The 57671-nt window shown below is 66.4% G+C and carries 49 protein-coding genes (2 of these 49 running past the window's edge); 15 read left to right on the top strand and 34 right to left on the bottom strand.

All coding sequences use genetic code 11. The annotated features are described in order from the left end of the window. The 3 genes from L6D75_RS12185 to L6D75_RS12175 all read left to right on the top strand — a co-directional run. A protein-coding gene (locus L6D75_RS12185) for a L,D-transpeptidase family protein (protein WP_176514739.1) crosses the window boundary here: on the top strand, positions 1–332 show its 3' portion. It extends 223 nt beyond the left edge of the window; the window shows 332 of its 555 coding nt (coding positions 224–555); its start codon lies beyond the left edge, outside the window; it ends in the stop codon at positions 330–332. Positions 333–492: 160 nt separating this feature from the next. Continuing rightward, positions 493–2160: a ShlB/FhaC/HecB family hemolysin secretion/activation protein gene (locus L6D75_RS12180; RefSeq protein ID WP_176514738.1), complete on the top strand. Its 1668-nt coding sequence runs from the start codon at positions 493–495 to the stop codon at positions 2158–2160. Between the two features lie 29 nt (positions 2161–2189). Continuing rightward, complete coding sequence (locus L6D75_RS12175) at positions 2190–6716, top strand: hemagglutinin repeat-containing protein (protein ID WP_176514737.1); 4527 nt, start codon at positions 2190–2192, stop codon at positions 6714–6716. 12 nt (positions 6717–6728) lie between these two features. Here L6D75_RS12175 and L6D75_RS12170 read toward each other — a convergent pair whose 3' ends face one another. Genes L6D75_RS12170 through L6D75_RS12115 form a run of 12 tightly spaced genes read right to left on the bottom strand, consistent with a single transcriptional unit; the run spans position 6729 to position 17368 of the window. After that, complete coding sequence (locus L6D75_RS12170; RefSeq protein WP_176514735.1) at positions 6729–7388, bottom strand: general secretion pathway protein GspN; 660 nt, start codon at positions 7386–7388, stop codon at positions 6729–6731. After that, entirely contained in the window at positions 7385–7771 is a 387-nt protein-coding gene (gene gspM, locus L6D75_RS12165) for a type II secretion system protein GspM (protein WP_176514733.1), read from the bottom strand. The genes L6D75_RS12170 and gspM overlap by 4 nt, the downstream gene beginning before the upstream one ends. Then, entirely contained in the window at positions 7768–8847 is a 1080-nt protein-coding gene (locus L6D75_RS12160) for a GspL/Epsl periplasmic domain-containing protein (protein WP_176514731.1), read from the bottom strand. The genes gspM and L6D75_RS12160 overlap by 4 nt, the downstream gene beginning before the upstream one ends. Further along, positions 8844–9440, bottom strand: coding sequence for a type II secretion system protein (locus tag L6D75_RS12155; RefSeq protein ID WP_176514729.1), 597 nt, complete (start codon positions 9438–9440; stop codon positions 8844–8846). The genes L6D75_RS12160 and L6D75_RS12155 overlap by 4 nt, the downstream gene beginning before the upstream one ends. Then, positions 9437–9805, bottom strand: a complete 369-nt coding sequence (locus L6D75_RS12150; protein WP_176514726.1) for a type II secretion system protein GspI — start codon at positions 9803–9805, stop codon at positions 9437–9439. The genes L6D75_RS12155 and L6D75_RS12150 overlap by 4 nt, the downstream gene beginning before the upstream one ends. After that, on the bottom strand, positions 9802–10239 hold the full coding sequence (gspH, locus tag L6D75_RS12145) for a type II secretion system minor pseudopilin GspH (RefSeq protein WP_176514724.1): 438 nt from the start codon (positions 10237–10239) through the stop codon (positions 9802–9804). The genes L6D75_RS12150 and gspH overlap by 4 nt, the downstream gene beginning before the upstream one ends. A gap of 3 nt (positions 10240–10242) precedes the next feature. Continuing rightward, on the bottom strand, positions 10243–10677 hold the full coding sequence (gene gspG, locus L6D75_RS12140; protein WP_176514723.1) for a type II secretion system major pseudopilin GspG: 435 nt from the start codon (positions 10675–10677) through the stop codon (positions 10243–10245). Positions 10678–10695: 18 nt separating this feature from the next. Continuing rightward, entirely contained in the window at positions 10696–11898 is a 1203-nt protein-coding gene (gene gspF, locus L6D75_RS12135) for a type II secretion system inner membrane protein GspF (protein WP_176514720.1), read from the bottom strand. Positions 11899–11901: 3 nt separating this feature from the next. Next, positions 11902–13350: a GspE/PulE family protein gene (locus L6D75_RS12130; protein ID WP_176514752.1), complete on the bottom strand. Its 1449-nt coding sequence runs from the start codon at positions 13348–13350 to the stop codon at positions 11902–11904. Next, positions 13350–15284 (bottom strand): type II secretion system secretin GspD, encoded by a 1935-nt coding sequence (gene gspD / locus L6D75_RS12125; RefSeq protein WP_371871959.1) that lies wholly within the window; start codon positions 15282–15284, stop codon positions 13350–13352. Before gspD ends, L6D75_RS12130 begins: the two co-directional genes overlap by 1 nt. 21 nt (positions 15285–15305) lie before the next feature. Continuing rightward, positions 15306–15731: a pilus assembly protein PilZ gene (locus L6D75_RS12120; RefSeq protein WP_176514717.1), complete on the bottom strand. Its 426-nt coding sequence runs from the start codon at positions 15729–15731 to the stop codon at positions 15306–15308. Next, complete coding sequence (locus tag L6D75_RS12115) at positions 15728–17368, bottom strand: bifunctional UDP-sugar hydrolase/5'-nucleotidase (protein WP_176514715.1); 1641 nt, start codon at positions 17366–17368, stop codon at positions 15728–15730. The genes L6D75_RS12120 and L6D75_RS12115 overlap by 4 nt, the downstream gene beginning before the upstream one ends. A 223-nt stretch (positions 17369–17591) precedes the next feature. Here L6D75_RS12115 and L6D75_RS12110 point away from each other — a divergent pair, with 223 nt between their 5' ends. After that, complete coding sequence (locus L6D75_RS12110) at positions 17592–19664, top strand: PhoX family protein (RefSeq protein ID WP_176514713.1); 2073 nt, start codon at positions 17592–17594, stop codon at positions 19662–19664. Positions 19665–19797: 133 nt separating this feature from the next. On the opposite strand, the gene gspK is transcribed toward L6D75_RS12110, so the two are convergent. After that, positions 19798–20763, bottom strand: coding sequence for a type II secretion system minor pseudopilin GspK (gspK, locus tag L6D75_RS12105; protein ID WP_176514710.1), 966 nt, complete (start codon positions 20761–20763; stop codon positions 19798–19800). Positions 20764–20906: 143 nt separating this feature from the next. Between gspK and tatA the strand changes: the two genes are divergently transcribed. The 3 genes from tatA to tatC are packed head-to-tail and all read left to right on the top strand — an operon-like array spanning position 20907 to position 22167. Next, complete coding sequence (gene tatA / locus L6D75_RS12100) at positions 20907–21134, top strand: twin-arginine translocase TatA/TatE family subunit (RefSeq protein ID WP_176514709.1); 228 nt, start codon at positions 20907–20909, stop codon at positions 21132–21134. Then, a complete protein-coding gene (gene tatB / locus L6D75_RS12095; protein WP_176514707.1) occupies positions 21134–21424 on the top strand; it encodes a Sec-independent protein translocase protein TatB in 291 nt (96 codons plus the stop codon). Before tatA ends, tatB begins: the two co-directional genes overlap by 1 nt. Beyond that, positions 21421–22167, top strand: coding sequence for a twin-arginine translocase subunit TatC (gene tatC, locus L6D75_RS12090; RefSeq protein ID WP_176514705.1), 747 nt, complete (start codon positions 21421–21423; stop codon positions 22165–22167). The genes tatB and tatC overlap by 4 nt, the downstream gene beginning before the upstream one ends. On the opposite strand, the gene L6D75_RS12085 is transcribed toward tatC, so the two are convergent. Beyond that, positions 22164–22475 (bottom strand): YqfO family protein, encoded by a 312-nt coding sequence (locus L6D75_RS12085; RefSeq protein ID WP_176514702.1) that lies wholly within the window; start codon positions 22473–22475, stop codon positions 22164–22166. The genes tatC and L6D75_RS12085 overlap by 4 nt on opposite strands. A gap of 3 nt (positions 22476–22478) precedes the next feature. Beyond that, complete coding sequence (gene purL, locus L6D75_RS12080; protein WP_176514700.1) at positions 22479–26378, bottom strand: phosphoribosylformylglycinamidine synthase; 3900 nt, start codon at positions 26376–26378, stop codon at positions 22479–22481. Between the two features lie 242 nt (positions 26379–26620). Here purL and mltF point away from each other — a divergent pair, with 242 nt between their 5' ends. Next, the gene (mltF, locus tag L6D75_RS12075) at positions 26621–28078 is read left to right on the top strand and encodes a membrane-bound lytic murein transglycosylase MltF (protein ID WP_176514699.1); all 1458 of its coding nucleotides are present in this window, start codon (positions 26621–26623) and stop codon (positions 28076–28078) included. Positions 28079–28126: 48 nt separating this feature from the next. Here the strand turns inward: mltF and tadA are convergent, their stop codons facing one another. Next, the gene (gene tadA / locus L6D75_RS12070; protein ID WP_176514697.1) at positions 28127–28606 is read right to left on the bottom strand and encodes a tRNA adenosine(34) deaminase TadA; all 480 of its coding nucleotides are present in this window, start codon (positions 28604–28606) and stop codon (positions 28127–28129) included. Further along, positions 28606–29988, bottom strand: coding sequence for a multicopper oxidase family protein (locus L6D75_RS12065; RefSeq protein ID WP_176514695.1), 1383 nt, complete (start codon positions 29986–29988; stop codon positions 28606–28608). The genes tadA and L6D75_RS12065 overlap by 1 nt, the downstream gene beginning before the upstream one ends. Before the next feature lie 217 nt (positions 29989–30205). On the opposite strand from L6D75_RS12065, the gene L6D75_RS12060 reads away from it, so the two are divergent. The 3 genes from L6D75_RS12060 to L6D75_RS12050 all read left to right on the top strand — a co-directional run bounded on the left by L6D75_RS12060 (position 30206) and on the right by L6D75_RS12050 (position 33697). Further along, positions 30206–31195, top strand: a complete 990-nt coding sequence (locus tag L6D75_RS12060) for a hypothetical protein (protein WP_176514693.1) — start codon at positions 30206–30208, stop codon at positions 31193–31195. A 50-nt stretch (positions 31196–31245) separates the two neighbouring features. After that, positions 31246–32421, top strand: coding sequence for a hypothetical protein (locus L6D75_RS12055; RefSeq protein ID WP_176514692.1), 1176 nt, complete (start codon positions 31246–31248; stop codon positions 32419–32421). An 82-nt stretch (positions 32422–32503) separates the two neighbouring features. Continuing rightward, complete coding sequence (locus L6D75_RS12050) at positions 32504–33697, top strand: hypothetical protein (protein ID WP_176514691.1); 1194 nt, start codon at positions 32504–32506, stop codon at positions 33695–33697. A gap of 91 nt (positions 33698–33788) precedes the next feature. On the opposite strand, the gene guaA is transcribed toward L6D75_RS12050, so the two are convergent. The 4 genes from guaA to L6D75_RS12030 all read right to left on the bottom strand — a co-directional run bounded on the left by guaA (position 33789) and on the right by L6D75_RS12030 (position 38359). Further along, positions 33789–35366, bottom strand: a complete 1578-nt coding sequence (gene guaA / locus L6D75_RS12045; RefSeq protein WP_176514690.1) for a glutamine-hydrolyzing GMP synthase — start codon at positions 35364–35366, stop codon at positions 33789–33791. 77 nt (positions 35367–35443) lie between these two features. Further along, positions 35444–36913 carry an IMP dehydrogenase gene (gene guaB, locus L6D75_RS12040; protein ID WP_176514689.1) on the bottom strand — a complete coding sequence of 490 codons (1470 nt, stop codon included), beginning with the start codon at positions 36911–36913 and terminating at the stop codon, positions 35444–35446. Positions 36914–36999: 86 nt separating this feature from the next. After that, positions 37000–37557 carry a sugar ABC transporter ATPase gene (locus tag L6D75_RS12035; protein WP_176514688.1) on the bottom strand — a complete coding sequence of 186 codons (558 nt, stop codon included), beginning with the start codon at positions 37555–37557 and terminating at the stop codon, positions 37000–37002. A gap of 46 nt (positions 37558–37603) precedes the next feature. Beyond that, positions 37604–38359, bottom strand: a complete 756-nt coding sequence (locus L6D75_RS12030; RefSeq protein ID WP_176514687.1) for a sulfite exporter TauE/SafE family protein — start codon at positions 38357–38359, stop codon at positions 37604–37606. A gap of 159 nt (positions 38360–38518) precedes the next feature. Here L6D75_RS12030 and xseA point away from each other — a divergent pair, with 159 nt between their 5' ends. The 3 genes from xseA to leuA all read left to right on the top strand — a co-directional run bounded on the left by xseA (position 38519) and on the right by leuA (position 42765). Then, a complete protein-coding gene (xseA, locus tag L6D75_RS12025; RefSeq protein WP_176514686.1) occupies positions 38519–39898 on the top strand; it encodes an exodeoxyribonuclease VII large subunit in 1380 nt (459 codons plus the stop codon). Between the two features lie 3 nt (positions 39899–39901). Next, complete coding sequence (locus L6D75_RS12020; RefSeq protein ID WP_176514684.1) at positions 39902–40729, top strand: peptidoglycan DD-metalloendopeptidase family protein; 828 nt, start codon at positions 39902–39904, stop codon at positions 40727–40729. A gap of 362 nt (positions 40730–41091) precedes the next feature. Continuing rightward, on the top strand, positions 41092–42765 hold the full coding sequence (gene leuA / locus L6D75_RS12015; protein ID WP_176514682.1) for a 2-isopropylmalate synthase: 1674 nt from the start codon (positions 41092–41094) through the stop codon (positions 42763–42765). Between the two features lie 224 nt (positions 42766–42989). Here the strand turns inward: leuA and L6D75_RS12010 are convergent, their stop codons facing one another. Genes L6D75_RS12010 through zwf form a run of 3 tightly spaced genes read right to left on the bottom strand, consistent with a single transcriptional unit; the run spans position 42990 to position 45851 of the window. Further along, positions 42990–43664, bottom strand: a complete 675-nt coding sequence (locus L6D75_RS12010) for a bifunctional 4-hydroxy-2-oxoglutarate aldolase/2-dehydro-3-deoxy-phosphogluconate aldolase (protein ID WP_176514680.1) — start codon at positions 43662–43664, stop codon at positions 42990–42992. Positions 43665–43681: 17 nt separating this feature from the next. Continuing rightward, positions 43682–44395, bottom strand: a complete 714-nt coding sequence (gene pgl / locus L6D75_RS12005; protein ID WP_176514679.1) for a 6-phosphogluconolactonase — start codon at positions 44393–44395, stop codon at positions 43682–43684. Then, positions 44382–45851, bottom strand: a complete 1470-nt coding sequence (zwf, locus tag L6D75_RS12000; protein ID WP_176514678.1) for a glucose-6-phosphate dehydrogenase — start codon at positions 45849–45851, stop codon at positions 44382–44384. The genes pgl and zwf overlap by 14 nt, the downstream gene beginning before the upstream one ends. 211 nt (positions 45852–46062) lie before the next feature. On the opposite strand from zwf, the gene hexR reads away from it, so the two are divergent. Beyond that, positions 46063–46926: a DNA-binding transcriptional regulator HexR gene (hexR, locus tag L6D75_RS11995; RefSeq protein ID WP_176514750.1), complete on the top strand. Its 864-nt coding sequence runs from the start codon at positions 46063–46065 to the stop codon at positions 46924–46926. Here the strand turns inward: hexR and L6D75_RS11990 are convergent. The 10 genes from L6D75_RS11990 to L6D75_RS11945 all read right to left on the bottom strand — a co-directional run. Next, entirely contained in the window at positions 46919–47773 is an 855-nt protein-coding gene (locus tag L6D75_RS11990) for a D-hexose-6-phosphate mutarotase (RefSeq protein ID WP_176514677.1), read from the bottom strand. The two genes, hexR and L6D75_RS11990, sit on opposite strands and share 8 nt — an antisense overlap. 116 nt (positions 47774–47889) lie before the next feature. Further along, positions 47890–49233 (bottom strand): carbohydrate porin, encoded by a 1344-nt coding sequence (locus L6D75_RS11985; RefSeq protein ID WP_176514676.1) that lies wholly within the window; start codon positions 49231–49233, stop codon positions 47890–47892. A gap of 41 nt (positions 49234–49274) precedes the next feature. Beyond that, entirely contained in the window at positions 49275–50429 is a 1155-nt protein-coding gene (locus L6D75_RS11980; protein ID WP_176514675.1) for an ABC transporter ATP-binding protein, read from the bottom strand. A 3-nt stretch (positions 50430–50432) separates the two neighbouring features. Beyond that, positions 50433–51272, bottom strand: a complete 840-nt coding sequence (locus tag L6D75_RS11975; protein WP_176514674.1) for a carbohydrate ABC transporter permease — start codon at positions 51270–51272, stop codon at positions 50433–50435. Then, positions 51265–52173, bottom strand: a complete 909-nt coding sequence (locus L6D75_RS11970) for a carbohydrate ABC transporter permease (RefSeq protein WP_176514673.1) — start codon at positions 52171–52173, stop codon at positions 51265–51267. The genes L6D75_RS11975 and L6D75_RS11970 overlap by 8 nt, the downstream gene beginning before the upstream one ends. Before the next feature lie 134 nt (positions 52174–52307). Continuing rightward, complete coding sequence (locus L6D75_RS11965) at positions 52308–53594, bottom strand: ABC transporter substrate-binding protein (protein WP_176514671.1); 1287 nt, start codon at positions 53592–53594, stop codon at positions 52308–52310. Positions 53595–53697: 103 nt separating this feature from the next. Continuing rightward, positions 53698–54921, bottom strand: a complete 1224-nt coding sequence (locus L6D75_RS11960) for a D-mannose isomerase (RefSeq protein WP_236193544.1) — start codon at positions 54919–54921, stop codon at positions 53698–53700. Between the two features lie 182 nt (positions 54922–55103). Further along, a complete protein-coding gene (locus L6D75_RS11955) occupies positions 55104–56558 on the bottom strand; it encodes an ATP-binding protein (RefSeq protein ID WP_176514667.1) in 1455 nt (484 codons plus the stop codon). Further along, positions 56539–57264: a two-component system response regulator GltR gene (gene gltR, locus L6D75_RS11950; RefSeq protein WP_176514665.1), complete on the bottom strand. Its 726-nt coding sequence runs from the start codon at positions 57262–57264 to the stop codon at positions 56539–56541. The genes L6D75_RS11955 and gltR overlap by 20 nt, the downstream gene beginning before the upstream one ends. A 160-nt stretch (positions 57265–57424) precedes the next feature. Continuing rightward, on the bottom strand, positions 57425–57671 hold the 3' portion of the coding sequence (locus L6D75_RS11945) for a glucokinase (RefSeq protein WP_176514663.1). 713 nt of this gene lie beyond the right edge of the window; only the last 247 of its 960 coding nucleotides appear in the window; its start codon lies off the right edge, out of view — the gene reads right to left on this strand; its stop codon occupies positions 57425–57427.

Below are 57671 nucleotides of genomic sequence, written 5' to 3'. Positions count from 1 at the left end.
GCAAGCAACCCAAGGGCGCCAAGGAGCGCGAGGGCGACAAGAAAACCCCCGAAGGCTTGTACTGGCTCGACTGGCGCAAGGAAAGCGACCGCTTCAACCTGGCCATGCACATCACCTACCCGAACGTCACCGACGCCGCACGCGCCAGCCGTGAAGGGGTGAGCGCCGGCAGCATGATCATGATCCACGGCACCCCGATCAACGACAATTACCCGGAGTGGTACTTCCACACTCTCGACTGGACCGACGGCTGCATCGCCATGCGCAACCGCGACATGCAGGAAGTGTGGGAACTGGTACGGGATGGGACGATGATCGAGATCCGGCCCTGACAATCCGTCGTTGCAACTGAAGCTGTAGGAGCTTTCTCACTTCAGTTCCACTCCCGTCCTACGCCCGCCTAGGCACGAGACTGCATCCAGGCGGATGCGCAAATTCTTAGCATCCACGCAAACAAGTACGTGATCCGTACGCCATTTGCGGGGTGCTTCCATGCTGTTTCCATCGCGCCACATCGCCGCCTGCTGCTTGGCCGGCTGCCTGGCCCTGCCAGTGGCGCTGGCCGACGACCCTGCCAGCCAGCAACTGCGCGACCAGCAGCAGATGCAGCGCCAGCTCGAGCAGCAGCAGCGGCTGCAACGTTGGCAGCGCCCGTCGCCGACCCGCCCTGACAGCGGCCCTGCCACCACCCCATCCGAAAACAACCCCTGCGTGACAATCACCGGCGTGCGCCTGGCGGGCAACCAGCGCTTGTCCACCCAGGCGCTGGCACCCAGCGTCGCCGACCTGGTGCGCCCGTGCATGGGCGTCAGCGACATCAACCACCTATTGAAAGCCATCACCCAGCGCTACGTGCAAGCCGGCTACCCGGCCAGCCGCCCCTACCTGCGCCACACGCCCCAGGCAGGCGCACCGCTGGATATCGTCATCCTCGAAGGCTTCGTGGAGTCGATCGAGCTCGGCACCGACCTGCCTCTTTCGCTGCAAGGCGCATTCCCCGACCTGCTTGGCCAACCCCTCTACCTGCCGCAGCTCGAACAAGGGCTGGACCAACTGAACCGCCTGCGCGCCTTCGAGCTGAGCGCCGACCTGCTGCCCGGCGAGCTGCAAGGCGGCACCCGCGTGCTGCTGCAGGGCCAGCAGCTGGCCCCGCGCTGGCACCTCGACAGCCGCCTCGACAACCGCGGCAGCGCACTGACCGGCCGCCACCGCATGGCCCTGGGCCTGGGTATCGACAGCCCGTTCGGCGACAACGGCGACCTGCGCCTGACGCTGGCCTCGACCGTGCTCGACGCCCCCGGCCGCAGCCAGGGCATCACGCTCTACTACAACATCCCCTACGGCCCCTGGAACTTCACCCTCAATGCCAGCCAACTGCGCTACGACGCGCCGATCCCCGAGGGCCGGCACCACAGCAGCGGCAACAGCAGCTACCAGGGCGTGAGCGCCGAGCGCCTGCTGTGGCGCAACCAGCACGGCATGCTCAGCGCCAGCGCCCGGCTCGACCGCAAGCAGCTCATCAACCGCACCAACGGCGCCGTGGTTGCCGTCCAGAGCCCGACCCTGAGCACCGTGGAGGCCGGCCTCAACTTCCTCTGGCTCGAGGCCGGGCTGTGGAATGGCTACCTCGGTGTCGCCCAGGGCACCGACTGGTTCGGCGCCGACCGCCCAAGCCAATACGCAAGCGCGCCGCGGCCAGACTTTCGCAAGTACCGCGCCAACCTCCTGCACCTGCGCCAAGGCCCGGCGCAGTGGCCGTGGCGCTGGCAGAGCGAGCTGGCCGTGCAGTACAGCGCCGACGACCTGCCCGCCGTAGAACAACTGCTGATCAGCGACGACTCGGCCGTGCGCGGCTTTCGCCAGCACACCTACAGCGGTGCCAGCGCCGGCGTCTGGCGCAACACCTTCAGCCAGCCACTGCCGCCAGCCTGGACCCACCCCTTGCAAGTCCGCCCCTACCTGGGCGTGGACCGCGGCTGGGTACGCCTGAACCGCAACCTGCCCGCGCAGCGCCTGACCGGCATGGCGGCCGGCATCGAGCTGAGCTTCCCGCACAACCGCCTGCGCCTGGACTACCAACGGGCCGTGCAGGCCAGCAACCGCCCTCGCCAGTCCCTGGAGCCCGGCTTCTGGGTGCTGGAGTGGGCCCTGTCCATCTGATTCACCCACAACAAAAAGAGAACGAGACCATGCAGGCACTCTCGCCAATACCGTCTATCCGCCCCGACACCTTGCGTTGGGCCATCTTCCTCGCCGTGCTCGGCTCGGCCCCTGCGCTGGCGCAAGGTGGCCTGGAGGCCGCCGCCGGCCCTGGAGGTACGCCGGTGATCAGCAATGACCACGGGGTGCCGGTGATCGACATCGTCGCGCCCAACACCAGCGGCCTCTCACACAACCAGTTTCTCGACTACAACGTCGGCCACCCCGGCGTGGTGCTGAACAACGCCACCCAGGCCGGGCAATCGCAACTGGCCGGGGCACTGGCTGCCAACCCGCAGTTCCAGGGCCAGGCCGCCTCGACCATCCTCAACGAGGTGGTCAGCCGCAACACCTCCCTGATCGAAGGCCCACAGGAAATCTTCGGCCGCCCGGCCGACTACATCCTGGCCAACCCCAACGGCATCACCCTCAACGGCGGCAGCTTCATCAACACCACCCGCGCCGGGTTCGTGGTCGGCACCCCGGAGCTGCACGAGGAGCAGCTGAAGCACTTCAACACCCTCAATGCCAGCGGCACCCTGCAAGTGCTCGCCAACGGCCAGCGCAATGCCGAGGGCGCACTGGAGCTGATCGCCCCCAAGCTCGACAGCCAAGGCCTGCTGATGGCCAAGGGTGACCTCGACGTGACCGTGGGTCGCAACCGCATCGCCCGTGAAGATGGGCAGGTCATCGAGCACCTGCCCGGCACCCCGGGGAGCATCGACGCCAACCTGTTCGGCGCCATGCGCGCCGGCCGCATTCGCGTGGTCAGCACCGCTGAAGGTGCCGGGGTACGCGTGGGGCCGGTGCAGATCAAGGCCGAGCAAGGCATCACCGTGCAATCGGCCGGCGCGCTGCAGGTCCACGGCAAGGTCGAGCAACCGGGCGAGCTGACCACCGAGCGCGGCACCCTGCGCCTCACCGCCGCCGACGACCTGACCTTGCGCGCCGTCGACGGCAAGGCCGAACGCATCGAGATCAAGGCCGGCAAGCAGCTCACCCTGGACGCCGACAGCCGCCAGCGCATCGCCCGCGAGCAGGAAAACTGGAAAAAGAAATTCCTCTTCATCACCCGCGAAACCTACGCCCGCGAACGCACCACCACCGACCACCACCTGCGCGGCACGCAGTTGCAAGCCAGCCAGGACATTGCGTTGCAGTCCGGCGCCGACATGCGCCTGGTGGCTGCCGACGTGCAGGCGGGCGGCGAGCTGAGCCTCGACAGCGGCGCCAACCTGGACATCATCGCCGGCAAGAGCAGCCAGCGAGTCGAAGAGCAGATACGCCACCGCAAGGACTTGTGGCGTGGCAACACGGACACCTCCCGCTACAAGGAGTCGCCGCAGGGCAGCTCGCTGCAGGCCGAGCGCATGACGGTCAAGGCCGGCGATACCCTCACCGTGCAAGGCAGCAAGCTGCACAGCCGCGGCGACCTGGACATCAACGCCAAGCACGTCGACATCGGCACCAGCGCCCTGCAGGAACAGAGCTCCCACCGCAACTACCAGGGCGACCTGGTCTCGGGCCTGTTCTTCGGCGACCGCAAAGCGGATGAAACCCAGGGCCAGCATCTGGTCGGCAGCAGCGTCAGCGCCGATGGCAAGCTGGCCATGAGCGCAGACCAGGTGAGCATCAAGGGCAGCACCGTGCATGGCAAAAAGGACTCGGTGCTCTACAGCGAAAAAGGCGCCCTGGCGATCGAGGCCGACCATGGCAGCACCACCTCCAGCCAACGCGACAGCAGCAGCAAGCTGTTCGGCCTGATCGGCAACGACCATGAACGTACCGACCGCAACCAGCAGGTGCTGGTCAGCGACGTAAGCTCGGCCAGCAACCTGCGCCTGGCCAGCGCCGAAGAAATGCGCATCCGCGGGGCCAAGGTCGAGGCTGGCGGGCACCTGCAGGTCGATGCCAAGGGCGACGTGCTGATCGACAGCGCCCAGTCGTTCAGTGAAAGCGACAGCCGCAGCCAGCAGCGCGGCTTCACTGCCAGCGCCAAACAGACCCAGAACGCCGAGGATGGCAAGCCCGCCTCCCGCCAGTACAGCGCCGGCGTGGGCTACGACGTGGTTACCCGCACCGGCAAGCAACGCCAAACGTCGCAGGTCGCCAGCGAGCTAAAAGGCGCAACGGTTGGCCTCAACAGCGATGGGCACCTGCAGGTCAATGGCTCCAAAGTGCACGCCACCGCGGGCGATCTGGACGTGAAGGCCAGTAAGGTGACCCTCGGCGCAACCCGCGACGAGCGCGAGTCGAGCACAGAAACCCGCCGCAGCGGTGGCGGCCTGACGGTAACCGCCGGCATCGATCGGCTGGGCAGCCTGTTCGAGGGCCATCACCAGGTCGAGACGATCACCGAGCGCGACAGCCAAGTACAACGCAGTGAACTGCAGGCCAGCGGCGACCTGAAACTCGACACCGAGCAGCTGGTCACCGAAGGCGCCCGGGTGAACGCTGGCAAGACCCTCAAGATAAACGCCGAGCGCATCGAGAACCGGGCCGTGGAAGATATTCATGAACGCGAAGAACACCGCAACGAATGGTCGGCCAGCCTCGGCGCCAGCCTGGAGTACCGCGACCTGACCCGCCCGATCGAGCGGCTGGTGCTGGGCGAGGAAGCCGCGCGCTTTCAGCAGGCCTCGCCCGAGGATGCCATGGTCGCCCCCAGCGTCGGCGCCGACATGACCATCGACCACATCAAGCGCCTGGAAAACCAGCGCCGCGGCTTTGCCCAGGTCAGCGAGCTGGCGGGCGCCGAGGTCGAGGTGAAGGCGCACACCATCGATGACCATGGCACCGCCTGGCGCGCCAACGCCGGCGCGCTGCAGATCGATGCCCAGCAACACCTCCAGCGCGCCGCCGCAAACACCGAGCAGAGCACCCTGGAGCGCCTGGCCTATGGCGGCGACCTGCGCGTGGACACCAGCACCGGCAAGGACATCAACGTGCGGGCGTCCGGCAAGGGCGGCTCCCTGGACCAGAAGGACATCGCCAGCACCGCCGTGCCCGGCAGCCTGTATGGGCAGCAGGGCATCCAGGTGCAGCTGGGCAGCGATGGCCGCTACGAAGGCACACGCATGGACGGTGGTGACGGCGATGTGGCCATCCACAGTGCCGGCACGCTGTCGCTGCTGCAGGCGACCGACCACGCCCAGCAGATCTCGCGCCAGCTCGACGGCAACGCCTGGGCCAAGCTCGGCAACCGGCCCGGCAGCACCGGCGTCGACGCCCGCGGCTACCTCGACCACGCCCAGCGCCAGGCCACCCAGACCAAGGCCCAGGTGGCGCAGGTCGATGGCAAGGGTGAAGTGCGCCTGAGCAGCGCCGGCGACCTGCTGCTCGAAGGCACGCGCATCGGCAGCCGCGAGGCCAAGGTGGGCGATATCCTGGTGCAAAGTGGCGGCCGCGTGCAGGTCAAGTCGGCCAGCGATACCCAGCAAGCCAGCGGCACCAACCTGGGCGGCGGCCTGGAGCTGGCGGTGAAGACCGGCAGCACCCAGGGCGGCGCCATCGGCGGCCACTTCAACCACGGCAAGCAGAACGAGGACGCCCGCCAGGCGGTCGATGCCCAGGTCCACAGCGCGGGCAAGCTGACCCTCGCCAGCCAGGCCCGCGAGGACATCGCCGTGCACCTCGAAGGCCTGCAAGCCTCGGCCCAGCAGATCGACATCGATGCCGCCAACGGCGGCGTGCTGATCGAAGCCTCGTCCAACCTCGAACGCCGCGACAACCTCGACATCACCGCCGGCGCCGGCTTCAACCAGGCCAAGGGCGCCACCGACACCCGCGGCCTGCACGGCCGGGCGCAGGTGAACCTGGACAAGCGCGACAACCTCACCTGGAACCCCGGCACCCTGCGCGCCGACCACATCGGCCTGAACAGCCGCGGCGATACCCGCATCGAAGGCGTCAGCCTGGAAGCCGGGCGCATCCAGGGCGCAATCGACGGCGACCTGCAGCTCGCCAGCCGCAAGGACCGCGTCGATACCCTGAGCGTCAAGGCGGACGCCCGCCTGAGCCAGGAGAAAAACCCCCAGGGCTACGTCAACGCGGCCAGCTCCATGGCCGGGCCACTGGGCGGCAAGGTCAGTGAAAAGGCAGGCTCCGCCTTGAGCAAGGCCGACCCCGGCTTCTCGCCAACCTTCAACCTGGAGGTGTCGCACGTCCAGCGCGACACCGTGGCCCAGCAAACGGCGCTCAAAGGCAGCGAAGGCATTGACCTGAATGTGGGCGGTAACGCCCAACTGGTGGGCGCGAAGCTGCAGTCGGCCAAAGGCAGCGTCGCGCTCAACGCCAACGCAGTCACCCAGCAAACCCTGAGCGGCAATGACTACCGCCGCGACGTGTCGATCGATGCCTCCAACTCGCCGGTGGACCTGGGCACCGCCATTGCCCAGATCAGCAAAGGCAAAGGCGCGGCGGATGGCGAGAACGCACTGGACCTCGGCTTGCTGCGCACCAGCGGGCACAGCCGCAACGAGCAGTGGGTTTCGGGCGTACAAGGCAAGCCGGACTGAAGCCTGAGCGCCTTACCAGCGCAGGTCCCGTTGCCCTGTCAGAGCCTGCGGCCCCAGCCACTGGGCACCGCGCAGCAGCGGGATCAGCGCGGCGTCCGCTTGCAGTTCGAAGCTCGCCCGCGCCCGGCGGGCCAGCAGGTCGGCCTCCAGCGCCAACCGATGCTGGCCCTGCTCGGCCAACTGCCCCCGCAGCTGCCAGCCGCTGGCACAGGTCATGTCCAACCAACCCTGGCCCAGGCCCATTGACCAGGGCTCACTCAAGGCAAGGTCGGTGACCGTCAGCCGGCCTTGGCCGGCACGGCACTGGCGCCACGCCCCTTGTGCTCGCAGTACGCCCTGCCACTGCCCCGCCATTCGATACTCGGACGGCGCCGTGGCCTGTGCACCCAGGGCTGCCACCTCCATCCGCCAATGCCATGGCCAGCCCTCGGCCAGCAGTTGCCAGCCCTGGCCCTGGAACCCCAGTTGCACATTGGCCTGCAAGCGCCAGGGTTGCACCGCCCAGCGCACCGGCCCGACCGGCCCGAGCCGCGCTGCCTGGCCGTGCCACAGGCTGCCGCTGACCGCTTGCCCGGGCAGCCCCAGGCCACGCGCCACCCAACTGGCCGGCAACTCCACCAGCAACGCCGCGCCGAACACCAGCCCGGCCCAAAGCAGCCCCCAGCGGCTCACGGTTGTACCACCAGGTCGAACCGCAGGGCCTTGCCATCCCGCTCCAGCGCCCATTGCAACGGCCGGGCGCCCTCGGCCTGAATGGCCTGCAACCAGTGCTGCAGCACCCGCTCATCGGCCACCTGGCCGCGCAGTTGCCACTGCTTGCCTTGCGCCTGGACGTCGGCAAGCTCGATTTGCCGCGCCTGGGCAGACTGGCGCAGCCGTTCCAGGCTCAGCGCAGGGCCCGCCTGCAATGCCCCGGCCTGCTGCGCCAGGGCGCGCCACTGGCTCAATGCCTGCCATTGCGCCAAGCCCTCACGCAGCGCGAGTACGGCCAGCAATACGCCAATCAGCCCCCAGGCCAAGCGCAGACGATGACGTTGAATCCATTGCCCGCTCATGCCGCCGCCCCCAAGTCGAAGACCACCTGGCCAGCACCTTGCACGTGCACACTGGCGCCCACCGCACTGGCCATTTCCTGCCACGGCGGCGCATCGCCTTCACCCTGCATTGTCAGCTGCCAGCGCTGGCCATCGAAGCGCACCGCCTGCAGGCGCCAGCCCGGGTGATCCTGCAACCAGGCGTGCAGGCGGGCCTGCAGGTCTTCGAGCTGGCGCGTGCGCAACTGCTGCTGCAATTCACCTTCGCGCAGGCGCTTGAGCGCTTGCGCCGCGTGACGCGGGCTGGGCTGTTCACCCGTCACCTGCAGCACCTGGGCACGCCAGGCCTGTACCTGCCGCCACTGCTGGCTGGCCCACAGGCCACCCCAGACCACGCCGAGCAGCAGGCAAGCCGCAATCAGCCGTTGCTGTGGCCGAGACAACGCCGGCATGGCGCGCACCTGGCGGGGCCGTTCGAACAGGCTGGGCAGGTGCTCCAACCGCGCCAACGTGCCTGGCCAGGCACCGATCATTGGCACAGCGCTCAAGCTCGCCCACGGCTGGCGCGGCACTTCGCCAAGCACCTCTGGCCAGGCCAGCCAATGCACCTGCCCCGCCTCGCTCACGCCGCTGTACAGGTGCACGCCCGTCGCCCGCTGCCAGTGCCAGGCCGTGCCCGGCTCCGGGGTGGGCAACAGCTGAAACTCGGCCCAGCAACGCTCAATCGCCAGCCCCCATTGCGCGCACTGGGCGCGCCAGTTTTCCAGGTGCTCGCGGGCCACTGCCAACAAATGCAATTGCCCCGCCTGGCGCGCAAGGCAGGCGCACTGCACCTCGTCGGGCGCCTGCAGCAAGCGGTCTTCCAGCAGCATCGGCCATTCATCACGCTTGAGCCCTGGCGGTGCCGGCAACTGGAACTGGCTGCAGGCATCGCCCGGCAAGATCAACGCCACCCGCGCCTCGGGGTGCTCGGGGGGCCTGCCCTGCCCTTCGCGCTGCAGCCCATCGGCATCGACCAGCAGCCAGCTCCACGTCGCCCCCGGGCGCAGCAGCAACCAGGGTTTGGCCGGCGGGCGTCGGCGCCACTCAAGCTTCATGAGCGCCCCCAGGGGAGCACGAAGGTGCAGACATACGCGGCTCCGTCTCGCTGCAATTCAAGGCGCACGCCACGGCCAGGGTGCGCGGGTTGATCGGAAGGCCAGGGCAGCCAGCGGCCGCCCTGGTGGTACAGCACGGTCATGGCACTCACCCGTGGCAGTTGCTCGCGCAGCAGCCACTGCGGCTCGCCGGCGGCGTACAGGTCTGCCGAGCTTTCCAGCAGCAGGCGCTGGTCACGGGCATCGAAGCGCAGGCGCTGGCGTTGCAGGCGCGAGCCACCTTCGGCCTCCGGCACTGCCGCTGCGGCCACCCACAACAGCTGCTGGCGGTCGGCCTGCCAGTCCAGCCAGCGGGTGGCCAAGGGCAGGCGCTGCTCGTACAGCTGCCTGAGCACCGGGCTGTCGAAGCGGCGCTCCAGCGCCAGGCAGAAGTCCAGCACGCTGGCCTCGTGCTGGTTGGCCTGCAGCCGTTCGCGCACCTTGAGCCAGCCGTTGACCAGGGCGGCGAGCATGACGCCGAGCACGGCGGTCAGGGCCAGTGCCACCAGCAGCTCGATCAGCGTCAGCCCCGCTTGCCGTTGGCCAGGCTTCATGGGCGCTCCAGGAAGACGGTGTACTGGCCCAACGGCAGGCGCTGGTCGCGGTCGGCGAACAGTTGCAAATCGCCGCGACGCAAGTCGCGCACGCCCGTGCGGCGCAGCTGCAGTTGCCAATGGCATGCCTGCCCGCCCTGGCTCAGCTCCCCGGCCACCTGGTTGCTGGCCGGCCAGTACTGCTCGACGGCAAAGCGCGCCTGCAGCTCGCGTGCACACAGCACGCCCAGGCGGTGCTGCTGCACGCTGTGCTGCACGGCCAGGCGCTGGCGCAGCACCTGGCTGGTGATGACCGCCAGCACGGCGGCAATGGCCAGGGCCACGGTCACTTCCAGCAGGGTGAAGCCTTGCTCTCGGCGCTTCATGGCGACATCGCCACCTGCAACTGCCCATCACGGCCCCAGGCCCAGCGCTGGCTGCCCTCGGCCCAGTACCAGCGCACCACGCCCGGCTGCGCCCAGCCGTGCGGGGTGAACAGCATCCGCGGCTGCGGGCTGGCCGGCCAGTCCGGGCGCAAGCCCTTGGGCCAGTCGCCCAGGCGGGCCGGCTCGGCCACCCAGGCATCGCCCTCACGGCGCACGAATTCCGGGCGCTGGCCGTTCCAGCGCAAGCCGCGCAACTGCCCCGCATGGCGGGCCAGCGCACCTTGCTCGCGCACCTCCACGGCCAGGCGCTGCAGCGCCTGGTCGGCACTGGCCGCCGCGCCCCCGAGCGAGGCCACCGCAAGCCCGGTCATGAGCCCGGCGATGGCCAGCACCACCAGCAGTTCGATCAGGCTGAAGCCACGCTGCCCGCGCACCGCTCACAGCGCCCAGTTGCCCAGGTCGGCATCCTGGCCTTCGCCGCCCGGCACGCCGTCGGCGCCCAGCGAATACACATCGACCCGGCCGTGCTCGCCCGGCATGCGGTATTGGTACGGGGTGCCCCAGGGGTCCTCCGGCAGGCGACGAATGTAGCCGTCGCTGCGCCAGGCGCGGGGGATCGGCTCCTGGGCGGGCTTTTTCACCAGCGCCGCCAGGCCTTGTTCGTTGCTGGGAAAGCGCAGGTTGTCCAGGCGGTACATGTCCAGGGCCTGCTCCAGGGTGGCCAGGTCGGCCATCACCTTCTGCCGCATGGCCTTGTCCTGGTTGCCGAGCACACTGGGGGCGACCACTGCGATCAGCAGGCCGATGATGAAGATCACCACCATGATTTCCATGAGCGTGAAACCACGCTGGCGGTTGCGTCGATGCTGCATGTGAAAACTCCTTGTCGGCTACAGTTGCAGGCCCTGGTTGAGTTGCATGATCGGCAGCAGCACCGCCAGCACGATGAACAGCACCACGGCGCCCATCACCAGGATCATCAGGGGTTCGAAAAGCGCCATGGCGGTGTCCACCTGGCGGGCAAAGCCGCGTTCCTGGTCGTCGGCCACGCGTTCGAGCATGTCGGCCAGGGTGCCGCTGGCCTCGCCGCTGGCGACCATGTTCACCAGCAGCGGCGGAAACTGCCGGCTGGCGTTCAGCGCCCGGTGCAGGCTGGTGCCGCCCTGCACCTGCTGGCGCACCTGCGCCATGGCCAGGCGAATGCGCTGGTTGCCAACGGTTTCGCTGGCCACCTGCAAAGCTTCGAGCAGGGCCACGCCGCTGCTACTGAGGATCGCCAGGCTGCGCGCCAGGCGGGCACTCTCCAGCACCTGCAGCAGGGCGCCGATACGCGGCAGGCGCAGCAGCAGGTCGTCGCGGCGCAGGCACCAGTGCGGCTTGCGCAGCAGCCAACCGGCGAGCAGCGTCAGCAGCATGGCCAGCCCCAGCAACCACGGCCCGGCCTGCACCAGGCCCTGGCTCAGGCCGATCAGCAGCGTGGTGACCAGGGGCAGGCTCTGCCCGGCATGGGCGAACTGTTCGGTGAGCTTGGGCACGACGAAGGTCATCAGGCCGATCACCACCGCCAGCGACACGCCCATCAGCACGCTGGGGTAGATCAAGGCCGTGCGCGCCTTGTGCTGCTGGCGCTGCACCTGCTCAAGGTGGTCGGCCAGCCGCGTCAGCACCTGGGCCAGGCGCCCGGAGCGCTCGCCCGCCTCGACCAGTGCGCAGTACAGGCCGGTGAACGGCGCGCCCTGGCGGGCCAGGCTGCGGGCCAGGCCCAGGCCTTCGGCCAGCGAGCCGCGCAAGGCCACCAGCACCCCGTGCAGGGCGGGCTGGCGCAACTGGCGCTCGAGGGTGGCCAGGGCATCGACCAAGGGGATGCCGGCGGCGGTAAGGGTAGCGAGCTGGCGAGTCAGCTCGCACAGCTGGGCGCGGCTCAGGCGTTGCCGACGGGGCTGGCGGCTGCCGGCCTCGACGCGCTGCAACTGGCGCGCGAACAACCCCTGCTCGCGCAGCAGCTGGCGCGCATGGCGTTCGCTGTCGGCCTGCAGGCTGGCCTTGTGCGGTTTGCCGGCGAGGTCGACGGCCTGGTAACGGAAGGTCGGCATGGCTCAGCCCTGCACCACGCGCAGCACTTCGGCAAGGCTGGTCTCACCCCGTGCCAGGCAGTCGCTGGCCATCGCCACCAGGCTGCGCCGGTGCGGCGCCAGGTAGTCGTGCATGGCCTGTTCGCTGGCGCCGTCGTACAGCAAGGCGATCAGCCCGGCGTCCAGTTCGATGAATTCGTACAGCCCCAGGCGCCCGACATAGCCACTGCCCTGGCAGAGCTCGCAGCCCACGGCGTGATGGCTGCTGCCCAGCGCCGTCAGCTCCGGCCACAGGGCACGCTCGGCGGCTTGCAGCGGTTGCGCCTGGGCGCAGCTGCACAGCCGCCGCACCAGGCGCTGGGCCAGCACCCCGCGCAGGCAGGAGGCGATCAGGAACGGCTCGATGCCCATGTCGCGCAGGCGCGTCACCGCGCCCACCGCGCTGTTGGTGTGCAGGGTCGACAGCACCAGGTGGCCGGTGAGGCTGGCCTGCACGGCGATCTGCGCGGTTTCCTGGTCGCGGATTTCGCCGAGCATGATCACGTCCGGGTCCTGGCGCAGGATGGCGCGCAGGCCGCTGGCGAAGGTCAGGCCGGCGCGGGGGTTGATGGCGGTCTGGCCGATGCCGGCGATGGCGTACTCCACCGGGTCTTCGACGGTGAGGATGTTGCGGCTGCCGTCGTTGAGGCTGTTGAGGCTGGCGTACAGGGTGGTGGTCTTGCCCGAGCCGGTCGGGCCGGTGGACAGCACGATGCCGTTGGGGCGCGCCAGGCAACTGCGCAGGCCCTGCAGCACGGCGCCTGGCATGCCCAGGTTGGCCAGCGCCAGCAGGCTGGCCTGCTTGTCGAGCACGCGCATCACCACGCGCTCGCCATGGATGCCGGGCAGCGTCGACACCCGCACGTCCACTTCACGGCCCGCCGCGCGCAAGGTGATACGGCCATCCTGGGGCTGGCGCTTTTCGGCGATGTCCAGGCGCGCCATCACCTTGATCCGCGACACCAGCATCGCCGACAGCGCCCGTGGCGGGCGCAGCACCTCGCGCAGGTGGCCGTCGACGCGCAGGCGCACCACCAGGCTCTGCTCGAAGGTTTCGATGTGGATGTCCGAGGCGCGCAGGCGCAGGGCCTGGCCGAACAGGCCATTGATCAGGCGGATGACCGGGGCCTCGTCGTCGCTTTCGAGCAGGTCTTCGATGCGCGGCATCTCGCTCATCAAGCTGTCCAGGTCGACCTGCGCGCCGATGCCTTCGATCAGCGCCTGGTTGGTGCCACTGCCGGCCTGGTACAGCTGGCCGAGGCGTTCATCGAAGGCGGCGGGCTCCAGGTACACCAGCGCGGCCGGCTGGCCATGCACGCGCAGCAGTTCCTGCAGCTGGTCGCTGTCGGCATCCTGGCGCAGCCACAGCTGCCAGCCGGCGTCCATCGGCGCCATGGCCAGGCCGGCCTGGCGCGCCAGGCGATAGGGCAGCATCACCAGCTACCGCCTTCCAGGCGCGCACGGCTGGCGGGGAACACCTGCAGCAGCGGCGTGCCTTCTGCCAGATCCGGCAACTTCAGCGGCGTGGTCTGCTGCAGGGTGCGGTACTTGTCTTCGCTCAGCCCGGCCAGGCTCGGGCCGTCACGCAGGATGCGCGGGCGGATGAACACCATCAGGTTCTGCTTGGTGTTCTTGCTGGCGTCGGAGCGGAACAGCCGGCCCAGCCCCGGGATGTCGCCGAGAAACGGCACGCGCTGGTCGCTGGTGCTCAGCTCGTCGCTGATCAGGCCGCCCAGGATGACCAGGCCGTTGTCCTCGACCATGACCTTGGTCTTGATCTCGCGCTTGTTGGTGATCACGTCGCTGGCCGCGCGGGACTCGGCGATCGAGGACACCTCCTGGACGATGTCCAGGCGCACGCTGTTGTCGATGTTGATCTGCGGCTTGATGCGCAGCTTGACTCCGACTTCCTTGCGCTCGATGGTCTGGTAGGGGTTGGCGTTGTTCTGGGTCACGGAGCCGGTGACGAAGGGCACTTCCTGGCCGACCAGGATCGACGCCTCGGCGTTGTCCAGGGTCAGCAAGGTGGGTGTGGAGAGCAGGTTGAAGCCACTCTTGCCCTTGAGCGCGTTGATCAGCATGGCGAAGTTGAAACCACCGCCGATGTGGCCGATGCCCACCGTGGCCCCCTGGGTGCCCGACAGCAGGTTGCCCAGCGCCTCGTTGTCGCCGCTGGCGGCGGCGCCTGCGATATTAGCGATGTTCACCCCGTTGCTGCCGAAGTTGACGATGCCGGCGCCGAACTTCTCGTCGGCGAACAGCCATTGCACGCCAAGCTCCTGGGCGCGGGTGTCGGAGACCTCGGCGATGATCGCCTCGACCACCACCTGGGCGCGGCGGATATCGAGCTGCTCGACGATCGAGCGATAGGCCGCCAGCTCGCTGTCGGGGCCGACCATGACCACGGCGTTGGTGCCTTCCTCGTACTCCAGGCGAATGCCCGAGTCGCTGGCCGCGGCCATCGGCGGCTTGTCCTTGCCCTCCCCTTCGGCCAGGCCTTCGCTGGGCGCCGCGCCCTCCTGGCTGAGCCCGCGCAGCACCTTCACCACCTCGGCCGCGTTGGCATGGCGCAGGTAGATCACTTGGGTATTGCTGGAGCGCTGGTTGTCGCTGGGGCGGTCGAGCTGGGCCATGAGCGCGCGCACCCGGTCGCTGTTGCCGCGCACCAGCAAGGCATTGCTGCGCGGGTCGGCGACCACCTGGGTGGCGTCGGCGCCCTGCTCGCGGGCCAGCAGGCGGGTCAGCAACTGCGCGGTGTCGGCGGCACTGGCATGACGCAGGGGCATCACCTGCATGGGCTCGTCACTGACCTGGTCGAGCTGGCGCAGCAGGCTGTCGATGCGGTCGAGGTTGCTGCGCCAGTCGGTGACCACCAGCAGGTTGGCAGCGGGGTACGGGGTGATCACTCCGACGCGCGGGTCGATCAGCGGTTTGAGAATGCCGAGCATCTGCTCGCTGGCGGCATTGCGCACGTTGAACACGCGGGTGGCCACGCCATCGCTGCCCTCGCCGCGCTTGCCCTTGGCCTCGACCGGCACCGGCTCCAGGCGCGCGGCCTGGTCGGGGACGATCTTCACGCTGCCGTTGGGCAGGTCGACCGCCGCAAAGCCCTGGGCACGCAACTGGGCCAGGAAGATGTCGTAGATGGCATCGGCATCGTGGCGGTCGACGGTGCGCACGGTGACCTTGCCCTTGACCCGAGGGTCGACGATGAAGGTGGTGCCGGTGATGCGCGACACGCTGTCGATGAACTCGCCCAGCTCGGTGTCGACGAAGTTCACCTCGTACAGCGGTGTACTGTTGTCGTCGAATGCTTCCGGCTCCTGGGCCCAGGCCAATGACAGCGCCAGGCTCAGGGCGGCGGCCACGCAATATCTGACAGGCATCGTTCATCCTTGCCGCTTGAAGCCGGTCACGGCGGGGCGTGGCGGCCAGGGCAGGCGTTCGCGCCGCCCCTGGTTGTCGAAAATCAGGCCATCGGCGTGGATGTCCTGCAACACGATCCCCGGTGCCAGGCGCTGGCCACGGCCGAGGGTGCGCACCTGTTGGCCGTAGCGCAGTACCACCACGCTGGCCGACAGCGGCTGGGCCTTGAGCCCGCCGAGGTAGTGCAGCGGCAAGCGCGTGAGGGCGATGGCGCCGTCATCGACGGCCGCCTGCCAGTGGCCGACCATCAGCCCCGGCAGCGCACTGCTGGCTGTGCTGGCGGGGCTGGCCGGCTGCGGCTGGCGGCTCAGTTGCAGCACGCATTGCGCGGCCAGCCAGCCGGCCAGGGTCAGCAGGCCGCAGGTCAGGGCACGGGCGCCCAGGCTCACGACGCCACCTGGCGCGGGTGCCAGCCGGGGTGGCCCTGTACGTAGCGCACTTCGGGGAGCGCCAGGGGAGCCAGCTGCCAATCGGCAGGCTGGCGCGACAGCCAGGCCTCGACCCGCTGCCACAGGGGTTCGCCGGCCTCGGGCTGGAACTGCAGGCCGAAGGTGCGGCACAGGCCCTGCACCGGGTCCAGGCCGGTGATGCGCTTGCCTTGCGGGCTGTAGCTGACGCGCCAGGCCTGCCCTTGCCAACGCGGCAGGTCCTGGCTGTTGTCCAGCAGCAGCGGGTCGCCGAACAATTGCTCGGCGGCGTTTTCCAGCACTTGCTCGACCTGCCGCGCCGGGGCTTCGACCACTGCGGCCGGGTAGCCGCCGGTGAGGCTGATCAGGTGCTCGCGGGTGATCGTTTCGCCGGCCGCCAGCGGGTAGTCATAGCGCAGGCCCGGCAACAGCACGGGCATGCTGCTGTCATCGGCCAGGGCCTGGTGCAGCAGGCGGTCCCAATTGCCACCACGGGTATCGCGGCGCCACAGCGCCTGCGGTGCGCGGGCCAGGGGTTGGTCGAGCCAGGCCGCGTGGCCTGCGCGCTGCTGCTGCAGCTCGCCATGCAACTGGCTGGCACGCAGCTGCGCGGCAGGCGTGAGTTGCTGGGCGAAGGCCGGGAAGAAGCGCCCCTCGAACTGCCACTGCCCGGCCACCTGCTGGCAACGCAGGCGGAACGCCCCACTGGCCCGGCAGCCGGCAAACAGCACCGGCACGCGGCGGCCACTGGCCTGGCTGGCGTACACCGGCGCCGGCCACAGGTCCTGGCCACGGGCGCACAGCAGCACATCGATTTCAGGCACCCGCTCGGCCAGCCACAGGCCCGGGCCGGTGCCCACGTCGGCCAGCGCCACCACCAGGTCCGCTTCGCGGCGCGCGCGCTCGAAGGTCGGCAGCAAGGCCTGGTACCACTGTTTCAGGGAGGCTTTCTGGTCCTGGGCGTAAGGGTCGCTGATGCCGACCACCGCGATCCGCGCACCGCCCCGTTCGAAGGTGTGCAGCGGCTCGAGGCCCAGGGCCTTGCGTTGTTCGTCGGCAAGCCCGGCGCCGAGGGTGATGGCCGAAGCTTGGCGATACAGGCTGGCACTGCGTTGCGGCCAGAGCACGCGCTCGTCGCTGCTGACCCGCACGTCGCTGCCCAGCAACTGGCTGCCCTGCACACCGCTTTCGCCGTGGGTGAGGTAGGCCAGGCCACTGCCGTTCCAGCCCTGGCCGTTTTCCAGGGTCAGGCTATTGCCCTGGCCCGCCTCGCCGCGCAACTGTTCCAACAGCGCCGCCAGTACCGCGTAACCGCCCAGGCGCACGTTCTGGGCCTGGCTGGCATCGAGCAAGGGCGCCAGTTGCGGTTGCGCGAGGCTGGCACTGGCGCCGGTCATCCACGGCGCACGCCCCAGGTGGCTGACCGGGCCCAGGCGGGTAGCGGGCACCACGGGCAGGCCGGGCTGGCGCGCATCGAGGGTGTCGGCGACATACAGCAAATCGACGCTGGCAGCACCGCCACGCTGGCCCGGCAACGCGGAACAGGCGCCGAGCAACGGCGCCAGCGCACCGACACCCATCCAGCTGATTACTTCGCGCCTGTGCACACTGCTTGCCATCGGGCTCGCCGTCCTTATCCGAGTTCACTTTGGGCCCCGGATGTTGCGGCGTTGGCATGACAGTTTGATGGCAGAAATCCGACAGCCATTCCAAATCGTTCTGTCGTGCGCAGTAGTAAGAACTTACAGTTTTAAAACCCCGTTAATATTTTTGCCAAGGAAACATCATACTTGCGCTCTAAAGTCGCGGTTTCTTACAACTCAGCCAAATCAAGGACACCTGATGAGTCGAGAATCCGGCGACAACCTGGACCGCAACCACAGCGGCAACCTGCCAATGGCCAACGTCATGGATGCTTACCTGAGCCGGCGCAGCGTGATGCGCGGCAGCCTGGGCGCGGCCATCGCCATGATCGCCGGTACCGGCCTGAGCGGCTGCTTCGACAGCGGCGGCTCCGACCATGACGACCCCGTCACCGAGCCACCGGTCACCGAGCCACCCGTGCCTGAACCGGAGCCGAAAATGGCCCTGGGCTTCCAGTCCATCCCCGGCTCGCGCACCGATGCCTGCGTGGTCGCCGCCGGTTACAGCGCCTATGTGCTGGCGCCGTGGGGCACGCCGCTGAACAGCAATGGCAACCCGTGGAAATCGGACGGCAGCAACACCTCGACCGACCAGGCCAACGCCATGGGCATGCACCATGACGGCATGCATTTCTTCCCGATCAATGGCAGCTCCGAAGACGGCCTGCTGGCGATCAACTTCGAATACATCGACACCGCCGCGCTGCACCCCAACGGCTCGACCACCGACGCCAACGGCAAGCGCCCGGTCGAGGAAGTGCGCAAGGAAATCAACGCCCACGGCGCCGGCGTGGTGCGCCTGCAAAAGCTCAACGGCCGTTGGCAGGTGGTCGACAACGACCCGCTCAACCGCCGCTTCACCACCGCCTCGCGCATGGAAATCACCGGCCCCCTGCGCGGCACCGAGCACGTCAAGACCAAGTACTCGACGGCCGGTACCCACTGCCGCGGCACCAACAACAACTGCGGCAACGGCTACACCCCGTGGGGCACCTACCTGACCTGCGAAGAGAACTGGCCAGGCATCTTCGTCAACAAGGGCACCCGCCCGGAAGACCAGCGCCGCATCGGCGTCGGCACCTCCAGCGGCCAGTACAAGTGGGAGAGCGCCGCCGGCGACAGCAGCGAGGTGGCCGATGAGTTCGCGCGCTTCGACGTGACCGTCAAGGGCGCCAGCGCCAGCGACGACTACCGCAACGAAGCCAGCACCTATGGCTACATCGTCGAGATCGACCCGTACAACAGCAGCACCCTGGCCACCAAGCGCACCGCCCTGGGCCGCTTCCGCCACGAAGGCTGCTGCCCGGGCCTGCCGGTGGTGGGTAAACCACTGGTCTGGTACATGGGCGACGACTCCAACAACGAGTACCTGTACAAGTTCGTTTCCACCGCGGTGTGGGACGCCGCCGACGCCACCCCGGCCGACCGCCTGGCCACCGGCGCCAAGTACATGGACCAGGGCAAACTCTACGTGGCGCGCTTCAATGCCGATGGCACGGGTATCTGGCTGCTGCTGGACGTGGCCACGCCGACCAAGGATGGCCGCACCCTGGGGGCGCTGTACGGCGACCTGCCAGGCATCATCCTCAACACCCGCGGCGCCGGCGATGCCGTGGGCGCAACGCCGATGGACCGCCCGGAGTGGACGGCGGTCAACCCGCTCAATGGCGATGTCTACCTGACCCTGACCAACAACAGCGCGCGTACCCCGGAAAAGGTCGATGCCGCCAACCCGCGCGGGCCGAACCGCCACGGCCACATCATCCGCTGGCACGACAGCGACGACCAGGCGAGCTTCACCTGGGACATCTTCGTGTTCGGCGCCAACGCCGCCGGCACCGCCGACATCAACCGCTCGGGCCTGACCGAACTCAACCAGTTCGCCAGCCCCGACGGCATGAGCTTCGATAGCCGCGGCGTGCTGTGGTTCGAGACCGACAACGGTGAAACCACGCTCACCGACTACACCAACGACCAGCTGCTGGCGGTGATCCCCACCGACCTGGTGGATGCCACGGGCAAGCAGGTGCCGATCAATGCCACCAACCAGGTGGACCTGCGCCGCTTCTTCGTCGGGCCGAACGGCTGCGAGGTGACGGGGATTGCCTTCACGCCGGACAACAAGTCGATGTTCGTCAACATCCAGCACCCGGACAACTGGCCTTATACCGACAAGGCCACCGATGCTACCCCGGCGGGTGGCAAGGTGCGGCCGCGGGCTTCGACGGTGGTGATCCAGCGCAATGATGGTGGCGAGATCGGCACGGTCTGATTCGGATCTTCAAGGGGCCGCTGCGCGGCCCAATCGCCGGCAAGCCGGCTCCCACAGATGGGCTGCGGCCTCCCACAGAGGGGTGGGAGCCGGCTTGCCGGCGATTGGGCTGCAACGCAGCCCCTAGGCCTGCTCACCAGGCAATCGGCTCGCGGCTCTTCACCCGCACCTGCTGCGCCGGCACCCGCGCATGCCACTGCACCACCCCCAGCGCTTCTACCTGAAACGCGCTGCGCATCGTCCGCCCCTGCTCCTCGAACGACAGCTGCAACAGGAAATGCCCACTGTTGAGCAGCAACCCCTCGCTCAACCGCTCGAAGGTTTCGTCATCCACCGCCCCCAACGCCTGGCGCAACGCCGAGGCATCCTCGTACCCCGATGCCGGCCGGCCGCTGACGATGCGGCTGAGCAACGCGCGCGGGTAGCGCCCTTCATACAACGCCTCGAGCAATGGCAAGTGCTCAAGCCCCAAGGCGTTGGCATTCAGGCGCCAGCCGGTGGTCTGCGGCAATGCGCACAGCATCGGGTAACGCCGCTGGCGCCCGGCATCGGGCTCCAGCAACAGGTTCAATTCGCTGGTATCGAGCATCGGCTGGTTGGCCGCCAGGCGCGGCGGTTGCTGGCGCAGGTACTGGGCACTCTCGGCGCCTTGCAGGCGCGTGTCGCTGTCGTGGTCGAGCCAGTCGGCCAAGGCATCGACCAGCCGTTGTGCGGCCATGTCATCCCCCAGCAAGTGGCGCAACTGGCGCTCGGCCCGTTCACCGTCAGCGCCGAGCAGCGCGTTGACGTTGAAACAGGCATGTTGGTCGCGCACCCGCAATTGCGCCTGGCCGGCGCCAAAATCATAGGTCAGCGGCTGCCCGCGCAAGGCCTGCCAGAACAGCGGGCTGAGGCGCCAGGCAGGGTCGCGCAGGGCCTGTTCGGCGTAGGCCAGGCCAGCCTGCTCCATGGCCCGCACCTGCACCCGCTGGCGCAGCAACTGCACCTCATCGACCTGGCGCCGGCCATCCTCCACCAGCCAGGCCATGCCCGCGGCGAGCATCGCCAGCACCACCATCACCATCAGCAGCGCCGCGCCCTGCTGTCGCTTGCGCGTCATCCCTACCCCTCCTGGTTGCGTGAAGGCGCCAGTCAACACGGCGGCTGTTGCAAGCAGATGGCAATGGCCTTGCAGTCATGTTCGCGTCATCTGCACGCGGCAGGATTGGCCTTTCTTTTCATGGCCTTACAGGAGTATTCGAAATGGGTGGGATTGGAATCTGGCAACTGGTGATCGTGCTGCTGATCGTGTTTCTGCTGTTTGGCACCAAGCGCCTCAAGGGCCTGGGCAGTGATGTCGGCGAAGCGATCCAGGGCTTTCGCAAATCGATGGGGGGTGAGCCTGACGCGGGTGGCGCTGCCCCCTCGCAGCCGCAGACACCCGTGACTCGCCAGGCGGACGCGCAGCCACAAACGGATCGCCGAGCCTGATGTTCGAGGTAGGTTTCAGCGAGCTGCTGCTGGTGGGCGTCGTCGCCCTGCTGGTGCTCGGGCCGGAGCGCCTGCCGGTCGCCGCTCGCACCCTGGGGCGCGGCCTGGGCCAGGCACGCCGGGCCATGCATGGCCTGCGCGCGCAGATGGAACGCGAGATCGCCATGCCCGACCTGGACAGCCAACCCTTGCAGCGCCTCGAGCAGGAAATCCGCCAGGGCATCCGCCTGCAGGCCGAGCCGGCGCTGGACGCCAAGCCCATCAACCTGCCCCGGGAGAACACGCCATGAGCACGGCCCTGGACACTGCGGCGCGCATGCCGCTGACCGACCACCTGCGCGACCTGCGCAAACGCCTGGTGCGCTGCCTGCTGCTGCTGGCGCTGGTGTTCGTTGGCCTGTTTCCGTTCGCCCAGCAGCTGTACACGTTGCTGTCGCAACCGCTGCGCCGCTTCCTGCCCGAAGGCGCGAGCATGATCGCCACCAGCGTCACGTCGCCCTTTCTCACGCCATTCAAACTGACGGCCATGTGCGCGCTGTTCATCGCCATGCCGCTGCTGCTGCACCAGGCCTGGGGCTTCATCGCGCCGGGGCTGTACCGCCAGGAACGGCGCATTGCGCTGGGGCTGCTGATGTCGAGCGTCGTGCTGTTCTATGCCGGCATGGCGTTCGCCTTTTACCTGGTGTTCCCGATGATGTTCGGCTTCTTCGCCAGCGTGACGCCCGAGGGCGTGGCGATGATGACCGACATCAGCCAGTACCTGGACTTCATCCTGGCGCTGTTTCTGGCGTTCGGCCTGGCGTTCGAGATCCCGGTGGCGACGTTCATCGTGGTCTGGGTGGGGTTGGCCGATGTGGCCACGTTGCGACGTAGCAGGCCCTACGTGATCGTCGGGTGCTTTGTGGTGGGGATGATACTTACACCGCCGGATGTGTTTTCGCAGACGATGCTGGCGGTGCCGATGTGGCTGTTGTTCGAGGTGGGGTTGCTGGCCTGTGCGGGCTTGCGCCGCGAAGGAGCCCGCGCAGTCTAGAACTCGGCGAGCCGCCAGGCCTCATAGGCCGGCGTCTCGTAGGGGTGGCTCTGCTTGAGCGCAGCGACGACCTGAACGATCAGGTCGTCAGCCACCACCAGCTCCACCTTCCACTCCTCGACCACCTCGACCTGGCCGGCCTGCCCGAGGAACGGCTGGCTGCCGTCCAACGGGCGGAACTGGCCCTGGCCCAAGGTCTGCCAGGCGCAGTGGTCGTAGTCACCGATTCGCCCGCCACCGGCGGCGAACACGGCGGCCTTGACCACTTCGACATGGCTGGCCGGGACGAAGAAGGCGAGCTTGTACACGCCTTAGTTCACCCACACCCGCGCATTGCGGAACATGCGCATCAGCGCGGCGTCTTCCTGCCACTCATCCGGGCGCCAGGAGTTCTGCACGGCGCGGAACACACGCTCCGGGTGCGGCATCATGATGGTCACGCGGCCGTCGCGGCTGGTCAGGCCGGTGATGCCACGCGGCGAGCCGTTCGGGTTGGCCGGGTAGGCTTCGGTGACCTTGCCGTGGTTGTCGACGTAGCGCAGGGCCACGCAACCGGACAGGTCGGCTTCCAGCAGTGCCTCTTCGCTGGCGAACTCGGCATGGCCTTCACCGTGGGCGATGGCGATCGGCATGCGCGAACCGGCCATGCCCTGCAGGAAGATCGAGTTGGACTTCTGCACCTCGACCATGGCCACGCGGGCCTCGAACTGCTCCGAGCGGTTGCGCACGAAGTGCGGCCAGTACTCGGTGCCCGGAATCAGCTCGTGCAGGTTGGACATCATCTGGCAACCGTTGCACACGCCCAGGGCGAAGCTGTCGGTACGCTCGAAGAAGGCCTGGAAGGCATCGCGGGCACGGGTGTTGAACAGCGCCGACTTGGCCCAGCCTTCACCGGCGCCCAGCACGTCACCGTAGGAGAAGCCGCCGCAGGCGACCAGGCCCTTGAAGGCTTCGAAGTCCACGCGCCCGGCGAGGATGTCGCTCATGTGCACATCGATGGCGGCAAACCCTGCGCGGTCGAAGGCGGCTGCCATCTCGACCTGGCCGTTGACGCCCTGCTCGCGCAGGATCGCCACTTGCGGGCGCACGCCTTTCTTGATGTACGGCGCGGCGATGTCGTCGTTGACGTCGAAGCCAAGCTTGACCGACAGGCCCGGGTTGTCTTCTTCGAGCAGCGCGTCGAATTCCTGGTCGGCGCAGTCGGCGTTGTCACGCAGGCGCTGCACCTGGTAGCTGGTTTCGGCCCACTGGCGCTGCAGCATGCGGCGGTCGTCGTCGAACAGCACTTCGCCATTGAGGCTGATGGACACTTCGGCGTTGTTGACCGGCTTGCCGATCACCGCCACGCAACCTTCGCCCAGGCCGGCTGCGCTGAACTGCGCGAGCACGTCCGGGGTGGCGTCCTGGCGTACCTGGATGACCGCACCGAGCTCTTCGTTGAAGAGGATGGCCGGCACGTCATTGCGGTTGTCGGTCAGTGGGTCGAGCTGCAGGTCGAGGCCGCAGTGGCCGGCAAAGGCCATTTCCACCACGGTGGTCAGCAGGCCGCCGTCGGAGCGGTCGTGGTAGGCCAGCAGGTGGCCGTCGGCGTTCAGGCCCTGGATCACGGCGAAGAAGGCCTTGAGGTCTTCGGCGTCGTCGACGTCCGGTGCCTGGGCAGCGATCTTGCCGTAGGTCTGCGCCAGGATCGATGCGCCCATGCGGTTCTTGCCGCGGCCCAGGTCGATCAGGATCAGGTCGGTCTCGCCCTTGTCCATGCGCAGTTGCGGGGTCAGGGTGTTGCGGATGTCGGTGACCGGGGCGAAGCCGGTGATGATCAGCGACAGCGGCGAAGTGACGCTCTTCTCGACGCCATCCTCGCTCCACTTGGTCTTCATCGACATCGAGTCCTTGCCGACCGGGATGGTGATCCCCAGCTCCGGGCACAGCTCCATGCCGACGGCCTTGACGGTGTCGTACAGGCGGGCGTCTTCGCCCGGGTGGCCGGCAGCGGACATCCAGTTGGCCGACAGCTTGATGTCGGACAGCTTGTCGATTTGCGCGGCGGCCAGGTTGGTCAGGGTCTCGCCGATCGCCATGCGCCCGGACGCCGGGGCGTCGAGCAGGGCCAGCGGGGTACGCTCGCCCATGGCCATGGCTTCACCGGTGTAGACGTCGAAGCTGGTGGCGGTGACGGCGCAGTCGGCGACCGGGACCTGCCATGGGCCGACCATCTGGTCGCGAGCGACCAGGCCGGTGATGGTGCGGTCGCCGATGGTGATCAGGAAGCTCTTGCTGGCCACGGCCGGGTGGTTGAGGACACGCTGCACGGCGTTGTCCAGGTCCACCTGGCTCGGGTCGAAGTCATCGCCCAGCTCCGCTTCGCGGGTCACCGAACGGTGCATGCGCGGCGGCTTGCCCAGCAGCACGTCGAGCGGCATGTCCACCGGCGTGTTGTCGAAGTGGCTGTCGGTCACGGTCAGGTGCGGCTCTTCGGTGGCTTCGCCGACCACGGCGAACGGGCAGCGCTCGCGTTCGCAGATGGCCTGGAAGCGTTCGAAGTCGGCGGCGCTGACGGCCAGCACGTAGCGTTCCTGCGATTCGTTGCTCCAGATTTCGTGCGGGGCCATGCCCGGCTCGTCATTGGGCACGTTGCGCAGTTCGAAACGGCCACCGCGGCCGCCGTCGTTGACCAGCTCCGGGAAGGCGTTGGAGATGCCACCGGCGCCGACGTCATGGATGAAGGCGATCGGGTTTTCATCGCCCAGCTGCCAGCAACGGTCGATGACCTCCTGGCAACGGCGCTCCATTTCCGGGTTTTCGCGCTGTACCGAGGCAAAATCCAGGTCAGCCGAGCTGGCACCGGTGGCCACCGACGAAGCGGCGCCGCCGCCCAGGCCGATGAGCATGGCCGGGCCGCCGAGCACGATCAGCTTGGCGCCGACGGTGATCTCGCCCTTCTGCACGTGGTCTTCACGGATGTTGCCCATGCCGCCGGCGAGCATGATCGGCTTGTGGTAGCCGCGCACTTCTTCACCGTGCGGGGTGTTGATCGACTGCTCGAAGGTGCGGAAGTAACCGGTCAGGGCCGGGCGGCCGAATTCGTTGTTGAACGCAGCGCCACCCAGCGGGCCTTCGATCATGATGTCAAGGGCGTCGACGATGCGCTCGGGCTTGCCATAGGCCTGCTCCCAAGGCTGTTCGAAGCCTGGGATGCGCAGGTTGGATACGGTGAAGCCGGTCAGGCCAGCCTTGGGCTTGGCGCCACGGCCGGTGGCGCCTTCGTCGCGGATTTCGCCGCCGGAGCCGGTGGAGGCGCCGGAGAACGGGGCGATGGCGGTCGGGTGGTTGTGCGTCTCGACCTTCATCAGGATGTGCACCGGCTCCTGCACCGCGCCGTACTGGCGGGTTTCAGGGTTCGGGAAGAAACGGCCGGCGACGTTGCCGACGATCACCGAGGCGTTGTCCTTGTACGCAGACAGCACGCCGTCGCTGTGCATCTGGTAGGTGTTCTTGATCATGCCGAACAGGCTCTTTTCCTGAGCCTGGCCGTCGATGTCCCAACTGGCGTTGAAGATCTTGTGGCGGCAGTGCTCGGAGTTGGCCTGGGCGAACATCATCAGTTCGATGTCGTTCGGGTTGCGCTTGAGCCCCTGGAAGGCGTTGACCAGGTAGTCGATCTCGTCTTCGGCCAGGGCCAGGCCCAGGTCGATGTTGGCCTGGGCCAGGGCGGCGCGGCCACCTGCGAGGATGTCGACCGAGGTCATCGGCTTGGGCTGGGCGTGGCTGAACAGGTCCGATGCCTGCTCCAGCTGGGCCAGCACGCGCTGGGTCATGCGGTCGTGCAGCTCGGCGGCCACCAGCGCGGCGTCGGCCTCGCTCAGTTCACCGGCCACGTAGTAGGCGATGCCGCGCTCCAGGCGCTGGATCGACTGCAGGCCGCAGTTGTGGGCGATGTCGCTGGCCTTGCTGGCCCAGGGCGAAATGGTGCCCAGGCGCGGCACCACCAGGAACAGGCGGCCGGTGGGCTCCTGTACCGGCACGCTCGGGCCGTACTTGAGCAGACGGCCCAGCACCTGCTGCTGGTCGGCGGTCAGCTCGCCGGCGACGTCGGCGAAGTGGGCGAATTCGGCATACAAACCAGTAACAGCGGGGACTTTCTGGCTCAGTTGCTCGAGTAATTTACCGTGGCGAAAGGCAGAAAGGGCAGGAGCGCCGCGCAGGATCAACATCGTCGGGACAGCCTCAGGAAGGGGTGTGCTTAGAGGCCGTGCATTCTAGCCTAATTCGATGGCTTTCGGCACCCGCTCTACGCCAAGCCTGCCGGGCGGTGGAACCGGACTTTCGGGTCAAAAAAATTGGCCTGCAAAGCCCTGCGCTGGCGACAGGGGCGGGCCACCACATAACGCGCTAGCAGACAAGCTATCTGTTGTCGAGATATGGCTGGGCCAGTCCTTTGCGTATACTGCAACCTATGTTCGCCCACACTGCTTTGCGCCAGCGTTGCGCCAAATGGCTCTTCGCAACCGGACTCTTTCTGATGCTCGGTGCCTGTGTTGAAAAACCCAGCACCCTCGAGCGCGTGAAGGAGGATGGCGTGCTGCGTGTAATTACCCGCAACAGCCCGGCCACCTACTTCCAGGACCGCAACGGCGAAACCGGCTTCGAATACGAATTGGTCAAGCATTTTGCCGACGATCTCGGCGTCAAGCTGGAGATCGAGACGGCCGACAACCTCGACGAGCTGTTCGACGACCTCGGCAAGCCCTCCGGCCCGGTACTGGCGGCAGCGGGCCTGGTCAGCAGCGAGCGGCGCAAGGCCCAGGCCAAGTTCTCCCACCCTTACCTCGAAGTGACCCCGCAGGTCATCTACCGCAACGGCCGGCCGCGCCCCACCGATGCCAAGGGCCTGGTGGGCAAGAAGATCATGGTGCTCAAGGGCAGCAGCCACGCCGACCAGCTGGCCGAGCTGAAAAAGCAGTACCCGGGCCTGGAATACGAAGAATCCGATGCGGTCGAGGTGGTCGACCTGCTGCGCATGGTCGATGAAGGCCAGATCGACCTGACCCTGGTCGATTCCAACGAACTGGCGATGAACCAGGTGTACTTCCCCAACGTGCGGGTCGCCTTCGACCTGGGCGACACCCGCGACCAGCGCTGGGCAGTGGCGGCAGGCGATGACAACAGCCTGCTCAACGAGGTCAACGAATACCTCGACAAGGCGCAGAAGAACGGCACCCTGCAGCGCCTGAAAGACCGCTACTACGGCCATGTCGATGTATTGGGCTATGTCGGTGCCTATACCTTCGCCCAGCACCTGCAGCAGCGCCTGCCCAAGTACGAGAAGCACTTCAAGAGCTACGCCAAGGTCGAGCAGGTCGACTGGCGCCTGCTGGCGGCGATCGGCTACCAGGAATCGATGTGGCAGCCCGAGGTCACCTCCAAGACCGGCGTGCGCGGCCTGATGATGCTGACCCAGCGCACTGCCCAGGCCATGGGCGTGTCCAACCGCCTGGACCCCCGCCAGAGCATCCAGGGCGGCGCCAAATACTTCATGAAGATCAAGGCCGAGCTCGACGACAGCATCCAGGAGCCGGACCGCACCTGGTTCGCCCTGGCCGCCTACAACGTCGGCACCGGTCACCTGGAAGACGCCCGCACGCTGGCCAAGCGCGAGAAGCTCAACCCGAACAAGTGGCTGGACGTGAAGAAGATGCTGCCGCGCCTGTCGCAGAAGCAGTGGTACCGGCAGACCAAGTACGGTTATGCCCGCGGGGGCGAGCCCGTGCACTTCGTGGCCAACATCCGCCGTTACTACGACATCCTCACCTGGGTGACCCAGCCGCAGCTCGAAGGCCAGATGGCCGAGGGCAACTTGCATGTGCCTGGGGTGAACAAGGACAAGCCGGCGGATCAGTCGCCGCCGATGTAAGGCTTCAGCGCGCTGTCGCCGGCAAGCCGGCGACAGGGCCAGAACCTATCAGCCCTTGGCCCGCCGGGCCTTGAAGAACTCGCTCAAGATCTGCCCGCACTCCTCGGCCAGCACCCCACCCTCGAACATCACCCGGTGGTTGAGAAAACCTTGGCTGAAGAACTGCCCCTGGCTCTGCACGATCCCCGCCTTGGGCTCCAGCGCTCCGTACACCACCCGCGCCACCCGCGAATGCACGATCAACCCTGCGCACATGCTGCAAGGCTCCAGCGTCACGTACAACGTACTGCCCGGCAGGCGATAATTGCTCGCGGCCTTGGCCGCCGCGCGGATGGCCACCATCTCGGCATGGGCGCTGGGGTCGCTGTCGAGGATCGGCCGGTTGAAGCCCTGCCCGATCACCTGGCCATGCTGCACCAGCACCGCCCCCACCGGCACCTCGCCCAGTGCGGCGCCTTCTGCCGCCAGGCCCAGGGCCAGGCGCATGAATTCCTGATCGCGGCTGCGATCGATGATCTGCGGGCGCATCAGACCACCGCGATCGCGGCCATCAGGCCGGTTTCCATGTGGTCGATGACATGGCAGTGGAACATCCAGGTGCCAGGGTTATCGGCCACCAGCGCCACCTGGGCGCGTTCGTTCTTGCCCAGCAGGTAGGTGTCGGTGAACCACGGCTCGACGATGTCGCGGCGGTTGGAGGCGATCACCTTGAAGCTCATGCCGTGCAGGTGGATCGGGTGCTGGTACTGGGTCATGTTCTTCAGCTCGAAGATGTAGCTCTTGCCCTTCTGCAGGGTGGCGATCGGGCGGTCGGCGCAGGTCTTGTCGGTGATGTCCCAGGCTTGGCCGTTGATCTGCCACAGGCTTGGCGGCTTGCCATTTTCGGTGTTCACCGACACCTTGCCGACCCATTCGAAATTGAAGTTGAGCTTCTCGGCATTGGCCAGGTCCGGCTCGGCCACCGGGTTGGCCGGCAGTGCTGGCGGCCAGTCACTCGGCGCGTCGTTGCTGGCCACCGAACGCAGCGTGCCCAGGCGCACGAAACCGTCACGCAGGGAAATTTCCTCGCCCGCCTCGGGGATGCGAAGCGCCAGGCAGATGCGCATGCCAGGGCCCAGCCAGTACTCGTCGTCCATGGGCCGCGGGGTCACCGGGTTGCCGTCCAGGGCGTAGATCTTCGCTTCGCAGTTGCCCTTGAGGTTGAGCCGGTAGGTCCAGGTGTTGTCCAGGTTCAGCAGGCGCAGGCGCACCACCTGCCCGGCCGGCAGCTCGGTCACCGAATCGGCCTGGCCGTTGATGGTGATCAGGCGCCCGGCGGTGCCGTTGCGCGCCGCTTCGCGGGGGATGCTGAACGGCAGCCAGGCACCCTGCTCGTCCACGTGCCAGTTCTTCAGGCTCAGCGTGCGCTCGTGGAGAAAACCGGTGGGCTCGCGCTCCTCGACGATCAGCGGGCCGACCAGGCCACGGCCCAGCTCCTCGGAGCTGCTGACGTGCGGGTGATACCAGTAGCTGCCGGCATCCGGCACGCGGAACTTGTAGTCGAAGTACTCGCCCGGCTTGACCGGCAGCTGCGACACATAGGGCACGCCGTCCATTTCCAGCGGCAGGCGGATGCCGTGCCAGTGAATGGTGGTTTCCACCGGCAGGTGGTTGATGAACCGCACCCGCAGCCAGGTGCCCTGGCGTACCCGCAGCTCGGTGCCGGGCGCGGTGGGGCCGAAGGCCCAGGCCTCGGTCTTGAAGCCAGGCACCAGCTCCACGTCCAGGGGCGCGGCGATCAGCTCGTAGTCGTGCCCGGCGTTCTCGTCCTCCACCTTGCCCAGCCAGTAGCGCGTAACGCCCCCGGCGCCCAGGCCTACCACAGCAAGGCCGGTCAGGCCCTTGAGCATTTGTCGACGGGTAAAGGACATCGGTGCAGGTACCTCATTTCGGCGCAATCAAGCTGCCAGCATGGCTGGCGATGAAGGGCGAATACGATACACCTGCAAATGGGAAAGTTTAAGTGAAGTGTTAACGGGTTGGCATTTAGCACTCACGGCTTAAGAACAAAACCGTATATCACTGGAAAACAATATCAATATAACATCATCCCCCTTCCTCCCGACGCAGCAGTCAAGGATGAGTGAAATGGGCTTATTGAACGCTATCTGGACCGGGATCGACGATGCCGTCTGCGGCTGGGCTGAACTCTTCACCCACAGCCGTCAGGAAAAGGTCGAGGCAGCCCATCGTCGCTTCAGCTTTCTGATCGAAGACATCAAGTCGCTGGAAGCCGTACTCAAAACCGTTTGCGACACCCACCAGGACGCGATCGGCGCCCTCGCCGCACAGGCCAGCAACCTCAACCTGCATCTGGGCTACGACCCAAGCGCTTCGCAAGGCAACGCCGAGCACGTCATTCATACCGTGTCATCGGTCAGCAGCGGCGCCGGGCAACTGGCCGCAACGGTATGGCTTGGGTCGACAGCCTTGCGGGTGGCAAGCGTGGCCATGATCGCCGGCAAGGTGTTCGTGGTCACCGCCGTCATCACCACCGTGCTGCAGACCGTGCTGCAAGGCATGGAAGTAGCACACCTGCGCGAGCAGGCCCGCATGCTGGATGAGGAAACGGCCAAGCTCAAACAGCTGCTGTCGGACCTGGCCATCGAGGTGGAAGCCGTCATCCAGGACCTGCAGTCGACCTACGATCCTCTCATGCCACTCCAAGCTGGCCGGCATGTCGTGGTTGACTCTCTCGATGGGCTCAAACGACTGGAGCTCGAAAGCTTCTACGACCGTTTACGCAAGCTTCTGCTGTTGGCGCGCGAGCAGGATTCGGAGAACCGCAGCGCGTTCAACACCATGCGTGAACAGGTCGAGCAGGATAATCGATTCGTCCATGCCCACCTGATCGTTGCCATCAAACAGCACACCATTGACCAAAGCGTCGCCGCCACCCATTTGCTCAAAGCGGTCAACGCCTTGCGAAGCGGCATGCCGCTCGAACAGCTGCAGGACATCTTCGATCTCTCGCCAGATGCGCTGGAAAACGTGATCGATTTCGTCAAGGCCAACCCGTTGCAACAACCTCGATTCGAATGCGGCCGCGACGGCAGCATCAAGATCCTTGCAGCCTGAGTGTTTCAACACCGCATCCACCCTCAACGTTCAACAGGAGTGATCGCGCAATGAGTGAAGTAGCAGTCGAGACAGGTATCGGCGACAGCATCATGATCGGCTTGAACGATGCAGTGGCCGGCTGGCATGAGCTGTTTACCAGCGAGCGCAAAAAGCGCCTCGAGCAGACATGCCAGCAGCTGAGGTTCATGCAGCAGGACATTCGCGACGTACAGGTTCTGTATGGGCTTCTGACCGCCGGTTACAACGAAGTCATCCAGCATCTGCTGCTGCAGGCGCAGCAGTTCAAGAACATTTTCCATGTCGAACCCACCGGCGCCTTCGCGGAAGGCGTGGACATCGGCAAGCGCATCTCGCTGTTCACCTCGGGAATCACCAGCGTCGTGGCCACCGGCTCGTACCTCGCCATTGGCACCTCCCGTTTGTGGTCGCTAATGGGGCGGGTGTCCTCGACACCGGTCAACGCAGTCGCCTCGGGGGCCGAGGTCGAAATGGTGCTGATTCAGGGCATCGCGCGGCTGAACGCCGGGGCCAACGTGGCCACGGTAGCCAGCGAAGTCACCGAAACTGCCAGCACCGCACTGCGGGTCACCAACATGGTCGGCAAGGTCGCCTTCTATGCAGGATTGGTGGCGGCGGCGCTGCAAACGGTGCTGCAAGGCATCGAAGTGGCAAACATCCGCAACGCGCAGAAAGAGGTGGAAAGCAACATTCAGGAGCTGGACACGCTGCTCAAGCAGATCAAGGTCGAGCTGCTGGCGCTGTGCGGGGCATTGCGGGCCACCTACGAGGGCGTCACCAAGGTGGAAAACGGCAAGCATGTCGTGCGCCTGCCTGGCGCGCCCGAGCGGGATTTTCTGCTCGAAGACTTCCTTGCCGACATCGAAAGCCTCACCGAACTCATCACCCAGCAAAATGCCACCGATGACAAGGCATTCCAGGATGTGCGGCTTCGCCTGGTGCAAAACCAATCGACACTCAAGGCCGTGTTGGTGCCTGCCCTCACCCAGAGCATGACAGTGCTGGCAACGCTTCAGGACCAGGTGCGCATGGCGTTCAAGATGCTACGCCGCAAACGGCCGCTGGAGGAGGTCGCTGACACGGTCGAGCTGGAGCCTGGCCTGCTCGATCAGTTGGCTGCCTATGTGGAGCAACATCCGCAAGCAGCAACAGCCCCCAATCTGTTCATGAACAAACAGGGTAACCTCGAGCTGATCGACGCTTGATCCCAGGTACGCCTCGCGCTCGCTGCGAGCGCGAGGCGTTGCGCGCCTTCGCTTTCTGCCGCCCCTACAAGGAGCAAGCATCATGACCCTCTTCAACGACATCACCCAAGGCGTGAGCTACGTCATCCAGAGCTTCCACGAAAAGGCCTCCGGGCAGCGCACCCAAGCACTCAAACTGGCGTCCTTGCGTCTCAAATGCCTCGAGCAGAGCCTTGGCGATTGCCAAGCGTTCGGCCAGGCGGCCAGCAGCTACCTGCAGGACGTAGCGGAGCAGCTAGGCCGGGAAATCAAGACCATGAATCGCGTCGCCCCGCCCGACCAACCGAGCCTCAAGCTCCCGGTCGATAGCTGGCGCACACTCTACTCGGCGGGTGGCGGCACCAAGAAAGCGCTGTCCTTCAGCCTCAATGCGCTACGCACCACCCTGTTCATCGGCGAGCTTCGCCGGCTGTCGTTCAGCCAGATGCTGTCATCTGCGCCACTGGCACAGCCTGGCATCGAGATGACCGTGATCGGCGCCGCCAATCGCCCGGTAACCACCGTGGCGGGCACCGCCGAACTCTCGAGCGCTGCGCAATGGGTAAACCGGCTTGCCGCCACGGCGCGCTATTTCGGCATGTTCATGACCGCGTTCGAGCTGTTCATGAGCGCGCGCTCCATTGCGCAAATGCAAGCGCTGCAGGATCAGCTCGAGCAATATGCCCGCGAAGCCGACAAGTACCTGCAAAGCGTTCACGAGACATTCGAACAGATGGTCGCGCAAATGCGCGACCTGTATGTGCCGCTCTCGCAGCAAGGCCCTGACGGGCAAGACCAGTTGATCGATACGCAGGGCAATACGCTCGTGCTGCAAACGCATTTTGCCCAGATCGCTGGGCTGGCCGAATGCCTTGGCGAACAGGTCCATGGTGGCAGTACCGCCCAAGCGGTGAGTGAGCAGCGCCAGCGCATGCAAGCGGTTTTCCCTGAACTGCTAAGGCAGGCGAGCCTGGCCAAGGCGGTTCTCATCGACCAGAGCCAATCGAGGATGCGTGACATTGCCATCCGCGAGAGGCAGGTTCAAACGGCGATGCGTGCGCTCAGAGGCGGCATCGACAACGAACAGGTCAGCGAGATCGTGGGCCTGCCTCAGCGCTTGATCGAGCAGTTGAGCGCTTTCGCCCAAGCCACGGCGGCAACCCCATCCAAGGTGCCGCAACTGGAAACGACGGCCGCAGGCGACTGGGTTGTGCGTTCGCCAGACGCGCCCGCCGCCGAGGCGGCATCAGCCATTTAACCTCAGCGCCGTGCACAAACGCCAAGGGCCCGCACGAGTGCGGGCCCTTGGCGTTTTCAGCAAGCGCTTGCCGGTCAGCACCGGCTAGCGATCACTCCCACTCGATGGTGGCCGGCGGCTTGCTCGACACGTCGTAGGTGACGCGGGAGATGCCGTCGATTTCGTTGATGATGCGGCCGCTGACGGTTTCCAGCAGCTCGTAGGGCAGGTGCGCCCAACGTGCGGTCATGAAGTCCACGGTTTCCACGGCGCGCAGTGCGACGACCCAGGCGTAGCGGCGGCCGTCGCCGACGACGCCCACCGACTTGACCGGCTGGAACACCACGAAGGCCTGGCTGGTCTTGTGGTACCAGTCGGCCTTGCGCAGCTCTTCGATGAAGATGTGGTCAGCGCGACGCAGGATGTCGGCGTATTCCTTCTTCACTTCACCGAGGATCCGCACGCCCAGGCCCGGGCCCGGGAACGGGTGGCGGTAGACCATGTCGTAGGGCAGGCCCAGCTCCAGGCCGATCTTGCGCACTTCGTCCTTGAACAGCTCACGCAGCGGCTCGACCAGCTTGAGGTTCATTTCCTCCGGCAGGCCACCGACGTTGTGGTGCGACTTGATCACGTGGGCCTTGCCGCTCTTGGCGCCAGCCGACTCGATCACGTCCGGGTAGATGGTGCCCTGGGCGAGGAACTGGATGTTGTCCAGCTTGCTGGCTTCGGCATCGAACACGTCGATGAAGGTGCGGCCGATGATCTTGCGCTTCTTCTCCGGGTCCGCTTCGCCTTCCAGGTTGTCGAGGAACTGCTTCTCGGCGTCGGCGCGGATCACCTTGACGCCCATGTTCTCCTTGAACATGGCCATCACCTGGTCGCCTTCGTGCAGGCGCAGCAGGCCGTTGTCGACGAATACGCAGGTCAGCTGGTCGCCGATGGCGCGGTGCAGCAGCGCGGCAACCACGGAGCTGTCGACGCCGCCGGACAGGCCCAGCAGGACGTTGGCCGAACCGACTTGCTCACGCACCTGGGCGATGGCGTCTTCGACGATGTTGGAGGGGGTCCACAGGGCTTCGCAGCCGCAGATGTCCTGCACGAAGCGGGACAGGATGCGACCGCCCTGCTTGGTGTGGGTCACTTCCGGGTGGAACTGCACGCCGTAGTAGCCGCGCGCATCGTCGAACATGCCGGCGATCGGGCAGCTCGGGGTGCTGGCCAGCACGTGGAAGTCGCCCGGCATCTGGGTGACCTTGTCGCCGTGGCTCATCCACACGTCCAGGCCCAGTACGCCGTCGTCGTCGACGTGGTCTTCGATGCCATCGAGCAGGCGGCTCTTGCCGACCACGTCGACGCGGGCATAACCGAACTCACGCAGGTCGGAACCTTCGACCTTGCCGCCCAGTTGCTCGGCCATGGTCTGCATGCCGTAGCAGATGCCCAGCAGCGGTACGTTCAGGTCGAACACGGCCTGCGGCGCGCGCGGGCTGTTGGCTTCGTGGACCGACTCGGGGCCGCCGGCGAGGATGATGCCGCGCGGGTTGAATTCGCGGATCGCTTCATCGTCCATGTCGAACGGGTGCAGCTCGCAGTACACGCCGATTTCGCGCACGCGGCGGGCGATCAGCTGGGTGTACTGGGAACCGAAATCGAGGATGAGGATACGGTGAGCGTGAATGTCGAGGGCCATGACTCAATCTCGTCAGTGGAAATCGGAAACGACGCGGGGCTGTTCGTGACAGCCCCGTTCGGTTATTGCTTGAAGCCTCAGCCTACGCGGTAGTTAGGGGCTTCTTTGGTGATCTGCACGTCATGCACGTGGGACTCGGCCATGCCGGCACCGGTGATGCGCACGAATTCCGGCTTGGTACGCATCTCTTCGATGGTCGCGCTGCCGGTGTAACCCATGGACGAACGCAGGCCGCCCATCAGCTGGTGGATGATCGCAGCCAAGGCGCCCTTGTACGGCACGCGGCCTTCGATGCCTTCCGGTACCAGCTTCTCGGCGCCGGCCGAGGAGTCCTGGAAGTAGCGGTCGGAGGAGCCTTGCGCCTGTGCCATGGCACCCAGCGAGCCCATGCCGCGGTAGGCCTTGTAGGAACGGCCCTGGAACAGCTCGACTTCGCCCGGTGCTTCTTCGGTACCGGCGAACATCGAACCCATCATCACGCAGGACGCACCGGCGACGATGGCCTTGGACAGGTCACCCGAGAAACGGATGCCGCCATCGGCGATCAGCGGCACGCCAGTGCCTTCCAGTGCGGCGGCGACGTTGGCGATGGCGCTGATCTGCGGCACGCCGACACCGGCGACGATGCGGGTGGTGCAGATCGAGCCTGGGCCGATACCGACCTTGACGGCGTCGGCGCCGGCTTCAGCCAGGGCCTTGGCCGCAGCGCCGGTGGCGATGTTGCCGCCGATCACCTGCACTTGCGGGTAGGTTTCCTTGACCCAGCGAACGCGGTCGATCACGCCTTTGGAGTGGCCGTGGGCGGTGTCGACCACCACCACGTCAACGCCGGCGGCAACCAGGGCGGCAACGCGCTCGCCGGTGTCCTTGCCGGTGCCGACCGCAGCGCCGACGCGCAGGCGACCCTGGTCGTCCTTGCTGGCCAGCGGGTAGGCCTTGGCCTTTTCGATGTCCTTGACGGTCATCATGCCCTTGAGGCTGAACTTCTCGTCGACGATCAGGACTTTTTCCAGGCGGTGCTTGTGCAGCAGCTCGCGGACTTCGTTCTTGTCGGCGCCTTCGCGGACGGTGACCAGGCGCTCTTTAGGCGTCATCACGTCGCGTACCTTGGCATCCAGGCGGGTTTCGAAACGCACGTCACGGGAGGTGACGATACCGACCAGGTCGCCGTTCTCCAGCACCGGAACACCCGAAATGTTGTTCAGGCGGGTCAGGTCGAACAGGTCGCGCACGGTGGCGTCGGCTTCGATGGTGATCGGGTCCTTGACCACGCCAGCCTCGAACTTCTTGACCTTGCGCACTTCGCCGGCCTGCTGCTCGATGGTCATGTTCTTGTGGATGATGCCGATACCGCCTTCCTGGGCCATGGCAATGGCCAGGCGCGCTTCGGTCACGGTGTCCATGGCGGCGGATACCAGCGGAATGTTCAGCTCGATGCCACGGGTCAAACGGGTCTTGAGACTGACTTCATTAGGCAGTACCTCGGAATAGCCAGGTACAAGGAGGATATCGTCGAAGGTCAGGGCTTCTTGGCTGATACGCAGCATCGCGGGGGCTCCCGGGCGGGAAAAATGGAAGCGCGCCATTATACTCATCCACGGCGCGCCGCTCAATGCAAAATAAGGGCCTTCGGTCAGCGATCTGGCAGTTTTACCTGCACCACCGCCACTGGCTGGTCGAGCCAGTCGGCAAAGCTGTCGAGAAAGGCCTGGGTAAACCCGGCCTCGCCCCAGTTGTTGAAGATGAACCCGAGGTTGGAAAAGGCACATGGCTGCAAGTAAAGGAAGCCATTGATGTCGTCCTCGAAGCCGCACAGCGGGCAGGTGAAGTTGTCGCTCACCCCCGGCATCCACTCTTCCAGGCTTTCGAACAGAGGCTCGCCCACCTCGCGCCGGCACTGCGGGCAGCCGGCTTCTTCCAGGAAGCCCTCGGTAGGCGTGTAGATGCAGCGCTTGAGCATCACTTCCAGGCCATTTACCGGCTCGCCGAACGGCAGCTTCTCGGGGTGCAGCGCGACCTTGCGCGCACCGGCCGCCAGGGCGTGGCCCATGCGGTTGCCGGTGCGAGCGCAGGTGGTCAACTGCTCTTCGACGACTTTCTCGCGCACTAGCCAGCGCACGATGGCCCTGGCGCGGGCCTCGTGCACCGGCACGGTGGAGAGTTTGGGGACGATGATGCTCTGGGTGTTCATGGGCGAAACGGGCCTGGGGATAGCGGTAATGGCGCAATTCTACCGCTCAGGCACTCAGGTAGCGACCGATCAGCGCCAGGCCGCTGGCCAGCACCAGCCAGGTGACCAGGCGCACGAAGGCTTCGCGGGACAGTTTCAGGCTCAGCCGGCGGCCGGCCCAGAGGCCTGCGAACATCACCGGCAACAGGCAGGCGGCGAGCAGCAGCAGGCCGGTGTCGGCATACACGCCAGCGATCAGGAACAGCGACAGGCGCACCACGGTGCTGCAGCTGATGAGCGCGCTCTGGGTCGCGCGCACCTGCTCTTTCACCTCAAGCCGGGCACTGAGGTAGATGGCATAAAGGAAGCCGCCGCTGCCGAACAAGGCACCGAACAACCCGCCCACCGTGCCCATCGGCACCGCCCAGAAGCCCGCAAGCCTTGCCGGGCGCACCTTCACGACCAGCATGTAGAGCGCATAGGCCGTCACGAAAAGGCCCATCAGCAACAGCAGCAGGTCGCTCTTGAGGTGCAGCAGGAATATCACGCCCAAGGTGCAGCCGATGGCCATGCATGGCAGCAGGCGCAGTAGTTCGCTGCGCACCACGTCGCGGCGCGAAGGCAGCAGGTTGCCGAAGGCGGCGACGAAATCCAGCAACACCAGCAGCGGGATGATCCGCGACAGGGGCATGAAATGGATCAGCACGGGGCCGGCGACCAGCGCGGTGCCGAAGCCGGCGATGCCGAAGACGATGTAGGCCACGGCGATGGCCAGGAGGATGGGCAGCCAGTCGAATGCGGACAGCGAGAGTTGGGCAAGCATGGGGTCAGTTCCAGAAGAGGCAGGCACAGGGTAGCGCGTCCTGGCCCGATTGCCGGCAAGCCGACGCCACAGGGATCAGCGCCGACCTTGTGGGAGCCGGCTTGCCGGCGACAGGGCCGGGACAGACAAGCGGGCCTGATGTCCTTTATGATGCCCGCCATGATCAAAGACCCCTTCGAACGACTCGGCCTGGACCGCGAGGTCCTCACCGTCAGCCAGCTCAACGGCCGCGCCCGCGTGCTGCTGGAAGACGTGTTCCGCAGCGTCTGGGTGGAAGGCGAGATTTCCAACCTCGCCCGCCCGGCCTCCGGCCACATGTACTTCACCCTCAAGGACAGCGGCGCCCAGGTGCGCTGCGCGCTGTTCCGCCAGAGCGCCACGCGCGTGCGCCAGGCCCTGCGCGATGGCCTGGCGGTGCGGGTGCGCGGCAAGGTTTCGCTGTTCGAAGGGCGTGGCGACTACCAGCTGATCCTCGACACGGTGGAACCGGCCGGTGACGGCGCCCTGCGCCTGGCCTTCGAGGCACTGAAGGAAAAGCTCGGAGCCGAGGGGCTGTTCAGCGCCGAACGCAAGCAGCCGCTGCCCGCCCACCCACGGCGCATCGGCATCATCACCTCGCCCACTGGCGCGGTGATCCGCGACATCATCAGCGTGTTCGCCCGCCGCGCACCGCAGGTCGAGCTGAACCTGATCCCCACCGCCGTGCAGGGCCGCGAGGCGATCAAGCAGATCGTGCGCGCGTTGCAGCAGGCCGACCGGCTGGGCTTCGACGCGCTGATCCTGGCCCGCGGCGGCGGCTCGCTTGAAGACCTCTGGTGCTTCAACGAAGAAGCCGTGGCGCGCGCCGTGGCCGCCTGCGTGACGCCGATCGTCAGCGCCGTGGGCCATGAAACCGACGTGTCGATCAGCGACTTCGTCGCCGACGTGCGCGCCCCCACGCCGTCGGCCGCCGCCGAGCTGCTGGCGCCCGACAACAGTGGCCTGCAGCAGCGCCTGGACGGCCTGCAACGGCGCCTGCTGCTGCGCATGCAGAACCGCCTGACCCATGACCGCCTGCGCCTGGATTCGCTGGCCCGGCGCCTGCGCCACCCCGGCGAGCGCCTGCGCCAGCAGGCCCAGCGCCTGGACGACCTGGACATGCGCCTGCGCCGGGCCTTCCTGCTCAACCTCAACCAGCGCCGCGAGCGCCTGGGGCGCCTCGACACGCGCCTGGCCGCGCAGCACCCCGGGCGCACCCTGAAGCTGCTCGGCCAGCGCCTGGACAGCCTCGCCGAGCGCCTGCCACGGGCCATGCGCGAGGTGCTCAAGGACCGCCGCCAGCGCTTCCAGGCGCAGCTGCAGACGCTGCAGGTGGTCAGCCCGCTGGCCACCCTGGCGCGCGGCTACAGCATCCTGCTCGACGAGCGCGGCCAGGCCATCCGCAGCGCCGAGCAGACCCGCAACGGCCAGCGCCTGACCGCACGCCTGAACGAAGGCGAGCTGCAGGTGCGGGTCGAGGACAACCACCTGACCCCGGTCACCCTCTCTCTACTGGACTGACACATGCCTCGCCTGTTCGCGCCCCTGCTCGCCCTTTCTCTCCTGCTGGTGGCCAGTGGTGCCCAGGCCAGCTACATCACCCGCACCCTGAACAAGCCCGTGCCCGGTGGCGTGGCCGTGGTCGACCTCGGCCCGGCGGCCGCCGCGCCCGGCGCACGCTTCGATGGCAAGCCGGTGCTGGTGGTCAAGGAGCAGGACAACTGGCTGGCCATCGTCGGCATTCCGCTGACCCAGAAGCCCGGCACCGCCGTGCTGACCCAGGGCGGGCGCACCCTGCCCTTCACGGTTGGCAGCAAGAAGTACCCCGAGCAGCACATCACCTTGAAGAACACCCGCCAGGTCAACCCGAACCCGGACGACCTCAAGCGCATCGACCGCGAGCTGGCCGAGCAGATCAAGGCCTACCGCAGCTTCAGCCCCAACCTGCCGAGCAACCTGGTGCTGGACAAGCCGGTCAGCGGGCCGCTGTCGAGCAAGTTCGGCGTGCGCCGCTTCTTCAATGGCGAGGAACGCAACCCGCATGCCGGGCTGGACTTCGCGGTGCCGGCGGGCACGCCGATCAAGACCCCGGCCAATGGCAAGGTGATCCTGGTGGGTGACTACTTCTTCAACGGCCGCACGGTGTTCGTCGACCATGGGCAAGGCTTCATCAGCATGTTCTGCCACATGTCGAAGATCGATGTGAATGTCGGCCAGCAGTTGCGCCGTGGCGAGGTGGTCGGCCGGGTCGGCTCGACCGGGCGCGCGACCGGGCCGCACATGCACTGGAACGTCAGCCTGAACGATGCGCGGGTGGACCCGGCGATCTTCATCGGTGCGTTCCAGCCCTGAGGTCGCGGCGCCGCTGCCCTTGTGGGAGCCGGCTTGCCGGCGATGAGGCCAACACGGTGCTTGCGCGATCAAAAAATACCGCGCAACACATTAAAAGCTCGAAAAGATTCTTAGCCATAAAATCTCGCCATCCGGCCTTTTTTAAGCATTTCTCTCAATTTTCTGCCAGCACTTGCCATCCCTGACCCCACTGGTTAGGGTTGAAGGCATGAAAACCTTCAGCACCCTCATCCTGCTCCGACAACATCGCAGCCTCTGCCTGGTCAGCGCCCGACTACCAGGCTGAATCGCGTCGCCTCGCCTCCTCATCTCGTTATCGCTCGGCAGGCCCGATCTCGGCCGCACATAAAAGGATTGCTTCCATGTCCATGCTCAAAGACCCATCGAAGAAATACCGCGCTTTCCCGACCATCGACCTGCCTGACCGCACCTGGCCGTCGAAGACCATCACCGAAGCGCCGATCTGGTGCAGCTCCGACCTGCGTGATGGCAACCAGTCGCTGATCGAGCCGATGGACTCGGAGAAGAAGCTGCGCTTCTGGAAGACCCTGGTGCAGGTTGGCGTGAAGGAAATCGAAGCCTCGTTCCCGTCCGCTTCGCAAACCGACTTCGACTTCGTGCGCACCCTGATCGAAGACGGCCACATCCCGGACGACACCACCATCCAGGTGCTCACCCAGGCCCGTGAAGACCTGATCGCGCGCACCTTCGAATCGCTGCGCGGGGCCAAGAAGGCCATCGTTCACCTGTACAACGCCACCAGCCCGTCGTTCCGCCGCATCGTCTTCAACCAGGACAAGCAAGGCGTGAAGGACATCGCGGTGAACGCGGCCAAGCTGTTCGTCAAATACGCCGCCCAGCAGCCGGAAACCCAGTGGACCTTCCAGTACTCGCCCGAGACCTTCAGCGCCACGGAGCTGGAGTTCGCCAAGGAAGTCTGCGACGCCGTCATCGAAGTGTGGAACCCAACCCCTGAGCACAAGCTCATCCTCAACCTGCCGGCCACCGTCGAAGTCGCCACGCCGAACATCTACGCCGACCAGATCGAGTGGTTCTGCCGCAACATCAGCCGCCGCGACAGCGTGATCATCAGCCTGCACTGCCACAACGACCGTGGCACCGGCATCGCCGCCACCGAACTGGGCCTGATGGCCGGCGCCGACCGCGCCGAAGGCTGCCTGTTCGGCAACGGCGAGCGCACCGGCAACGTCGACCTGGTGACTCTGGCGCTGAACCTCTACACCCAGGGCATCGACCCTGGCCTGGACTTCTCCGACATCGACGGCGTGCGCAAGGTGGTCGAAGAGTGCAACCAGCTGCCGGTGCACCCGCGTCACCCTTATGTCGGCGATCTGGTCCACACCGCCTTCTCCGGCTCGCACCAGGATGCCATCCGCAAGGGCTTCGCCAAGCAGCAGGAAGGCGAGCTGTGGGAAGTGCCGTACCTGCCGATCGACCCGGCCGACATCGGCCGCAGCTACGAGGCGGTGATCCGCGTCAACAGCCAGTCCGGCAAGGGCGGTATCACCTACCTGCTCGAACAGGAATACGGCATCAGCCTGCCGCGCCGCATGCAGATCGAGTTCAGCCAGGTGGTGCAGGGTGAAACCGACCGCCTGGGCCTGGAAATGACCGCCCAGCAGATCTACAGCCTGCTGCACAAGGAATACCTCCAGGCCAACAGCCCGTATGCCCTGGTCAGCCACCGCCTGCAGGAAGAAAACGGCCACAGCGCCGTGGAAGTGGAAGTCGCCGGCGAAGGCGAAACCACCCTGCACTGGCGCGGCAAGGGCAATGGCGCCCTGGAAGCCCTGGTGGCCGGCCTGCCGGTTGCCGTGGAGATCATGGACTACAACGAGCACGCCATCGGTGCCGGCACCAACGCCAAGGCGGCGGCCTACATCGAACTGCGCGTGGCCGGTGGCCGTCCGGTGCACGGCGTGGGTATCGATGAGAACATCACCACCGCCAGCTTCAAGGCACTGTTCAGTGCGCTGAACCGCTCGCTGAGCCAGCAAGAGGCCAAGGCGGCGTAAGCTGCCGGTTGGTGCTCAAGAGCCCGCATCCTGGATGCGGGCTTTTTTATTGCCTGTACCGGCCCCATCGCCGGCAAGCCGGCTTCCACAAGTCCCCCCGCAGCTTCTGTGGGAGCCGGCTTGCCGGCGATAGGGCCAGCGCAACCCACACAAAACCTGCAGGCAAAAAAAAGGGGCGCCGACCAAGCGCCCCATAAGCCGTAAAGCACACAACGAATTCGCTTTCAGTCCAGCAGCGCCATGGCCTCGGCGCTGCACGCCTCGATCCGCGCCCACTCGCCGTTCTTGATCCAGCTGCTGTCGAGCATCCAGGTCCCGCCCACGCACATCACATTGGGCAAGGCCATGTAGTTGCGCACATTGGCAGGGTTCACCCCGCCCGTCGGGCAGAAGCGGATATCCCCAAACGGGCCGGCAAAGGCCTTGATCGCCGCCACGCCACCGCTGATTTCCGCGGGGAACAGCTTGAAGCGGCGGTAGCCCAGGGCATACCCCATCATGATTTCCGACGGCGTGCTGATGCCAGGCAGCAGCGGGATCTCGCTGTCCACGCCCGCTTCGAGAATGTCCGGGGTGATGCCCGGGGTGACGACGAACTGCGCGCCAGCCGCTTCAACCGCCGCGAACATGCTGCGATCGAGCACGGTACCGGCGCCTACGCACAACTCCGGGCGCTGCTCGCGCAGCACCTGGATGGCCTTCAGGCCATGCTGGGAGCGCAAGGTCACTTCCAGGGTGCGGATGCCGCCGGCAGCCAGGGCGTCGGCCAGCGGCAGGATGTCTTGCTCACGGGCGATGGTGATTACCGGCAGAATGCGCGCCGCGCCGCAGATCGCATCGATCCGGGCAGCTTTCTCGGCCATCGAGAGCTTGGGCTGTGGGCGTTCAAGGGTGGTCATGACAGTGGATCCTTGGCTCATGGGCACCAGTAGATGTCCAGGGGGTCGTGAAGAAAGGCGCGAATCGGCATTTCGGTAGTGTCGTTGCCCGCCAGCGCGGCGCGCAGGGTAGCGAGTTTGCCCGGGCCTTGCACGGACAGCGCGATGAAGCCAGCGCTGGCCAGCAGCGAACGGGTCATCGACAGGCGCTGGTGCGGCACGCTCGGCGCCAGCATCGCCAGGCAGCGGCGCTGGCTGTCGCGCGCCAGGCCCTCGGCCAGGTGGGGGCTGTTGGGGAACAGCGACGCGGTATGGCCATCGTCGCCCATGCCCAACACCAGCACATCGATGGCTGGCAGCGCGGCCAGCGCCTGGTCGGCGCCCAGCGCGGCTGCATCGAGGCTCTCGGCCTGGCGGTAAAGGCCAAGGAAACGCGCCTTGGCCGCCGCCCCCTTGAACAGGTGGCGGGCCAGCAGGCCGGCGTTGCTGTCGGCGTGTTCCACCGGCACCCAGCGCTCGTCGGCCAGGCTAACGGTCACCTTCGGCCAGTCCAGCACCTCGGTAGCCAGCTGTTCGAGAAACGGCACCGGGCTACGGCCGCCCGACAGCACCAGGCACGCCTGGCCCTTGGCACTGATCGCCGCGCGCAGGCGCTCGGCCACATCACGCGCCAGGGTCGTCGATAGCGCCTTGGCGTCAGCCAGTGCATGCGCCTTCACGCTTGCCGGCAGTTTCAGCTCAGATATCCCCATACCACGCCCTCCCATCACGTGTGATCAATGCAATCGAACTCATTGGCCCCCAGGTCCCCGCCGCATACGGCTTGGGGGCATCGCCCGCGTTGCGCCAGCCGGCGATGAGCTGGTCGCACCACTTCCAGGCGTACTCGATCTCATCCTTGCGCACGAACAGGTTCTGGTTGCCACGCATCACTTCGAGCAACAAGCGCTCGTAGGCATCCGGAATCCGCGCAGTACGCCAGGTGTCGGAAAAATTCAGTTGCAGCGGCCCACTGCGCAGCTGCATGCCCTTGTCCAGGCCCTGCTCCTTGGTCATCACCCGCAAGGAAATGCCCTCGTCCGGCTGCAGGCGGATGATCAGCTTGTTGCCGATCTGCAGGCGCTGCTCGGGGGCGAAGATGTAGTGCGGCGTTTCCTTGAAGTGGATGACGATCTGCGAGAGTTTCTGCGGCATGCGCTTGCCGGTGCGCAGGTAGAACGGCACGCCCGACCAGCGCCAGTTGCGGATGTCGGCGCGCAGGGCGACGAAGGTTTCGGTGTCGCTCTGGGCGTTGGCGTTGTCTTCCTCGAGGTAGCCGGGCACCGCCTTGCCGTCGCTGTAGCCGGCGATGTACTGGCCGCGCACCACGCGGGTGCTCAGGCCGTCGCCGGTGATCGGCGCCAGCGCCTTGAGCACCTTGACCTTCTCGTCGCGGATGCTGTCGGCCGAGAGGTCGCTGGGCGGGTCCATGGCGATCAGGCACAGCAGCTGCAGCAGGTGATTCTGGATCATGTCGCGCAGTTGCCCGGCCTTGTCGAAGTAACCCCAGCGGCCTTCGATGCCGACCTTTTCGGCCACGGTGATCTCCACGTGGGAAATCGAATTCTGGTTCCACTGGGTTTCGAACAGGCTGTTGGCAAAGCGCAGGGCGATCAGGTTCTGCACCGTCTCTTTGCCCAGGTAGTGGTCGATGCGGTACACCCGGCTTTCCGGGAAGAAGCGCGCCACCGCATCGTTGACCCGGCGGGACGACTCCAGGTCGTGGCCGATGGGCTTTTCCAGCACCACCCGGGTGCGTGCGGCGAGGCCCGCCTTGTCGAGGTTTTCACAGATCGCGCCATACACCGCGGCGGCAGTGGCGAAGTAGGCGATCAGCGGCTGCTCGCCGGGAGCCTGCTCGGCCAGGGCCTGGTAGCCCTCTGGCTGCAGGAAGTCCAGGTGCTGGTAACGCAGGCGGGCGAGAAAACGCTCCAGCGCCGCAGGCTCCAGGTCGGCGTCGGCGACGTGCCGGCGCAGGTGGGTTTCGATGGTAGCCAGATGCTCCTGGGCACTGCCGGCCTCGCGGGCCAGGGCCAGCAGGCGGGTATCGGCGTGCAGCAGGTGGGCGCGGTCGAGCTGGTAGAGCGCAGGAAACAGCTTGCGCAATGCCAGGTCGCCCAGGGCGCCAAACAGGGCAAAGGTGCAAGGTTCGACACTGATCGCAGCCATGATGTTGGTTCTTTCCTAAAGTTGGTCTAGGAATACCGCTTTCACATACGGTTTTCAAGGAAAAATGTAGTAAAAACCACAACATTACACACAAAGGTTACAGACAAGTGGTGCGCCACCCGCACCAACAGTACGATACATGACCCTGCAAAAAGCCTGCTGCTCCGTCAGCCGGCTGTCTTCCCGACCCAAGGACATCCCCATGGACCGCGTGCGAAACCTCCTGGAGCAGATCCAGGGACGCCTCGACGAGCTGAACAAGGCCGAACGCAAAGTCGCCGAAGTCATCCTGCTCAACCCGCAACAAGCCACCCGCTTCAGCATTGCCGCGCTGGCCCAGGCGGCCAAGGTCAGCGAGCCGACCGTCAACCGCTTCTGCCGCTCGTTCGGCGTCAACGGCTACCCGGAGCTCAAGCTGCAACTGGCGCAGAGCCTGGCCAGCGGCGCGGCCTACGTCAGCCGTGCGGTGGAAGCCGACGATGACCCGGCGGCCTACACCCAGAAAATCTTCGGCAGCGCCATCGCCTCGCTCGACGCCGCCTGCCAGCAACTCGACCCGCAGCAGGTCAGCCGCGCCGTGGACATGATGATCCAGGCCCGGCAGATCCACTTCTTCGGCCTCGGCGCTTCGGCGCCGGTGGCCCTGGATGCCCAGCACAAGTTCTTCCGCTTCAACCTGGCGGTGTCGGCCCACGCCGACGTGCTGATGCAGCGCATGCTGGCCTCGGTGGCCCACACCGGCGACCTGTTCGTGATCATCTCCTACACCGGGCGCACCCGCGAACTGGTCGAGGTGGCGCGCCTGGCGCGGGAAAACGGCGCCTCGGTGCTCGGCCTCACCGCCGCCGGCTCGCCGCTGGCCCAGGCCTGCAGCCTGAGCCTGCATATTCCGCTGCCCGAAGACACCGACATCTACATGCCGATGACCTCGCGGATCATCCAGCTCACCGTGCTCGACGTGCTGGCCACCGGTATGACCCTGCGCCGTGGCGTGGACTTCCAGCCGCACCTGCGCAAGATCAAGGAAAGCCTCAACGCCAGCCGCTACCCGATCGAGGACGACGAACTCAACTGAGCCGGTGCGCCTGCAGCCGCAAATGGGCGCGCTGCCCCGGCGCCAGGCTCAGGCCCTCGCCGCTGCCGCTGGCCGCCTCGACGCAGACGAAGCCCTGGCTCTCGCGCCCGCTCACGCCCATCAACGGGCGGTTACCGGGGTGCCAGACCACCGTGTCGTCGCTGTCGCCGGTGTCGATGCACAGCTCGCGCTGCCAGGCCGGGTCCTGCAGCTGCACCCGTGGCGTGCCCGGGTAGACCTTCTGGCAGCCGCCCTTGAGCTTCAAGGCGCCACCCTCGCGGCAGGCCTGGCGGTTGAGGCGGTCGTAGCCTTCGATGTCTTCCAGCCCAGACAGCGCTATCTCGGCAACGTCACTGATACGCCAATAGGCCAGCAGCGCATGGCTCAGCTGGCACGGTTCGCTGTCCTGGTGCTCGGTGCTCAGGCTCAGCTCCATGCGGCTGCCCAGCCGGGCCTGCAGGTCGACCTGCCAGTCGCACAGGTCCAGGCGCCATTTCAGCGTCACGCCCTCCTCGCCCTCGCGGCTGTCCACCAGCTTCCAGTCCAGCAGCCGGGCCCAGCCATGGGCCGGCCACAAATCTTCGCTGGGGTGGCGGCCATACCAGGGCCAGCACACCGGCACGCCCCCGCGGATCGCCCCCACCTGCGGCCACTGCTCGGCGCACCACAGCCAGGGCCGCTCTCCGGCAGGCTGAAAGTGCAGCAGTTGCGCGCCCTGGCGGCTGAACACCGCCTGGCAACGGGGGTGATCGATGATCAGCACATCGCGCTGCTGGTAACGCTCCCACTCGAACGTCGGCCTGGGCCGTTGCGAGGCAAAGAAGCGATGTAGCGGATGTTCGGGCATGGTTCCAAGCTCTTGTTGTTTGAGATAGCGCTGTCTCGGCCTATCCCCGACAACCACTGCAAGCCAGTGGATGCCGGGAGCCGAATTGGATTGGCGTAAATTTACAACAAATCGGCTTAGAAAGACGACTGAATCTTCAGCCCGGCGACCAGCGCGTTGTCCACCTCGTCGACCCCGCCCGGGCTCTTGATGTACTGCAGGTTGGGCCGCACGGTGAGCCAGTTGGTGACGTGGAAGCCGTAGTAGAGCTCGGCGTTGTATTCGGTGCGTTGCAGCGGCACGAAGCCTGGGTTGTCGTAGTCGTCGATACCGCTCTGGGCATTGAGCAGCTCGGCCCGTTTCTTCACGTCGTCGTTGACGTGAATGCGCGCCACGCCGAAGCCGATATCGTCCTTGGGCCGGGCATCGAATGCGCCCTTGTACACCAGGCCGACCTGCTGGTAGTTGTCGACCACGTTGGTGGCCTTGTCGTGCACGGTGAAGTTGGCGAACAGGCTCAGGCCGCGGTTGACGTCGCCGCCATGGGCCGTGACCTGCTGCTGCGCCACCACCCACCAGCCGTGCTTGCTCGAATGCGACTTGAAGTCTGCGCCGCTCAGCGCCTGTGGGTTGCCGTTGACATCGTCATACACGTCATCGGCCTTGGCCGTGCTGTAGTAGTAACCCAGGCGGTATTCGCCCGGCAGGTCGTTGACCTTGGGCGACCAGACCATTTCCACCGGCAGGATCGCGCCCTTGGTGCCGCTGCCGCTGAGCTTGAAGCCATTGCCGGTTTCCAGGTTCGAGGGGTTCTGCTCGAACGCGCCAACCTGGACGAAAAACTCTGGCGTGATGTTGTACTTGACCCGCAGCGCCCATTGGCTGACCGGCCAGTTGTACCAGATGCCGCCCACCCAGTTGCCCACCTGCGAGCCGCAGAAGGCCAGGTTCTGGAAGTCGCAGGGGAAGCTGTTGAAGTCTTCGCCCTCGCCGAAGCGGCCGAATTTCACGTCCAGCGCGCCGTCGAAGTACTTCTGCTTGACCCACATCTGCGTCAGCCGCCAGGTCTGGCCGCGGCCCCACACCTCCTGCACCGAGCTGAACTGCCCGGCACGCGGGTCGCTGATGCGGTCGTTGGACAGGTTGCGCCCGCTGCGCTCGGTGATCGCCAGCTTGAACTCGGCATCGTGCCACCCGAGGATCTTCTGCAGGTCCAGGTGCGCGCCAAGGGCGAACTGGTCGCTGTAGCGGGCGGTCTTGTCGTCGTTGTAGCCGCCATTGAGGTTACCGGCCACTTCTCCTACATAGTCGAGGGTGAAGTCGTAGCCCTTTTCCAGCAGTTCGGTGCGAGTGCCGCCCCAGTCGCCGGTCATCCATTTCGACTCGCTGGAAAAGGCCTCGGCCGCCTGCACGCCGCTGCTGCCGACCGCAGCGAGCAACGCCAACGAGCCCAAGGTCCTGATGCGATTGCGCTGTTCCATCCCTTTGCGTCCTCTTTTTTCTTATTGATGGTGTAGACGATTCAACGGCTCTTGAAGTGAGCCACGTTGTCCTTCACTGCCGCGTTGCCATTGCCCAGGCCCAGGCGTTCGCCGCTGGCGGCGTCGAACAGCAGCACCCGCGCCGGGTCGAACTGCAGGTGCAGGCTGTCACCGACCCGGCACGCCACATCCGGCGCCAGGCGGCAGCAGACCTTGGTCTGGTTGAGGGTGACGAACACCAGCAAGTCCGGCCCGGTGGGCTCGGTAACCTGCACCTCGGCGCGAATGCCCGGCAGGCCATTGCCCTCCCCCGTGCCCAGGGTGATCTGCTCCGGGCGGATGCCGAGGATGATTTCCCGGCCCTCCAGCCCTTCGCCGGCCACCCCCAGCGGCAGCTCGCAACGGGCCTGGCCGCTGTCGAGCAGCGCCAGCAGGCGCCCGTCCTGCTTGCTCAGGCGCACCGGAATGAAGTTCATCGGCGGCGAGCCGATGAAGCTTGCGACGAACTGGTTGGCCGGGTCGTTGTAGATCTGCTGCGGGGTGCCGAACTGCTGGATGATGCCGTCCTTCATCACCGCCACCTTGTCGCCCAGGGTCATCGCCTCGATCTGGTCGTGGGTGACGTACACCGTGGTGGTCTTCAGGCGCTGGTGCATCAGCTTCATTTCGGTGCGCATCTCGACCCGCAGCTTGGCGTCGAGGTTCGACAGCGGTTCGTCGAACAGGTAGATCTTCGGCCGCCGCGCCAGCGCCCGGCCCATGGCCACCCGCTGCTGCTGGCCACCGGAAAGCTGCGCCGGCTTGCGCGCCAGCAGGTGCTCGATCTGCAGCAGCTTGGCCACCCGCGCCACTTCCTCGTCGATCGCCGCCTGCGGCAGTTTGCGGATCTTCAGGCCGAACTCGATGTTCTCGCGCACGCTCATGGTCGGGTACAGCGCGTAGGACTGGAACACCATGGCGATGTCGCGATCCTTGGGGCTCATGCCGCTGACGTCCTGCTCGTCGATCAAAATCGCGCCGCCGGTGATGTTCTCAAGCCCGGCGATGCAGTTCATCAGGGTCGATTTGCCGCAGCCCGACGGGCCGACCAGGATCAGGAACTCGCCGTCCTTGATCGACAGCTGGATGTCCTTGAGGGTGTCCGGCAGGCCGCTGCCGTAAGTCTTGTTCACATTGCGAAGTTCAAGCGTTGCCATGTCTTACCCCTTGACGGCGCCGGCGGTGAGGCCGCGCACGAAATACTTGCCTGCCACCACGTAGACCAGCAGGGTTGGCAGGCCGGCGATCATCGCCGCCGCCATGTCGACGTTGTATTCCTTGGCCCCGGTGCTGGTGTTGACCAGGTTGTTCAGGGCCACGGTGATCGGTTGCGAGTCGCCACTGGAAAACACCACGCCGAACAGGAAGTCGTTCCAGATCTGGGTGAACTGCCAGATCAGGCAGACCATGATGATCGGGGTCGACATCGGCAGGATGATGCGCCGGAAGATGGTGAAGAACCCCGCGCCATCCAGGCGCGCCGCCTTGACCAGCGCCTCAGGCACGCTGACGTAGAAGTTGCGAAAGAACAGCGTGGTGAATGCCAGGCCGTAGACCACGTGCACCAGCACCAGGCCTTCGGTGGTGCTGGCCAGGCCCAGCTTGCCGAGGGTGAACGAGGCCGGCAGCAGCACGGTCTGGAACGGCAGGAAGCAGCCGAACAGCAGCAGCCCGAAGAACAGCTGCGAACCGCGAAAACGCCACATCGACAGCACGTAGCCGTTCAGCGCGCCGATGGCAGTGGAAATCAGCACCGCCGGCACGGTGATCATGATCGAGTTCCAGAAGTAGCCGCTGACCGTGTCCCAGGCCTTGGCCCAGCCGATGCCGGTGAACACCGCCGGCCAGCTCAACAGGTTGCCGCTGCTGATGTCTTCCGGGGTCTTGAAGCTGGTCAGCAGCATCACCACCAGCGGCACCAGGTACAGCAGCACCGCCGCCAGCAGCACGGCGTAGATGGCGATGCGGCTCAGGCTGATTCTTGCAGCAGGGCTATGCATGGCGTTTGCTCCGCAGCTCCGAGTACAGGTAAGGCACGAGGATCGCCAGGATCGCCCCGAGCATGAGGATGGCGCTGGCCGAGCCCATGCCCATCTGGCCGCGGCTGAAGGTGAACGAGTACATGAACATCGCCGGCAGGTCGGAGGAGTACCCCGGGCCCCCTGCGGTCATTGCCGCCACCAGGTCGAAACTCTTGATGGCAATGTGCGAGAGGATCATCAGCGAGCTGAAGAACACCGGCCGCAGGCTGGGCAGCACCACCTTCCAGTAGATGCGCGGCAGGCTTGCGCCGTCGATCTGTGCGGCGCGGATGATCGAAGGGTCGACCCCGCGCAGGCCGGCGAGGAACATCGCCATGATGAAGCCCGAGGCCTGCCACACGGCCGCGATCACCAGGCAGTACACCACCCGGTCGGGGTCGATCAGCCAGTCCAGGCGAAAGCCCTCCCAGCCCCAGTCGCGCAACAGCTTGTCCAGGCCCATGCCGGGGTTGAGCAGCCACTTCCAGGCGGTACCGGTGACGATCATCGACAGCGCCATGGGGTAGAGGTAGATCGTGCGGATGAAGCCTTCGCGGCGGATGCGCTGGTCGAGCAGCACCGCCAGCAGCACGCCGATGGCCAGGCTGATGGCGATGAACAGGCCGCCGAACAGCAGCAGGTTCTTGCTCGCCACCCACCAGCGGTCGTTGTCGAACAGCCGGGCGTATTGCGCCAGGCCCGCCCACTTGTAGGTGGGCAGGAAGGTCGAGGTGGTGAAGGAGAGGACGAAGGTCCACAGGATGTAGCCGTAGAAGCCCACCAGGACGATGAACATGCTCGGCGCCAGCACCAGTTTCGGTAGCCAGCGCTGCAGCGCGTCCAGGGGGGAGGCCCGCAGGCGGGCGGTAGCTGTGGTCATGGAGTGAATACCTGGGGCCTGGGCGACCCTTTGGGTTGTCGGTACTGGCCTCATCGCCGGCAAGCCGGCTCCCACAAGGAAGCCGATGGGGTAGCTGTGGGAGCCGGCTTGCCGGCGATGAGGCCGTCAGCGCTTCACTTGGCCGCCTTGACCGCCGCCGCCAGCTGCTTGGCCGCCTCGGCCGGGTCAGCCTTGGGGTCGTTGATGTAGTTGGTCACCACATCGAAGAACGCGCCCTGCACGGCCAGGGTGGTGGCCATGTTGTGCGCCATGCTCGGCTGCAGGCCGCCATTCCTGGCATCGGCCAGGAAGTCCTTGGCGGAGGTCTGGGCGCAGGCGTCGAAACCGTACTTGCCCATGTCGGCGAGCATGTCGTTGCGCACCGGGATCGAGCCCTTGTTGGTGCTGAAGACTTTCTGGAAGTCCTGGCCCAGCACCTTGCGCGCGATGTCCTGCTGGCCCGCTGCAGTGCCCTTGTCGTTCTGCTTGAACACCACCAGCGAGTCGATGTTGTAGAGGAAGGCCTGATCGGTACCGGGGAAGGCCACGCACTGGTAGTCCTTGCCGGCGTCCTTCTTGGCCAGCGTCCACTCGCTTTTGGCCCAGTCGCCCATGATCTGCATGCCGGCCTTGCCGTTGATGACCTTGGCCGCTTCCAGGTTCCAATCCTGGCCCTTGCCGTCCGGGTCCATGTAGGTGGCGACCTTCTTCAGCTCGGTCAGCGACTTGACCATCTGCGGCCCTTTGAGCGTCGCGTCGTCGAGCTCGACCAGGGCTTTCTTGTAGCCGTCCACGCCCATCACCGAGAGCACCACGCTTTCGAACACGGTGCTGTCCTGCCACGGCTGGCCACCGTGGGCGAGCGGGATGAAACCGGCGGCCTTGAGCTTGTCGGCGGCGGCATAGAATTCGTCGAGGGTGGTCGGCGCCTTGTCGATGCCGGCCTTCTTGAACACTTCAGGGTTGATCCACAGCCAGTTGATGCGGTGGATGTTCACCGGCACGGCGACGTAGTCACCCTCGTACTTCACGGTGTCGGCGACCTTCTTGTCGAGCAGCGTGTCCCACTTTTCTTCCTTGGCCACATCCTTGAGCACATCGCTGTCGAGCAGGCCAGTGGCTGCCCAGTCCTGAATGTCCGGGCCCTTGATCTGCGCAACGCCCGGCGGGTTGCCGGCCACTGCGCGGCTCTTGAGCACGGTCATCGCGGTGGCGCCGCCGCCACCGGCGACCGCGCCGTCCTTCCAGGTGAAGCCATCGCCCTCGACCTGCTTCTTCAGCACATCGACGGCGGCCTTTTCACCGCCGGAGGTCCACCAGTGCACCACCTCGACACTGCCTTTGGAGTCGGCAGCCAGGGCACTGAGCGGGAAGACGGAGGCAAGGGAGATCGCGGCAGCGAGACGGAGCGTGGAATTCATCGGAGTACCTTTCTTGTTGTTATGCGGGCAAGTCTTTCGCTTGCATGGCATGGAGTCTAAACAGGGTGCTCGCAGCGTCTGGTAACGAAGCGATGCGTGAATGTCATCGTCTGGTTACATTGCGCGCCAAGGCCGAAGCCAGGCTGGGCGCCAGCGCCACACCGGGCAGCAGCACGGCCTGGTAGGCATGGTAGAGGTCCGGTTTGCCAGCCCAGAGGGTGGCGGCGGGCTGGTTTGCAGGGTCGAGCTGGTGATGCCAACTGCCGGCGCTGCGGTCGATGAAGTGGCGATCGATGAACTGCCAGAAGCGCTGGTACCAGACTGCGTAGGGTTGCTCGCCAGTGCGCCGCAGCAGGGCTGCAGCCGCAGCGCAGGCTTCGGCATGCACCCAGTGCAGGCGCTCGCGCACCCGTGGCTGATTGTCCCAGCCCAGGGTGTAGACCAGGCCTTGCCCGCCATCGACGTTCCACGCCAGCCGGCATGCGCTGTCGAACAGGCCGCGGGCACTGCTCAGCAGCCACTGCGGCGAAGGCAGCCCGGCCAGGCGCCGCGCCGCTTCCAGGTGCAGCAGCAGGCGCGCCCATTCGAAGGCGTGGCCTGGGGTGGTGCCATAGGGGCGGAAGGGGTCGGCTGGGCGGTCGCGGTTGTAGTCGGGCAAGGGCTGCCAGTGCGCGTCGAAATGCTCGATGACGCGGTAATCGTTGTCGGCGGCGTGGCACTGGATGATCCGCTCGGCGATGCGCAGGGCGCGCTCCAGCCAGCGGCTGTCGCCAGTGACATCGGCCAGGGCCAGGAAGGCCTCGGTGGCGTGCATGTTGCTGTTGGCGCCGCGGTAGGCCTCGGGCTGTTGCCAGTCAGCCGCGAACGACTCGCGCAGCGCGCCCTCCTCTTCGCTCCAGAAATGCGCCTCGATGACCCGGATCGCATCTGCCAGCAACCCTTGCGCGCCATCGGCGCGGGCGACCACGGCGGAGCTGGCGGCCAGGGCGACGAAGGCGTGCAGGTAGGCCGCCTTGCGCGGGTCGCCCGCCCCGAACGGGGTGGCGAACCAGCCGCCGTGGCGGGCATCGTGCAGCGGCCCATGCAAGGCCGCCACGCCATGCTCGACCAGGGCCAGGCAAGCGGGCTCGCCGCGCAGGTGGGCCAGGGCGAAGCTGTGGGTCATGCGGCTGGTGATGAGGGTTTGGGCAGTGGCCGCCGCTGGCAGCTCGCCGTGGCAGCCGAGGCCGGCAAAACCCAGGGGCACCCGCGAGCCCTTGGCGAATGCCAGCAGGCGCTGGCCTTCAGCCTGGAGCCAGGGCTCGGTGGGGAAATCCAGGGGGACCATGTACGGCTTCATCCATGCCAGAGGTGTGCAAAGTCTAGCCAGCCATCCAGACGGGAATGTCACGAAGGCGGGGGGGTGTGTCACCGAGTGGTGACATTTGTGGCCCTATCGCCGGCAAGCCGGCTCCCACAGAGTGCGGGCTGTTTGTGGGAGCCGGCTTGCCGGTGATGGGGCCAGCAGCTTCAATCAACCCCTCGCGGCAGGCACAAGGTCACCCGCAACCCACCCTCGCGCAAGTTCAGCAAGCTCACCTCGCCGCCATGGCTGTGGGCGATGTTGCGCGCGATGCCCAGGCCCAGCCCGTACCCCTGCTGCTGCCCGGCCAGCCGAAAGTGCGGCTCGAATACCTGCTCCAGGCGCTGCTGCGGCACCCCCGGCCCCTGGTCATCGACCTGCAGCACGAAGGCATCGGCGCTGTCGATGATGCGCAGGCGGGCGCGCTCGCCATACTTGATGGCGTTATCGATCAGGTTGCCGATGCAGCGCCGCACCGCCAGCGGCTTGCCTGGGTACGGCGTCAGGGCCTTGCCCTCGACCGTGATGCGGCCGTCGCCCAGGTAAGGCTCGGCGAGGATGTCCAGCACCTGGTTGAGGTCGATCGGCTCGATGTTCTCGTGGATGTCGGTGTCCTTCACGCACTGCAGCGCGCCTTTGACCAGCAGCTCCAGCTCGTCCAGGTCCTGGCTGAACTTGGCCTGCAGGCGTTCGTCCTCCAGCAGCTCCACGCGCAGCCGCAAGCGCGTGATCGGCGTGCGCAGGTCATGGGAAATCGCGCTGAACAGTTGCGAGCGTTCGGTGAGGTAGCGGCTGATGCGCTCGCGCATGCTGTTGAACGCACGCGCTACCTCGACCACCTCGCTGCCACCGCCTTCGGCCACCGGCGCCACCTCGGCGCCCAGCGACAGCTCCCGCGCAGCCCGGGCCAGGCGCTTGAGCGGCCAGCTCTGCCAATGCACCAGCAGGCCGATGAACAGCAGCAGCAAGGCGGTGGTCAGCACGATGAACCCGAGCTGCTGGCGCGGCAGGCGCTCGGCCTCGAGGCTGGTATAGGGCGCGGGCAGCAACGAGGCGATGTACAGCCACTCGCCCTCGCCCAGGCGGATCTGGGTGACCAGCACCGGCGGGTTGAGCGGCTCCAGGGTCAGCGAATAGTGCGCCCAGGAGCGCGGCAATTCGTCGAGCTTCAGGCCGCTGTTGAAGATGCGCAGGTCATCGGGGGCGACGAACTCCACCGAGATGTCCATCTGCGCGCCCAGGCGCTCGCGCAGCACCTGCTCGAACACCTCGATGACCGCCTGCTTGCGCGGCGTGATGGGCAATACCGGCATGTCCAGCGGCTTGTCGTTGAGCGAGACGAAAAAGCGCGTGCCGCCCATGCTGCGCAACTGGTCCAGGACCATGGGCCGATACGCCACCGGCAAGGAGCGGAAGTAGCTGACGCTGGCACTCATGGAATGGGCCAGGCTGCTGGCGCTGGCGCGCAAGCCCTGCAACTGGCTGGCGCGCAATTGGGAAACCCAGATCACGCTGGACAGGCCCTGGGCCAGCAACACCACCAGCAGGGTCAGCAGCAGCATGCGCCCCAGCAGCGAGCGCGGCAGCAGGCGCCAGCGCCGCTCAGCTCGCGCAGCAGACATGCGCCGCCAGGAGGTAGCCACTGCCGCGCACGGTGCGGATCAGCCGAGGGGGTTTGGCGGTATCACGCAGGCGTTGGCGCAGGCGGCTGACCGCCATGTCGACGATGCGGTCCAGCGGCATCGGCTCGCGGCCACGGGTGGCGTTGCCGATGGTGTCGCGGTCGAGGATCTGCTGCGGGTGGTCGAGAAACAGCTTGAGCAGGGCGAAGTCGGCGCCCGAGAGGATCACCTCTTCACCATCACGGTGGAACAGCCGGTGGCTGACCGTGTCCAGGCGCCAGTCGTCGAAGGCCAGCACGGCGCTGGCCGGCGCGGCCTGGCCGAACTCTGCGCGGCGCAGCAGGGCCTTGATCCGCGCCTGCAGTTCGCGTGGGCTGAACGGTTTGCCCAGGTAGTCGTCGGCGCCCAGTTCCAGGCCGATGACGCGGTCGGCTTCGTCGGAGCTGGCCGTCAGCATGATGATCGGCACCCGCGACAAGCGCGGGTGCTGGCGCACCCAGCGGCACAGGCTGAAGCCATCTTCGTCGGGCAGCATCACATCGAGGATGACCAGGTCGCACGGGGTGCTTTCCAGCGCCCGGCGAAAGCCCTGGCCGTCGGCTTCGGCATGCACCTGCAGGCCGCAGCGGCTCAGGTAGGTTTGCAGCAGCTCGCGAATTTCCTGGTCGTCGTCGACCATCAGGATCGATTTACCGGCAGTGCTCAAGGTGTCCCGCCCCTTTTGTTGTTGTCACAGGTCTTGGTTGCCTGCTGTGCATTGGGGCTGCTTTGCAGCCCTTTCGCGACACAAGGCCGCTCCTACAAGCGACCGCGATCCCCTGTAGGAGCGGCCTTGTGTCGCGAAAGGGCCGCAAAGCGGCCCCCTCTCAATGATCCAACGCCTGCTGCAACGCCACCCCAGCCCCCAGCAACCCGGAAAACTCCGCCGTCACCAGCCACACCGGCACGCCGGCAAAGTAGCCGCTCATGCAGCCCTTGTCGGCAAAGCTTGCAGCAAAGCCACTGCGCAGGAACAGCTCGGCAAAGCGCGGGATCACCCCGCCAACAATATAGACCCCACCCCGCGCGCCCAGCGTCAGCACATTGTTGCCGGCCACCCGGCCGAGGAAGCGG

The organism is Pseudomonas faucium (genome assembly GCF_021602585.1).
GTDB lineage: Bacteria > Pseudomonadota > Gammaproteobacteria > Pseudomonadales > Pseudomonadaceae > Aquipseudomonas > Aquipseudomonas faucium.
This window is presented reverse-complemented; position numbering and strand designations above follow the sequence as displayed.

Bases quoted from the DNA above. Each gene is read 5' to 3' on its own strand.
- guaA (WP_176514690.1), bottom strand. From the start codon at position 35,366: ATGGCCCTCGACATTCACGCTCACCGTATCCTCATCCTCGATTTCGGT.
- purL (WP_176514700.1), bottom strand. From the start codon at position 26,378: ATGTTGATCCTGCGCGGCGCTCCTGCCCTTTCTGCCTTTCGCCACGGT.
- L6D75_RS12130 (WP_176514752.1), bottom strand. From the start codon at position 13,350: ATGCTGCCCTATCGCCTGGCGCGCCAGGCCGGCCTGGCCATGGCGCCG.
- mltF (WP_176514699.1), top strand. From the start codon at position 26,621: ATGTTCGCCCACACTGCTTTGCGCCAGCGTTGCGCCAAATGGCTCTTC.
- L6D75_RS12010 (WP_176514680.1), bottom strand. From the start codon at position 43,664: ATGACCACCCTTGAACGCCCACAGCCCAAGCTCTCGATGGCCGAGAAA.
- gspK (WP_176514710.1), bottom strand. From the start codon at position 20,763: ATGACGCGCAAGCGACAGCAGGGCGCGGCGCTGCTGATGGTGATGGTG.
- tadA (WP_176514697.1), bottom strand. From the start codon at position 28,606: ATGCGCCCGCAGATCATCGATCGCAGCCGCGATCAGGAATTCATGCGC.
- L6D75_RS11960 (WP_236193544.1), bottom strand. From the start codon at position 54,921: ATGGTCCCCCTGGATTTCCCCACCGAGCCCTGGCTCCAGGCTGAAGGC.
- L6D75_RS12055 (WP_176514692.1), top strand. From the start codon at position 31,246: ATGAGTGAAGTAGCAGTCGAGACAGGTATCGGCGACAGCATCATGATC.
- L6D75_RS11955 (WP_176514667.1), bottom strand. From the start codon at position 56,558: ATGTCTGCTGCGCGAGCTGAGCGGCGCTGGCGCCTGCTGCCGCGCTCG.
- gspF (WP_176514720.1), bottom strand. From the start codon at position 11,898: ATGCCGACCTTCCGTTACCAGGCCGTCGACCTCGCCGGCAAACCGCAC.
- L6D75_RS12050 (WP_176514691.1), top strand. From the start codon at position 32,504: ATGACCCTCTTCAACGACATCACCCAAGGCGTGAGCTACGTCATCCAG.
- L6D75_RS12065 (WP_176514695.1), bottom strand. From the start codon at position 29,988: ATGTCCTTTACCCGTCGACAAATGCTCAAGGGCCTGACCGGCCTTGCT.
- L6D75_RS12020 (WP_176514684.1), top strand. From the start codon at position 39,902: ATGCCTCGCCTGTTCGCGCCCCTGCTCGCCCTTTCTCTCCTGCTGGTG.
- L6D75_RS12155 (WP_176514729.1), bottom strand. From the start codon at position 9,440: ATGAAGCCTGGCCAACGGCAAGCGGGGCTGACGCTGATCGAGCTGCTG.
- leuA (WP_176514682.1), top strand. From the start codon at position 41,092: ATGTCCATGCTCAAAGACCCATCGAAGAAATACCGCGCTTTCCCGACC.
- L6D75_RS12175 (WP_176514737.1), top strand. From the start codon at position 2,190: ATGCAGGCACTCTCGCCAATACCGTCTATCCGCCCCGACACCTTGCGT.
- pgl (WP_176514679.1), bottom strand. From the start codon at position 44,395: ATGGGGATATCTGAGCTGAAACTGCCGGCAAGCGTGAAGGCGCATGCA.
- L6D75_RS11970 (WP_176514673.1), bottom strand. From the start codon at position 52,173: ATGACCACAGCTACCGCCCGCCTGCGGGCCTCCCCCCTGGACGCGCTG.
- L6D75_RS12110 (WP_176514713.1), top strand. From the start codon at position 17,592: ATGAGTCGAGAATCCGGCGACAACCTGGACCGCAACCACAGCGGCAAC.
- xseA (WP_176514686.1), top strand. From the start codon at position 38,519: ATGATCAAAGACCCCTTCGAACGACTCGGCCTGGACCGCGAGGTCCTC.
- gspG (WP_176514723.1), bottom strand. From the start codon at position 10,677: ATGCAGCATCGACGCAACCGCCAGCGTGGTTTCACGCTCATGGAAATC.
- L6D75_RS11980 (WP_176514675.1), bottom strand. From the start codon at position 50,429: ATGGCAACGCTTGAACTTCGCAATGTGAACAAGACTTACGGCAGCGGC.
- L6D75_RS12150 (WP_176514726.1), bottom strand. From the start codon at position 9,805: ATGAAGCGCCGAGAGCAAGGCTTCACCCTGCTGGAAGTGACCGTGGCC.
- L6D75_RS12035 (WP_176514688.1), bottom strand. From the start codon at position 37,557: ATGAACACCCAGAGCATCATCGTCCCCAAACTCTCCACCGTGCCGGTG.
- L6D75_RS12030 (WP_176514687.1), bottom strand. From the start codon at position 38,359: ATGCTTGCCCAACTCTCGCTGTCCGCATTCGACTGGCTGCCCATCCTC.
- tatB (WP_176514707.1), top strand. From the start codon at position 21,134: ATGTTCGAGGTAGGTTTCAGCGAGCTGCTGCTGGTGGGCGTCGTCGCC.
- gspM (WP_176514733.1), bottom strand. From the start codon at position 7,771: ATGAGCGGGCAATGGATTCAACGTCATCGTCTGCGCTTGGCCTGGGGG.
- L6D75_RS12180 (WP_176514738.1), top strand. From the start codon at position 493: ATGCTGTTTCCATCGCGCCACATCGCCGCCTGCTGCTTGGCCGGCTGC.
- L6D75_RS12160 (WP_176514731.1), bottom strand. From the start codon at position 8,847: ATGAAGCTTGAGTGGCGCCGACGCCCGCCGGCCAAACCCTGGTTGCTG.
- tatA (WP_176514709.1), top strand. From the start codon at position 20,907: ATGGGTGGGATTGGAATCTGGCAACTGGTGATCGTGCTGCTGATCGTG.
- L6D75_RS12060 (WP_176514693.1), top strand. From the start codon at position 30,206: ATGGGCTTATTGAACGCTATCTGGACCGGGATCGACGATGCCGTCTGC.
- L6D75_RS11965 (WP_176514671.1), bottom strand. From the start codon at position 53,594: ATGAATTCCACGCTCCGTCTCGCTGCCGCGATCTCCCTTGCCTCCGTC.
- L6D75_RS11985 (WP_176514676.1), bottom strand. From the start codon at position 49,233: ATGGAACAGCGCAATCGCATCAGGACCTTGGGCTCGTTGGCGTTGCTC.
- zwf (WP_176514678.1), bottom strand. From the start codon at position 45,851: ATGGCTGCGATCAGTGTCGAACCTTGCACCTTTGCCCTGTTTGGCGCC.
- L6D75_RS11975 (WP_176514674.1), bottom strand. From the start codon at position 51,272: ATGCATAGCCCTGCTGCAAGAATCAGCCTGAGCCGCATCGCCATCTAC.
- tatC (WP_176514705.1), top strand. From the start codon at position 21,421: ATGAGCACGGCCCTGGACACTGCGGCGCGCATGCCGCTGACCGACCAC.
- guaB (WP_176514689.1), bottom strand. From the start codon at position 36,913: ATGCTGCGTATCAGCCAAGAAGCCCTGACCTTCGACGATATCCTCCTT.
- L6D75_RS12115 (WP_176514715.1), bottom strand. From the start codon at position 17,368: ATGGCAAGCAGTGTGCACAGGCGCGAAGTAATCAGCTGGATGGGTGTC.
- L6D75_RS11990 (WP_176514677.1), bottom strand. From the start codon at position 47,773: ATGCCCGAACATCCGCTACATCGCTTCTTTGCCTCGCAACGGCCCAGG.